At 34.9% G+C, this 57,671-nt stretch carries 46 protein-coding genes and 3 tRNA genes (2 of these 49 running past the window's edge); 24 read left to right on the top strand and 25 right to left on the bottom strand.

Features of this window, described 5'->3' with window-relative positions; genetic code table 11:
• Positions 1-473, top strand: partial view of a DNA polymerase III subunit beta gene (gene dnaN, locus ONG78_RS00755; RefSeq protein WP_264377447.1) — the 3' portion only. It extends 679 nt beyond the left edge of the window; the window shows 473 of its 1,152 coding nt (coding positions 680-1,152); the start codon falls outside the window, past its left edge; its stop codon occupies positions 471-473.
• 1 nt (position 474) lies between these two features.
• Here the strand turns inward: dnaN and truA are convergent, their stop codons facing one another.
• Positions 475-1,212 carry a tRNA pseudouridine(38-40) synthase TruA gene (truA, locus tag ONG78_RS00750; protein WP_264336495.1) on the bottom strand — a complete coding sequence of 246 codons (738 nt, stop codon included), beginning with the start codon at positions 1,210-1,212 and terminating at the stop codon, positions 475-477.
• Between the two features lie 114 nt (positions 1,213-1,326).
• Here truA and recA point away from each other — a divergent pair, with 114 nt between their 5' ends.
• The gene (recA, locus tag ONG78_RS00745; RefSeq protein ID WP_264376085.1) at positions 1,327-2,394 is read left to right on the top strand and encodes a recombinase RecA; all 1,068 of its coding nucleotides are present in this window, start codon (positions 1,327-1,329) and stop codon (positions 2,392-2,394) included.
• A 32-nt stretch (positions 2,395-2,426) separates the two neighbouring features.
• On the opposite strand, the gene pth is transcribed toward recA, so the two are convergent.
• Together pth and ONG78_RS00735 are read right to left on the bottom strand one after the other, a co-directional pair.
• Entirely contained in the window at positions 2,427-2,990 is a 564-nt protein-coding gene (pth, locus tag ONG78_RS00740) for an aminoacyl-tRNA hydrolase (RefSeq protein WP_264375065.1), read from the bottom strand.
• A complete protein-coding gene (locus ONG78_RS00735; RefSeq protein WP_264375064.1) occupies positions 2,990-3,601 on the bottom strand; it encodes a 50S ribosomal protein L25/general stress protein Ctc in 612 nt (203 codons plus the stop codon). The genes pth and ONG78_RS00735 overlap by 1 nt, the downstream gene beginning before the upstream one ends.
• Positions 3,602-3,743: 142 nt before the next feature.
• On the opposite strand from ONG78_RS00735, the gene ONG78_RS00730 reads away from it, so the two are divergent.
• Positions 3,744-4,043 carry an ETC complex I subunit gene (locus ONG78_RS00730; RefSeq protein ID WP_264375063.1) on the top strand — a complete coding sequence of 100 codons (300 nt, stop codon included), beginning with the start codon at positions 3,744-3,746 and terminating at the stop codon, positions 4,041-4,043.
• 319 nt (positions 4,044-4,362) lie between these two features.
• Here ONG78_RS00730 and rsmH read toward each other — a convergent pair whose 3' ends face one another.
• Positions 4,363-5,247, bottom strand: coding sequence for a 16S rRNA (cytosine(1402)-N(4))-methyltransferase RsmH (rsmH, locus tag ONG78_RS00725; protein WP_264375062.1), 885 nt, complete (start codon positions 5,245-5,247; stop codon positions 4,363-4,365).
• A gap of 205 nt (positions 5,248-5,452) precedes the next feature.
• Here rsmH and ONG78_RS00720 point away from each other — a divergent pair, with 205 nt between their 5' ends.
• The gene (locus ONG78_RS00720) at positions 5,453-6,664 is read left to right on the top strand and encodes an MFS transporter (protein WP_264375061.1); all 1,212 of its coding nucleotides are present in this window, start codon (positions 5,453-5,455) and stop codon (positions 6,662-6,664) included.
• A gap of 30 nt (positions 6,665-6,694) precedes the next feature.
• Here ONG78_RS00720 and map read toward each other — a convergent pair whose 3' ends face one another.
• A complete protein-coding gene (gene map / locus ONG78_RS00715) occupies positions 6,695-7,477 on the bottom strand; it encodes a type I methionyl aminopeptidase (protein WP_264375060.1) in 783 nt (260 codons plus the stop codon).
• Positions 7,478-7,784: 307 nt separating this feature from the next.
• On the opposite strand from map, the gene cutA reads away from it, so the two are divergent.
• The 3 genes from cutA (at position 7,785) to ONG78_RS00700 (ending at position 8,749) form a co-directional block, all read left to right on the top strand.
• Entirely contained in the window at positions 7,785-8,120 is a 336-nt protein-coding gene (cutA, locus tag ONG78_RS00710) for a divalent-cation tolerance protein CutA (protein ID WP_264377446.1), read from the top strand.
• Positions 8,111-8,182: transfer RNA gene (locus ONG78_RS00705), tRNA-Gln, on the top strand. The genes cutA and ONG78_RS00705 overlap by 10 nt, the downstream gene beginning before the upstream one ends.
• Before the next feature lie 138 nt (positions 8,183-8,320).
• The gene (locus tag ONG78_RS00700) at positions 8,321-8,749 is read left to right on the top strand and encodes a hypothetical protein (protein WP_236607905.1); all 429 of its coding nucleotides are present in this window, start codon (positions 8,321-8,323) and stop codon (positions 8,747-8,749) included.
• Here the strand turns inward: ONG78_RS00700 and ONG78_RS00695 are convergent.
• Together ONG78_RS00695 and dapE are read right to left on the bottom strand one after the other, a co-directional pair.
• Positions 8,746-9,036: a hypothetical protein gene (locus tag ONG78_RS00695; protein WP_264377445.1), complete on the bottom strand. Its 291-nt coding sequence runs from the start codon at positions 9,034-9,036 to the stop codon at positions 8,746-8,748. The two genes, ONG78_RS00700 and ONG78_RS00695, sit on opposite strands and share 4 nt — an antisense overlap.
• A gap of 513 nt (positions 9,037-9,549) precedes the next feature.
• Positions 9,550-10,746, bottom strand: coding sequence for a succinyl-diaminopimelate desuccinylase (gene dapE / locus ONG78_RS00690; RefSeq protein ID WP_264377444.1), 1,197 nt, complete (start codon positions 10,744-10,746; stop codon positions 9,550-9,552).
• Positions 10,747-10,788: 42 nt separating this feature from the next.
• On the opposite strand from dapE, the gene ONG78_RS00685 reads away from it, so the two are divergent.
• The gene (locus ONG78_RS00685; RefSeq protein WP_064085670.1) at positions 10,789-12,054 is read left to right on the top strand and encodes an iron-containing alcohol dehydrogenase; all 1,266 of its coding nucleotides are present in this window, start codon (positions 10,789-10,791) and stop codon (positions 12,052-12,054) included.
• A 554-nt stretch (positions 12,055-12,608) separates the two neighbouring features.
• Here the strand turns inward: ONG78_RS00685 and ONG78_RS00680 are convergent.
• The 6 genes from ONG78_RS00680 to dnaE all read right to left on the bottom strand — a co-directional run bounded on the left by ONG78_RS00680 (position 12,609) and on the right by dnaE (position 19,042).
• Positions 12,609-12,680: transfer RNA gene (locus ONG78_RS00680), tRNA-Met, on the bottom strand.
• Complete coding sequence (gene purB / locus ONG78_RS00675) at positions 12,671-13,972, bottom strand: adenylosuccinate lyase (RefSeq protein ID WP_264375056.1); 1,302 nt, start codon at positions 13,970-13,972, stop codon at positions 12,671-12,673. Before purB ends, ONG78_RS00680 begins: the two co-directional genes overlap by 10 nt.
• Before the next feature lie 112 nt (positions 13,973-14,084).
• Positions 14,085-14,609: a 50S ribosomal protein L9 gene (rplI, locus tag ONG78_RS00670; RefSeq protein ID WP_264375055.1), complete on the bottom strand. Its 525-nt coding sequence runs from the start codon at positions 14,607-14,609 to the stop codon at positions 14,085-14,087.
• A gap of 3 nt (positions 14,610-14,612) precedes the next feature.
• Positions 14,613-14,891 carry a 30S ribosomal protein S18 gene (gene rpsR, locus ONG78_RS00665; protein WP_010402759.1) on the bottom strand — a complete coding sequence of 93 codons (279 nt, stop codon included), beginning with the start codon at positions 14,889-14,891 and terminating at the stop codon, positions 14,613-14,615.
• Entirely contained in the window at positions 14,891-15,664 is a 774-nt protein-coding gene (rpsF, locus tag ONG78_RS00660) for a 30S ribosomal protein S6 (protein WP_264377443.1), read from the bottom strand. Before rpsF ends, rpsR begins: the two co-directional genes overlap by 1 nt.
• Before the next feature lie 48 nt (positions 15,665-15,712).
• Entirely contained in the window at positions 15,713-19,042 is a 3,330-nt protein-coding gene (gene dnaE / locus ONG78_RS00655) for a DNA polymerase III subunit alpha (protein ID WP_264377442.1), read from the bottom strand.
• Between the two features lie 200 nt (positions 19,043-19,242).
• Between dnaE and ONG78_RS00650 the strand changes: the two genes are divergently transcribed.
• Positions 19,243-20,649 (top strand): ankyrin repeat domain-containing protein, encoded by a 1,407-nt coding sequence (locus ONG78_RS00650; RefSeq protein ID WP_264377441.1) that lies wholly within the window; start codon positions 19,243-19,245, stop codon positions 20,647-20,649.
• A gap of 199 nt (positions 20,650-20,848) precedes the next feature.
• On the opposite strand, the gene ONG78_RS00645 is transcribed toward ONG78_RS00650, so the two are convergent.
• Together ONG78_RS00645 and lipB are read right to left on the bottom strand one after the other, a co-directional pair.
• Positions 20,849-21,817, bottom strand: coding sequence for an LD-carboxypeptidase (locus ONG78_RS00645; RefSeq protein WP_264377440.1), 969 nt, complete (start codon positions 21,815-21,817; stop codon positions 20,849-20,851).
• On the bottom strand, positions 21,817-22,464 hold the full coding sequence (lipB, locus tag ONG78_RS00640) for a lipoyl(octanoyl) transferase LipB (protein WP_264375049.1): 648 nt from the start codon (positions 22,462-22,464) through the stop codon (positions 21,817-21,819). The genes ONG78_RS00645 and lipB overlap by 1 nt, the downstream gene beginning before the upstream one ends.
• A 268-nt stretch (positions 22,465-22,732) precedes the next feature.
• Here lipB and ONG78_RS00635 point away from each other — a divergent pair, with 268 nt between their 5' ends.
• The 3 genes from ONG78_RS00635 (at position 22,733) to ONG78_RS00625 (ending at position 25,514) form a co-directional block, all read left to right on the top strand.
• Complete coding sequence (locus ONG78_RS00635) at positions 22,733-23,908, top strand: phage portal protein (RefSeq protein ID WP_264375048.1); 1,176 nt, start codon at positions 22,733-22,735, stop codon at positions 23,906-23,908.
• Positions 23,909-23,960: 52 nt separating this feature from the next.
• On the top strand, positions 23,961-24,953 hold the full coding sequence (locus tag ONG78_RS00630; RefSeq protein ID WP_264375047.1) for an ankyrin repeat domain-containing protein: 993 nt from the start codon (positions 23,961-23,963) through the stop codon (positions 24,951-24,953).
• A 129-nt stretch (positions 24,954-25,082) separates the two neighbouring features.
• Positions 25,083-25,514, top strand: coding sequence for an ankyrin repeat domain-containing protein (locus ONG78_RS00625; RefSeq protein ID WP_264375046.1), 432 nt, complete (start codon positions 25,083-25,085; stop codon positions 25,512-25,514).
• A 69-nt stretch (positions 25,515-25,583) separates the two neighbouring features.
• On the opposite strand, the gene ONG78_RS00620 is transcribed toward ONG78_RS00625, so the two are convergent.
• Both ONG78_RS00620 and murJ read right to left on the bottom strand, forming a co-directional pair.
• Positions 25,584-28,064 carry an AsmA-like C-terminal region-containing protein gene (locus ONG78_RS00620; RefSeq protein ID WP_264377439.1) on the bottom strand — a complete coding sequence of 827 codons (2,481 nt, stop codon included), beginning with the start codon at positions 28,062-28,064 and terminating at the stop codon, positions 25,584-25,586.
• A gap of 396 nt (positions 28,065-28,460) precedes the next feature.
• Positions 28,461-29,957 (bottom strand): murein biosynthesis integral membrane protein MurJ, encoded by a 1,497-nt coding sequence (gene murJ, locus ONG78_RS00615; protein WP_026092648.1) that lies wholly within the window; start codon positions 29,955-29,957, stop codon positions 28,461-28,463.
• 144 nt (positions 29,958-30,101) lie between these two features.
• Between murJ and ONG78_RS00610 the strand changes: the two genes are divergently transcribed.
• The 8 genes from ONG78_RS00610 to ONG78_RS00575 all read left to right on the top strand — a co-directional run bounded on the left by ONG78_RS00610 (position 30,102) and on the right by ONG78_RS00575 (position 37,992).
• Positions 30,102-30,177 (top strand) — tRNA-His (locus tag ONG78_RS00610).
• Positions 30,178-30,337: 160 nt separating this feature from the next.
• Entirely contained in the window at positions 30,338-30,898 is a 561-nt protein-coding gene (locus tag ONG78_RS00605) for a hypothetical protein (protein ID WP_264375043.1), read from the top strand.
• Between the two features lie 89 nt (positions 30,899-30,987).
• On the top strand, positions 30,988-33,036 hold the full coding sequence (gene mnmG, locus ONG78_RS00600) for a tRNA uridine-5-carboxymethylaminomethyl(34) synthesis enzyme MnmG (protein WP_264377438.1): 2,049 nt from the start codon (positions 30,988-30,990) through the stop codon (positions 33,034-33,036).
• An 8-nt stretch (positions 33,037-33,044) separates the two neighbouring features.
• Entirely contained in the window at positions 33,045-34,841 is a 1,797-nt protein-coding gene (locus ONG78_RS00595) for an aminopeptidase P family protein (RefSeq protein ID WP_264377437.1), read from the top strand.
• 94 nt (positions 34,842-34,935) lie between these two features.
• The gene (locus ONG78_RS00590; RefSeq protein ID WP_213863964.1) at positions 34,936-35,301 is read left to right on the top strand and encodes a hypothetical protein; all 366 of its coding nucleotides are present in this window, start codon (positions 34,936-34,938) and stop codon (positions 35,299-35,301) included.
• Between the two features lie 97 nt (positions 35,302-35,398).
• Positions 35,399-36,043 (top strand): alpha/beta hydrolase, encoded by a 645-nt coding sequence (locus ONG78_RS00585; protein WP_213863965.1) that lies wholly within the window; start codon positions 35,399-35,401, stop codon positions 36,041-36,043.
• Between the two features lie 5 nt (positions 36,044-36,048).
• On the top strand, positions 36,049-36,828 hold the full coding sequence (locus ONG78_RS00580; protein ID WP_213863966.1) for an SDR family oxidoreductase: 780 nt from the start codon (positions 36,049-36,051) through the stop codon (positions 36,826-36,828).
• Positions 36,829-36,918: 90 nt separating this feature from the next.
• The gene (locus tag ONG78_RS00575) at positions 36,919-37,992 is read left to right on the top strand and encodes an ankyrin repeat domain-containing protein (RefSeq protein WP_007302061.1); all 1,074 of its coding nucleotides are present in this window, start codon (positions 36,919-36,921) and stop codon (positions 37,990-37,992) included.
• Positions 37,993-38,246: 254 nt separating this feature from the next.
• On the opposite strand, the gene ONG78_RS00570 is transcribed toward ONG78_RS00575, so the two are convergent.
• The 6 genes from ONG78_RS00570 to ONG78_RS00545 form a co-directional block, all read right to left on the bottom strand.
• Positions 38,247-41,111, bottom strand: a complete 2,865-nt coding sequence (locus tag ONG78_RS00570; RefSeq protein WP_264377436.1) for a hypothetical protein — start codon at positions 41,109-41,111, stop codon at positions 38,247-38,249.
• Entirely contained in the window at positions 41,092-43,446 is a 2,355-nt protein-coding gene (locus ONG78_RS00565; RefSeq protein WP_264377435.1) for a VirB4 family type IV secretion/conjugal transfer ATPase, read from the bottom strand. Before ONG78_RS00565 ends, ONG78_RS00570 begins: the two co-directional genes overlap by 20 nt.
• 51 nt (positions 43,447-43,497) lie before the next feature.
• The gene (locus ONG78_RS00560) at positions 43,498-43,863 is read right to left on the bottom strand and encodes a hypothetical protein (RefSeq protein WP_226079535.1); all 366 of its coding nucleotides are present in this window, start codon (positions 43,861-43,863) and stop codon (positions 43,498-43,500) included.
• A 104-nt stretch (positions 43,864-43,967) separates the two neighbouring features.
• Positions 43,968-45,422: a DUF350 domain-containing protein gene (locus ONG78_RS00555; RefSeq protein WP_264377434.1), complete on the bottom strand. Its 1,455-nt coding sequence runs from the start codon at positions 45,420-45,422 to the stop codon at positions 43,968-43,970.
• A 132-nt stretch (positions 45,423-45,554) separates the two neighbouring features.
• Positions 45,555-46,550, bottom strand: a complete 996-nt coding sequence (locus ONG78_RS00550) for an NAD(P)H-dependent flavin oxidoreductase (RefSeq protein ID WP_264375037.1) — start codon at positions 46,548-46,550, stop codon at positions 45,555-45,557.
• A gap of 5 nt (positions 46,551-46,555) precedes the next feature.
• Positions 46,556-47,077, bottom strand: coding sequence for a cytochrome b (locus ONG78_RS00545; RefSeq protein WP_213863969.1), 522 nt, complete (start codon positions 47,075-47,077; stop codon positions 46,556-46,558).
• Between the two features lie 264 nt (positions 47,078-47,341).
• Between ONG78_RS00545 and ONG78_RS00540 the strand changes: the two genes are divergently transcribed.
• On the top strand, positions 47,342-48,514 hold the full coding sequence (locus ONG78_RS00540) for an NADH-quinone oxidoreductase subunit D (RefSeq protein WP_264375036.1): 1,173 nt from the start codon (positions 47,342-47,344) through the stop codon (positions 48,512-48,514).
• An 18-nt stretch (positions 48,515-48,532) separates the two neighbouring features.
• On the opposite strand, the gene recJ is transcribed toward ONG78_RS00540, so the two are convergent.
• Entirely contained in the window at positions 48,533-50,269 is a 1,737-nt protein-coding gene (gene recJ / locus ONG78_RS00535) for a single-stranded-DNA-specific exonuclease RecJ (protein ID WP_264375035.1), read from the bottom strand.
• Between the two features lie 659 nt (positions 50,270-50,928).
• Here recJ and miaB point away from each other — a divergent pair.
• Positions 50,929-52,251, top strand: a complete 1,323-nt coding sequence (miaB, locus tag ONG78_RS00530) for a tRNA (N6-isopentenyl adenosine(37)-C2)-methylthiotransferase MiaB (RefSeq protein ID WP_264376570.1) — start codon at positions 50,929-50,931, stop codon at positions 52,249-52,251.
• Between the two features lie 64 nt (positions 52,252-52,315).
• Here the strand turns inward: miaB and ONG78_RS00525 are convergent, their stop codons facing one another.
• Positions 52,316-52,549, bottom strand: coding sequence for a hypothetical protein (locus ONG78_RS00525; RefSeq protein ID WP_010402600.1), 234 nt, complete (start codon positions 52,547-52,549; stop codon positions 52,316-52,318).
• 138 nt (positions 52,550-52,687) lie between these two features.
• Between ONG78_RS00525 and ileS the strand changes: the two genes are divergently transcribed.
• Positions 52,688-55,858 carry an isoleucine--tRNA ligase gene (gene ileS / locus ONG78_RS00520; RefSeq protein WP_264377433.1) on the top strand — a complete coding sequence of 1,057 codons (3,171 nt, stop codon included), beginning with the start codon at positions 52,688-52,690 and terminating at the stop codon, positions 55,856-55,858.
• A gap of 44 nt (positions 55,859-55,902) precedes the next feature.
• Positions 55,903-57,671 carry the 5' portion of a hypothetical protein gene (locus ONG78_RS00515; protein ID WP_264377432.1) on the top strand. Its footprint extends 1,252 nt past the window's final position, so 1,769 of the gene's 3,021 nt are visible here — the first part of the coding sequence; the start codon lies at positions 55,903-55,905; the stop codon falls past the right edge of the window.

The following is a 57,671-nucleotide window of genomic DNA, read 5'->3' as shown; positions in this document are numbered from 1 at the left end:
GTGATTGTAATGAGATTAATATAAAACTTTCAGATAGAAAAATCAAATTTACATGTGGTGAGTATATTCTAATATCAAAATTGATAGATGGGACTTTTCCAGATTACAAAGCTGTCATTCCAACGTCTCAAGATAAACAAATGATTGTTGAGAGTAGTAAGCTTGCTAGCGTTATAGATCGGGTTTCTGTTGTTGTGTCCGATAAAATAAAATCCATTAAATTTTCATTGCAAAAGAATTTATTAACTCTGCATTCAAACTCTCAAGAGTGTAGTGATGCAACTGAGTCTATAGAGGTGGATTACGATGGAGCTCTTATGGAAGTAGGATTTAATTCTCGTTATTTGCTTGATGCTTTATCTTGTATAAAAAACAAATGTAAGGTCAGCCTATCAGATGGTAATAGCGCTACAATTATCACTGATGAAGATGATCCAAGTGCACTATATATAGTAATGCCAATGAGGACTTAAGCTAGTAATCTATCTTTACTAAGTATAAGCCGTGAGGCGGCGCAGTGACCCCAGCGGCGTTTCTTTTGCATTGACTTAATATATTTAGCATTTCTTGTGGATTAGTTCTATTTTTTCCAAATTCAACTAAAGTGCCAACAATAATCCTCACTTGGTTATGCAAAAAGGAAATCGCAGATATTTTGATGTATATGTGACTTCCATTTTGTACTATATCAATATCATCGATTGTTCTGACCGGATTTGTAGCTTGACAATCTTTTGAGCGGAAGCTTGAAAGATTATGTTTTCCAAGCAGGTGTCTAGCAGCTTCACGCATGATGTTTACGTCAAGTGGGTTAAATACTTGCCACACATAACCGATTTCCAGAGCTGCAGGAGCGTAGCGATTAATTATTCTATATTCATAATATCTTTTTTTTGCTGAAAATCGCGCATGAAATGCATCATCTACGGCTTCTGCACTAAGCACAACTATAGGAATAGCTTTTAAGTGATAGTTTATTCCATTTCTTATTCTGTAAAGCTCAAATTGCCTTTCCATATTGAAATGAGCAACTTGCCCTAAAGCATGAACCCCTGTGTCAGTTCTGCCACCACAATGCAAAGAGACTCTCTCGCCACTGAAATTAAATATAGCGTTTTCTATGGTTTCCTGAATTGAGTTAGCAGAGTGTTGTTGCTTTTGCCAGCCAGAGAAACCACTACCATTGTATTCTATCGTTATTTTGTATCGCACTACAAAGTCTATCTATCTAATTTTAGGTAACTAACGTTCTTCGTTATTAAAAAACCCTTGGCAGATTGGTTGCGTTCAATTACCATGGAGACTATACAAGTTAATAAATGATCCATGGCACATAATCCAGAAGAAAGAAATAATGATAAGCAAAAAGCACTAGATAATGCAATAAGTCAAATTGAAAAAGCATTCGGTAAAGGTGCAATAATGAAGCTAAAGCAAAACCCTGTAGAAAAAATAGACACGATATCTACAGGGTCGATTGCACTTGATTCAGCTCTGGGTGTTGGGGGATTGCCAAAAGGACGTATAATTGAGATATTTGGCCCTGAGAGTTCTGGTAAAACTACCCTTGCTTTGCATGTAATTGCTGAAGCACAGAAAAAAGGAGGTTTATGTGCATTTATCGATGCGGAACACGCACTGGATGTTATATATGCTCGTAAACTTGGAGTGAAAACTGATGATTTGGTAATTTCACAACCAGACACTGGAGAGCAGGCGTTGCATATTGTTGAGTATTTAGTGTGTTCTAGTGCAGTTGATGTAATAGTTATTGATTCTGTTGCAGCACTAACTCCAAGAGCTGAAATTGAAGGAGATATGGGCGACCAGCACATGGGACTACAAGCAAGGCTTCTAAGCCATGGACTCAGGAAACTAACTTCTGTAGTTTCAAAAGCAAACTGTATATTGATATTTATCAACCAAATTCGTATGAAAATAGGAGTAGTATATGGAAATCCTGAAACTACCACTGGTGGAAATGCGTTAAAATTCTATACTTCTATAAGACTTGATATAAGAAAAGTTGGTGCGATAAAGGATAAAGAGAATATTACGGGTAATGAAACGAGAGTTAAAGTTGTAAAAAATAAAGTTGCTCCTCCATTTAGAGAGGCAAAATTTGATATAATGTATAATGAAGGCATATCAAAACTTGGGGAAATAATAGATATAGGAGCAAAACTTGGTGTCCTTGAAAAGGCAGGCGCTTATTATTCATATAACAATACGCGTCTTGGGCAAGGAAGAGAAAATGTAAAAAGCTACCTCAAGGCGAATAAAGAAATTGCAAATGAAATAGAAACAAAAATCAGAGATTTATTTAAAAATCACGATAACTCTATTGCAATAGAAGAGGAGCGTGAACAACTTCTAGAAGAATCAGTATTCTAATCTAGATGCTTGTATTGGGCAGTATTCAATTGCTACACTAAAGTTTCACTCTCAACCGAGTTGATGAAAGCTGCGTTATCTCCTTGCAGCATTAGGTGTATATTCTTTGCTATTTTTTCCACTAAGAGGATAGCGTTATCAAAATTTTCAAATTTTGATAATACATAATCTGCTAAGCTTTTCCGATTTTCAGGCCTACCTACTCCAAATCTCAAACGCCAATAATCGTTACCAATAAAGCTATCTATAGACTTAAGTCCATTGTGTCCAGCAGAACTACCACCTTTTTTTACTTTTATTCTTCCAAATTTCAAGTCAGCATCATCATGTATGACAACAATATTGTCTAGCGATAATTTGTAAAAATTTTTTATTTTTGCAACAGGAATACCTGAATTATTCATAAATGAAGAAGGCTTTATTAGCATAACTTTATTATTGTTAATTATGCCAGAGGTTATCAAGTAATCGGCTTTCTTAGAAAATGACTGAAAATTCCAATATTTGTAGATTGCGTCAATAACGATAAAACCAATATTATGATGAGTTAACTCATATTGACTACCAGGATTACCAAGCCCAGCTATTAAATGCACTACTCCTCTGTTTTTGTTTGAGTCTCTTCAACATCACTATCGGCAGCAGAGATTGTTACAATGGTGAAATTTTCTTCCTCATGAGCTACAAATTTAACACCTTCTGGCAATTTTACATCATTGATATGTATAGACTGACCAATCATTTTGCCAGACAAATCAATTTCTATGACTTGAGGTATTTTCTCAGGAGAGCATTTGACAGTAATAGAACGACACAGAACATTAAGCACTCCACCTAATTTGATTCCTGGTGATTTACTTTCATTGATGAATGATAAAGGTATATCTATTTTAATTTCACTACCTTTATCAACAAACTGAAAATCAACATGTTGCACAGTATCCTTTACTACATGCCATTGAATATCACGAACAAGAGCATATTCTTTTTTCCCCGAAATATCTAGTTCTATTAAATGTGCAGAAAGAGCACCTGATTTATATTGTTTAGTAAATTCCTTTGCAGACAATGTCAAATTTACGTTATCATGCCCTTTACCATATATAACTGCAGGTATACTTCCCTTCTCCCTCAGAGCCTGAATCGCTTTCTTTTTTTTTACATCACGTAACTCTGCATTAATTGTTACCATTTCTTGCTGTGCCATCGATTACTCCTATTCAGCTAATCCTTTTTATATAATTTAATAATATAACATAAAAATATTTATTTCAAACTTCATTCTTTCACACTAATTCTTTGTGGAAAAATTTATTTAGATATATACTTAAGATTACGTAGTAAGAGCTATGGGTATTAACGATCAAGTAGTTTTTAAGATTTATAAGCCAACAAAAACTGCAACACAATCTGGCTTAGGTAATACAAAATTCTGGTACCTAAAAATTGAGCCTTGTTCTTACTATATTGAACCTTTGATGGGTTGGGTTGGCTCAAAAGATCCCCAAAAACAGATTGTATTAAAGTTTGATTCTCTTGAAAAAGCAATATCTTACGCAAAGAAACACAACACAAAGTACACAATTGAAATGCCAAAAGATGTTAAAAGACTGCCAAAATCTTATGCAAATAATTTCGTATCAAAGTAAGTTTTATCGTAGTGTGTTTATCTAAAAACCTAAACCTAATCGTTACTATGATTTTGCTAACACACTAAGGTCATTTAGATAGTCGAACCTGGCTAGCTAGTATCAAAGAGTTATTTTTTAGGTATTTCTCCGTAAGACTGCAAGTTTTTTTGGATTACTCAAATAACTTCATTCTGCTTGAAGAACTTTTATGTTGCTTTGCACTAAATTAATTTCACGTTTTATTTGTGTTAGCTATTTATTTAGTGAGTGGACATGTAATTTTACCTTAAATAACCCTATAATAAAAACATAGTTATTGAGATAATACAGAAGGTTCTCATGACAACCTCTGTATAGCTCTTAATTTTGCTGAACGCGCACGCGGATTTGCATTTATTTCTTCCGCACTTGCTTTAATCACTTTTTTGTTTAAAAGGGAGAATGTCTTGGTAGGTCCTGGTTCACACAAATCTTTAAAAAGGGTTTTAACTATACGATCTTCTAGAGAATGAAAGGTAACTACAATTAATTTGCCGTTTTCACTTAAAATCTCAGATGCAGCTTTAATACCCTTTTCAAGCTCTCCTAGCTCATCATTTACCCATATTCTGATTGCCTGAAATGTTCTAGTTGCAGGGTCAATCTTGCTTTTTCCACGAAACACTACAGAACGTACAATATCCGCAAGTTCAAATGTAGTTTTGATAATTTTCTTCTTCCGCGCATTTACTATCGCTCTTGCGATTTTACGAGAATGACGCTCACCCCCATAATTATATATAGTGTTCGCAATCTCTTCTTCACGTAAAGCGTTAACAAACGTCGAAGCATTCATATGAGAATAGTTATCCATGCTCATGTTAAGTGGGCCATCACGTAGAAATGAGAATCCTCTATCTCCATTATCAAGCTGCATAGATGAAACTCCAACGTCGAAAACTATTCCATTGATACCTTTAATATTATTACTATCTAATAAATTTTTAATATTACTAAATTTCTCAATAAATAGATTTATTCTATCAGGGTATTTAACGTTCAGATCATCATAAAATTTGGTAACTGTTTCATCCCTATCAATTGCATACACTTTGCAATCAGCGGATTCCAATATTGCTTTGCTATATCCTCCAGCTCCAAACGTGGCATCCACATATATACCACCACTGTGTGGTGACAATTGCAGTAGCATCTCTTTTAACAAAACTGGAATATGTGTCATATCAAGAGACTTTGTGCACTTAAATTAAAATAACTTTCTCGCCAAAAAATATATGGAAATATATAGGTATAGTATAAGAATATTTAAATATAATCAACGATATAAAAATTTAATAAGATAATATTATTAATATAACATTTACATAATTCACGTTTGAAAAAGTAAGTAATATTACTATAATATCAAACAAATTACGGAAGATTTCGTGCAACAAATAACAAAAGTAATACTATCAAGTTTAATTTGTAACACTTTGTTGTGGTATGATCACATGCTTTTCAGCCATCTAATAAGCATAATCGGAGATGTGTTTTTTCCATCAGACGACAAATTAGTCAGCATACTTAAAGCTTTTGGAGTGTTTGCAGTGGGTTTCTTAATAAGACCAATTGGTGCTGCTATATTTGGCCACATTGGAGATAAATATGGAAGAAGGATTGCTCTATTTCTCTCTATCATATTGATGACTCTATCAACCGTACTTATTGCATTTGTTCCAGGGTATCAGAACATTGGGGTACTCGCATCAGTACTGGTGGTATGTTTAAGATTATTGCAGGGTATATCTCTTGGAGGAGAGGCAGGAAATGCCCCATTTTTAATAGAGCATGCTCCTAAAAATAAAAGAGGATTCTTTGGCAGTATTGAAGTATTGAGCGCAATTCTTGGCTCAATATTAAGTCTTATAGTGGTGCTTATATGCAAAAAAGTATCCGATTTTGAATCTTGGGGATGGAGATTGCCTTTTATTTTCAGTTTTGTAATAGGATTAATCAGTATATATATGAGATATATACTCGATGAAAGCCCAGAATATAAAAAGCAGGAAAAGCCACATGAATTACCGTTAAAAGAACTGTTAAATGGCTATAAAAAACCTTTTCTAATATCAATTGGAGTTGACATAGTTGAGAATGCATCTCTTTACATATATTTAGTGTTTTTTAATCTACTTGCATCAACAATAAACACTCACTTTAATCACGCAGTAGAAATATTGAATCAGGTTGCACTTGGAGGATTGACTATACTATTTGCAATACTGTCTGATAAGATAGGAAGAGAGAAAGTCATGAAATTTGCATTTGTGACTTTTATAGTAGTAAGTTATCCAGTTTTTTCAATGATACTAAGTGGTAATAATTTGCTCACCATAATGGCGCACGTTCTTTTTATAATCCCAATAGCTGCTTCTCTTGGTCCTGTTAGCGCGTTTATGTGCGAATTATTCCCAATAAAGGTACGATACAGTGGATTTGGTTTATCAAGAAATATAGCTTCGGGATTTTTTGGTGGTCTTGCACCATTTATATGCACAACTATTATCAAAGTTACAGGACAAGGAACTTTAGCAAGTTTTTACATGATTTTCTGTGCACTAATTGGGTTAGTTGCTATATCACAAGTTAAGAGTTAGATTTTTTCAAAAACCAAGTGTTTAAAAAATCTAATCATAAGGTGGAAAATGCCAATTTTTAGGTGATAGTGTAAATATTTCAACTCCATCTTTTGTGACTCCAAGCGTATGCTCAAACTGTGCAGAAAGTGAAAGATCACGTGTTGTCACTGTCCAGCCATCTAGCTTGCTGAGAAGAGTTTCATGTTTTCCAGCATTGATCATTGGTTCTACCGTAAAAAACATGCCTTCTTTTAAGATAAGATCCTCACCTTCATCATAAAAATGTACAACATTTGGTGGAGCATGAAAAACCTTTCCTATGCCATGTCCACAATAATTGCGTACGATAGAATATCCAAAATCTTCAATATATTTTTCTATAGCAAATCCTATTTCATTTAACTTATTGCCGGGCTTAACTTGTTTTATCGCTTCCATTAGCGCATTGTAGGCAGCATTACACAAACGCTTTGCTTTTATTGAGGGTTTACCAGTCCAAAACATGCGACTTGTATCACCATACCAGCCATTTAAAATCACTGTAACGTCAATATTTAAAATATCTCCATCTTTAAGAGGTTTATCATCAGGAATACCATGACATACAACAGCATTTTTCGAAGTACAAATTGATTTCGGATATCCCTTATAATTCAGTGGTGCTGGAATTGCACCTGCATTGATTATAAAATCATGACATAGATCATTTAATTCATTGGTTGTTACGCCTACTTTGACGTATGGTGCAATAAAATCAAGGGTTTCAGCTGCAAGCCTGCCAGTTTTACGCATAAAGTCAAAGTCTTCTTGTGAATGTATAGTTATGTTCATATTTTCCATTTCTTATTATAATTCACATCTTGCATAGTAGATAATGTCATTCCACTGCTTGACACATAATTGTACGAATATTGAATGCAAAAGTACAAAAAATAGTGTCATCAGAATGCCTTTTTTTCCTGTCATCCCAGTGTCACGCACTGGGATGACAAGAGGAGAACTACTGGGATGACAAGGGGAGAGCTACTAAATGACATCTTCAATTTCTGTGTGTCAAGCACTGAAGAGGTCTCTCCTATTTTCTCTTGATGAATAAATCTAAGTAGAGTATAGTAAAAATGCATTTATGTAGCGGTTAATGAGCAATTTAGTTTTAGTCTATATAACTTTTTCGAACTTGAAAGAGGCTAAGGCTATTTCTGAAGAATTGTTAAACGAGAAGTTAATTGTGTGTGTAAATATATTTCCTGAAGTAAATTCTCTGTATTTATGGGAAGGTAAAATTAATAGTAATTGTGAAGTAGTGGCAATTATGAAAAGTAGGAATGATCAGGCTGATAAGATTGTAGAAAAAATCGAGGCAATGCATTCTTATGATCAACCAGCCGTTGTGATAATACCCATAGGAAAAGCGAATAAATCTTTTACTAATTGGGTTAATAATGTTATTGATATAAAAAATATTGGGGTGTAGCCAAGTGGTAAGGCAGCGGTTTTTGATACCGCCACGCGAAGGTTCGAATCCTTCCACCCCAGCTTTATTGAAGTGTGCGTGAAATGATATCACTTTTTTATAAATTAAGGTTATTTAATTACATACTGGGCAGTTTGAAAGATATAGTTGTCAAGCTATTTCTTTTCACTCTGTATCTTTATACATCGAGCATTATGCTCATGTTTCTCACCAATGGCTTTTGGTATACTGTAGAGTTTAGCTCTTTCAAAAATGCATTTTACCATTTGTATCAATATTTAAAATGGTATTATGAAAATAGAGATGATTTGGGTTATGGAGTTTCTATTAGAATATTAGTAGCGTTTCTTACTCCGCATTTTCTCTACAAATTATTTTCTGGCACAGGCTGGAAGTCTTTTTTCAAGGAGAAGATAGTTCAGATACTCAGCACAAGAAGAAAAATGAGTAATAAACCAAATGGCAGTAGTTATGGTTATAGTAATAAGAACAGTTACGGTAACAATAATCTTCAAGAGGCAGAACGGAAAGTGAATATGATAAAGCAGCTATTAATCCAAGATATAGATGAAGCTATAGAAAAAAGATTAAATGATATTTTTCTTGGTGAGAGGGGTAAACCTCATTAAAAGGGCTTTATCTTTTTTAGAATTGGCTGTATTTTATTTTTTATGTATAACGGATCACAGTCAGCCAGTATACATGTTTCAACAAAATCTTGACTGAAGTCTGATAGCCAGGAAATTGCTTTACGTTTCTCTATCAAGCTTTCTGTTTTTTTACAGTTACTTGCTGCATCAATCATTGCCTGTGATATCACTGATTGCCACAGTATGCAGTACCTTTGTATATCATCTAAAGTGCTATTTGCTTCGTGATGGTAAAAAAATTCTTTGAAATTGAAGTTATTTGACATTATGTACCTCTTTAAGTTGAAAATTAGAATTTGAAGTAGTGCGAAAGTTGTCTTGCTGAAGCGAGTAGCCTTTATGACAGTCAGACCGGGTTTTGTATGAGCTATAAATGTTTAAGAAATTCTCTAGAAGCATCTGGATCGGTAGAGCCGGGTAGCAAAATAAGGTAGACGAGAAAAGACAACTATAGAAAAAAATGATCAATGCGCAACACTGGAAAATTGATTACAAATAAGACAACATTTTCGATCAAAAACCAGTGTCTGAGCACTGGCATTATAAAGAAACCTATGTCAGCTACTTGCATGACACCGATTTCTCTCTTATACTTTTTTTGTCTATCTTATTTTGTCACTCTGCTGAACAGATAATTTTCGCCAATAAGCTTTCTACTGAATTTTTGTTATTGAGCTCGCACAGATCAAAGACAAGTTTTGAGTCAAAAATACCTTAATATTATAATAAGGGGCTGGTAAAATGTGTCTAGTAAGTTTTCTTCTCTATGCAACTGCACCTCAAGCTAATAATGGACCATCAGGCGTATTACCAATTACATTGATCTGGTTTAATATTTTATTAGTGGGGTAAAAATAATTTTTTATAAACTCCTTATATATAGCTGTTAATTTATGTATATCGTCTATTGATACGCATTCATTTACCTGATGTGCGGTTTTGTTGATCATACCAAATTCAATTACTGGACAAATATCCTTAATAAACGCAGCATCAGATGTACCACCACTTGTGCTCAGTACAGCATCAATACCGGTCATTTTATTTATCGCATCAAGCATAATATCAGTATTTCTATCAGGAGTAGAGAGAAAAACGTTTCTGCTGCTTTGCATAGAAAGTTTATAATCGTTAGTCACATTGGTGCATATTGCATCAATCATCTTATATAAAACGTCTGGTGTTTGTGTATTGTTATATCGAACATTAAAACCTGCTGCTATTGAACTAGGTATTAGATTATTAGTATTATTTCCAACGTCGATAGTAGTAATTTCGCAATGTGAAGGCTGAAAATATTTATTACCAGTATCAAAAGTGATATCTTTTATCTTACTTAGTATCGATACCATTTTATATATTGGATTCTCTGCTAGATCTGGGTAGGCAACGTGCCCTTGTTTACCATGGCAAATCAATTTAAATGTTGCAGAACCTCTTCTACCTATTTTTACTGTATCACCTAATTTCTCACTACTAGTTGGTTCGCCAACTACACAAAAATCTATCTTTTTTTGCTTACTTTTCATCCATTCCAAAACTTCCTTTGTTCCATGTTCTTCCGCGCTTTCTTCAGCACTGGTAATCAATGCACTGATTGAACCACTGAATCGAAACTTACCTGCAACTGAATCTACGATAGCAGCAATAAATGCGGCTATTCCACTTTTCATATCAGCTGCTCCTCTTCCATATAGCATTCCATCTCTAATTTCTGGCTTAAATGGATCAGATATCCAATCTTTTAACTCACCTGGTGGTACAACATCAACATGTCCAGCAAAACACAAGTTTGGTACTCCATTTATATATTTCGCATAAAGATTTTTAACTTTATCACCAAACTCTAAAATCTCACATTCAAAACCACTTTTCTTGAGAATGGCTGCTATATGCTCTATTGCCCCATCGTCTTTTGGTGTTATACTTTTAAAAGAAATTAATTTCTTAGTTAGTTCTACAGGGTCAATCTTCATACCAATCTTGAAATACTAACATTACCGTATTGTAAACATTCTATGCGATATTTAAAACAAATATTACAGCACACAGAACAAGTTCTTATTAGGGAAGTAACAGTACTTGCTGATAATATCTATGAAATATGTAGACAATATGGAAATGACATTTTTCTGATTGCAGATGAAAATACAGCAAAACTTTTAAACAAAAACATACTTAATAAAGTTTCTCATTTAATTATTCCAGCCACACCTGTCATTCCAGCGCGTGACTATGATGGATCGCAGTGTCACGCTACTTGGATGACACCAAATAGACTGAACAGAGCTGCTTCCCTCCAAGCTGTAAACCTAGTTAGAAATAAAGCAAAAGATAGTGACTTAATGGTTGCATTTGGCAGTGGCACTGTTAATGATATCTGTAAGTACGCAAGCTATTTAGAAGGCAAAGACTACATATCCTTTCCAACAGCTGCTTCCATGAATGGATACAGCTCTGCAAACGCTTCAATATTAGTTGATGGATATAAAAAATCGTTCGGAGCACATCTTCCAAAGGCAATATACATTGATACCGATATAATTGCCAACGCACCACCACGCCTCACATTAAGTGGATTTGCAGATTTCATCTGCCGTTCAACAGTACAAGCCGATTGGCTATTATCTCATCTATTACTTGGCACAGAATATAATGAACTCCCCTTTAAACTTGTTCGCAATCTGGAGGAAATTTTGCTCAGAGAACACTTGGCACTTGCTAAAAAAGATAAAAGAGTAGTTTTATTACTTATGGAAGCCTTATTGATTTCAGGACTCGGAATGGTGATGTCAAAAGGCAGTTACTCTGCAAGTCAAGGAGAACATATGATAGCTCATGCAATTGAGATGGTAACACAGGATTATTCCTCCTCGTTACATGGGGAAAAAATTGCTGTGACAACGATTACCATGGCTAACTTGCAAGAGGAGATATTGTCAATACGAAACCCGATTACCAAACCGATCACTTTAGATGTAAAACATATAACTCAGTGCTTTGGTAATACCGAATTTATAAAAATTCTAAAGCAGAAGCAAATGATGCAGCAAAAAATTCAAGAGATTATTTGCAAAGAATGGAGTAATATTTCTAGTTTAATTAAGCAAAATTTACTATCTGCAAAACACCTGCAGAAAGTATTTGAAGATCTATCAATTCCGTACTTACCGGAGCATCTTAATTGGAACAAAGAGCAATATTGCAAGGTAGTCAATCTTACATTTGCAACAAGAGATAGATTCACCTTTCTTGACCTGGCTGGTTGTATAGAAAAAAGTTAGATTTTGTGTATTCGTTCAGTAGGGTAGCAAAATAAGATAGACAAAAACACAGTAACAAATGGTGTCATGCAAGTAGCTATCCAGCCTTTCTTAACAACAAAAACTTAGCATGACTTTTGTGCTCAAAAAACTTCTGGATTCCAGCATCAAGTGCTGGAATGACATGGTAAAATATTATTCAAGTAGCCTCTATCCCAGTACCTATTCGGTGTCATTCAAGTCAACTCTTTTCTTGTCATCCCAGTGCCTAGACACTGGGATCCAGAAAACTTCACTTTAAATGAGTGCATTAGATTGTCTTTATATAGATGCCAGTGTCAGCTACTCGGATGAAATTCATTTAGTTGTCTTTTCTCATCTACCTTACCACTTTCTTGAACGGATACCATTAGCCATTCCCCTGAATAGATACAACAAATGTTGTATCTTTATCACTTCACATACATTATTCCATATACTATATGAACAACTGAAAAAAAACTTCAGTTAATTGACAATGAATCACGTTATTTTGTCAAATGCGCTGCTATCGCCAAACCATAGCTTAGCTTGAGTGGCTGAGGAGGGATTTGAACCCCCGACCAAGAGATTATGATCCTCCTGCTCTACCACTGAGCTACTCAGCCTCATTAAAAACCTTGCTATATATATGATCTACATGTTTCGTATAATACTTCAAATCAAACAAAGATTCAAGTTTTTTAGAGTTAATAACTTCAAGTAAGGATTTATCTTGTTTCAGTTCGGCCAGAAAATCACTATTGTTTTGTTTCACTTTCATTGCATTGCTCTGAACAATTTTATACGCCTCTTCCCTCGCCAAACCACTATTTACCAACTCGAGTAATACTCGTTGTGAAAAAACCAAGCCTTTTGAAGAATTTAAGTTCTTTTCAATGTTTTCCTTATTGATCACCAATTTATCTATCAAATCTGTTAATCGTACTAAAGCAAAATCCATTGCTATACAAGCATCAGGAGCAATGCATCTTTCCACAGACGAGTGCGATATATCTCGTTCGTGCCATAATGCAACATTTTCTAATGCAGGAAAAACATAGCTGCGTATTAAGCGTGAGAGCCCAGTCAAATTCTCACTTAAAATAGGATTACACTTATGCGGCATAGCAGAACTTCCCTTCTGACCAGTGGAAAAATACTCAGAAATTTCTCCAACTTCAGTTCTTTGCAAGTGACGTATTTCAACGGCAATATTCTCTATTGAACTTGCAATCACTCCTAAAACTGAAAAGAATATTGCGTGTCTATCACGAGGAATGACTTGAGACGATATGGTTTCAGGTATAAGTCCCATTTCTTTCGCTACATACTCTTCAACAAACGGATCAACATTTGAAAAATTACCTACTGCACCTGATATTTTACAAATCGAGATCTCTGTTTTCGCGCTAATTAATCTCTGATAATTGCGTTTAAATTCAGCATAAAATCTAGCAAATTTTAATCCAAGAGTTGTTGATTCTGCATGCATTCCATGACTGCGCCCAACACAAACAATATTTTTATAGTCCTCAGCCTTTTTTTTCAGTGCTGAAAGTATATTTTTTAAATTTTCGAGCAAAATATCACATGATTCCTTTAACTGAACCGCAAGGCATGTATCTAAAACGTCAGAACTTGTCATTCCATAATGAAGATAACGAACATCAACTCCCGCTTCTTCAGCAACATATGTTAAAAAAGCTATAACATCATGTTTTACAATGGATTCAATTTCGTTAATACGTTCAATATCAAATTCAATAACATCAGAGAGCTTCTGAGCAACACTATTTGGAATCACTCCTAACTCTGCTTGAGCTTCACACGCTAATTTTTCTATTTTGAGCCATATATTAAACTTATTTTTTTCTTCCCAAATGGAAGACATTTCTTTGCGGCTATAGCGTGGGATCATTAGATGATCCCTGTCTTATCTTTGAACATGCTAGACCCCAGTGTGTAACACTGGGACGACAGAAAAAAAAGGCACTGGAATGACAAGAGTAGTTGAAATATTTTATTCACTGCTATTCGTTATTTGTATCTTCTTGTTGCTCAGATTTCTGATTTTGCAACTTTACTTGCCTCAATTCATGTGCATCTTTTTCAGATCTTACAACGTATATAGTAATTGGAACTATCACTTTACTATGTAATTCTATATTTACTTGATACTCGCCCAAATTTTTGATACTTATTCCACCAAAAGATAAACTATGATGACTTATATCATATCCTTCTTGTAATAAAGTTTTTGCAATTTCACGTGTGGTTACAGAGCCAAAAATCTTTCCATCCTCTGAAGCTTGCTTTATTAATATAATAAATTTATCATGCAGTGATGATGCAAGCACTTTTGCTGCATTTAATTTTTTGATATTTTCTTCTTCCAATAATAAACGCTGTTCCTCTAACTTTATTAAATTTTCCTTAGTGGCTTTCATCGCCTTTTTTTGTGGAAAAAGAAAATTACGGGCATAACCTGGCTTAACTTTGACAACTTCACCAAGCTTACCTAAAGTTGTTATATTTTCCTTTAAAATTATTAACATAAATTACCTAACTTTTTTAGTACAGTAAGGAGCAAGAGCTAAAAAGCGTGCTCTTATAATTGCTAAGCGCAACTTTCTTTGTTTTCTTGCGCACACACCTGTTAACCTTCTAGGTAATATTCTACCATAGTCAGAGGTGAATTTGGACAATAAATCTATATTCTTATAGTCTATGTCCTCATCTTTAGATGCAGTAAGAGGACAGACCTTAGGACGCCTAAAGCCAGTTCTGTTATTTACAGACACGTAAGAATTATTAAAACTATTTCGTCTTTTCATCATTATGCACTTTTCTCCTCAATTTGTTTATCCAGCATGTAAGATTTACCTTTAAAAAACTCATTAACCCGTACAGACAAGTGGCGAATAATATTCTCATTCAGTTTTACTTTACGCTCAAATTCATCCATAATGCTTGAAGTAAAACTTATACACATCATACAGTAATGACCACTTTTCATCTTATTTATTGGGTATGCAAAATCCAATAGACCCCAATATTCATATTTTATCAATCCTGAAGCTTCAATATTTTTCAAAAGCACTTCCAGCGTTTTACTCAATTGATTTGAGTCTACTATTTTTAAACTTTTTAAAACCTCTTGAAGGGGCTTTATTAGATGTTGTGAAATATTTTCCTTAAAAGCATTTACTACATTATAGATAAATGCACTTTTAGTGTTAGCTCCTGGAAGGTCCATAAAATTTTGTTTTATTCCCGTATCACTTAGTTCATTTTTCAATTCTTTATCGATTCTTGACTTTATTTCTTTTAAATTTGAAAAATCTTCTTCCAATTCAACCCATAAAATTTTTGTCAGAGTTTCCAAAAAATCAGAGTAAACAATCAGACTTTTTTTAATGCTTTCAGTACTTGCCTCTAGCTCTTGTTTTGTAACTGTGCTATGTTCTCTTTCTATGAGACCTTTAAACTCCTGAGAAATAACATCTGCTTTAATATTTTTCAACAAAATAGCCAATTCTTGGACCATTTCTTCTACTTCTTGCTGCAATAAGTTCGGTTGTGCTATAAAAGTAAATTCATAGAGATTCACTATATCTTCCTTTAATATCAATTAAACACTTTATTATATAAAACTTTTTTATATAAGCAAGTTATTTGTATTAATTTCTACGCCTTCAATCCAACTTAAGTGAGATATTTCATAAATAGCTTGGGGGGTGATTGAATATGTACCTGGCAACAAGATGCTGACTTTATGTTTTTTGAGAAGAAACTTTAGCATTATTTTGGTTTTGCCTCCATTTTTCAACACTGAATTCAACTCCTCAGCAACTTTTTGCGAGTCTGCACATACAGCAGTTAAAACTAATCCTTTCATTAGAGAAGTAACCTTTTCTGTAAATTCAGATATGTCCTTTCCTGATAGTCTCGTTGTGTTTTCTGAAATTTCAAGATCAATTATCACAAATGCTCCAGGTGAAAATAGATTCCTTTTTTCTTCTATTATTTCATTATTGTAGAATGCTATTTCAGAAACATTGTGGGGATCAGAAAGTGTTAGGATAACAAATCTTCCACGTTCTGAGGTTCTCATACGCACATTTAATATTACACCAGCAGTTTTTATCGTCTTACTCTCTCCGATAAACCCAATATTTAATTTTTTCAAGAGAGTTCTAAACTTTTCAAGTGGATGATTAGTTAAGTAAAATCCCAATGAAAATAACTCATGCTCTAATTTTTCCTCTTCATTAAAATCTTCCACGTTCTCAAGTTTTGGCTTCAGAATATCAAGATTACCAAATAAAGCAGCTTGATTTGACTGCCTATTTTTATTTGCAAAGTAAATCAATGTGTCTATTGACTCGTATAACTGCTTTCTATTTTTGTGCACACTATCGAATGTTCCAGATTTAATTAAACTTTCTAATGCCCTTTTATTTATTATATGCCCCAAATTTTGAATGAATTCCCATATGTCCTTATAAGAACTTGAGCGTGCATTTACTATTCCTTCTGCTATAGCAAAACCAACATTACGCAAAGCAGCAATTCCGTAGCGTATGTGCTCACCCTCTATTGAAAATTCAGCCTTAGATTTGCTGATATCAGGCGAAAGAACAGCAACTCCACTGAATTTTGCAGCATGATAAAACAAATTCAGTTTGTCTCTATCATCAATGTTGAGATTCATCAAGGCCGTAAAAAATTCTAGCGGGTAGTTAGCCTTAAGGTAAGCTGTTTGGTAAGATATAATCGCATATGCTGCAGCGTGGGATTTATTAAATCCATAACCAGCAAATTTTGCAACAAGATCAAAAATATAACTTGCCCTGTCGTAATCAACACCGTTTTTTGTTGCTCCTTGAACAAAAAGTTCACGTTGTTTATCCATCTCTGCCTTAATTTTCTTACCCATGGCACGTCTGAGTAAATCCGCCTCTGCTAAGCTATATCCAGAGAGAATACGCGCTATTTCCATTACCTGTTCTTGGTAGATTATTACTCCGAATGTTTCTTTTAACACCTCCTCAAGCAATGGATGAATGTAATCTGGCTTTTCAAGTCCATGCTTTCTTGCAACATAAGTTGGAATGTTATCCATAGGCCCTGGGCGATAAAGAGAAATTAAAGCGATGATATCTTCAATGCAGTCTGGTTTTAGTTTGATTAAAGCTTCTCTCATTCCCGAACTTTCAAGCTGAAACACTCCGATTGAATCACCTCTTGAGAGCATTTCATAGGTTCTTTGATCAATCAAAGAAACCGAGGAAATATCAAATTTTTTTTCATCACGATTAATTAAACGACATACATGATCTATTAGTGTTAGCGTACCAAGTCCAAGAAAATCAAATTTTATTAACCCAGCTTTCTCTACATATTTCATGCTGTATTGAGTGATTGGCAGAGCCGAATTTGGATCATAATAGACGGGAACAAAATTTTCTAATTTTTGATCGCATATTACAATTCCAGCAGCATGAGTTGAAACGTGACGATATATTCCTTCGAGCTTTAGTGATATATCAAGAAGCTTTGCAATTACCTCATCACTATCTCGTTCTTTCTGTAGGTTTTGATCAAGCTCTATCGCTTGCGATAAAGTTACAGGATTTACTGGATTAAATGGAACCATTTTAGATATTTTATCCACTTGAGAGTAAGGCATTTGCAATACTCTACCAACATCACGCAATACTGCCCTTGCTTGCAATTTTCCAAAAGTGATTATTTGAGCAACATAACCGTACTTTTTCTGAACATAATCAATAACCAGGTCCCTTTTCTCTTGGCAGAAATCGATATCAAAGTCAGGCATCGATACACGATCAGGATTTAAAAATCTTTCAAAGATCAGACCAAACTTTATTGGATCAAGATCTGTAATTTGTAAGCTCCAAGCAACAATCGATCCAGCACCAGAACCTCTTCCCGGTCCAACTGGAATGCCATTTGCTTTGCTCCAACGAATGAAATCAGAAACTATCAAAAAGTAGCCAGCGTAGTTCATCGAAGTTATTACGCTTAGTTCGTAATTCAGCCGATCGTAGTATTGTTTAAGGTCTATGTCCGTTTCATTTGCAATGCGGAATTCTAATCCTGCAACTGCCTGCTCCCTCAGTTCTTCATTCTCAGTTTTATTTTCTCGACAAGGAAATTTAGGCAAGATAGGCTGCCTGCTTCTTGGCATGTAAGAGCACCGCTTAGCTATCACTAAAGTGTTATAAATTGCTTCGGGAATGTCGCTGAACAGTTCCTCCATTTCTTCCACAGATTTGAAATAATGTTCAGTAGTTAGCTTCTTTCTGTTATTCTCGAGAGCATAACTGCCCTCCGATATGCACGTTAATATATCATAAGCTTCATAATCAGATCTATTTGAAAAAAACACATCATTCGTTGCAACTAGTGGTATATTGCGCTGATAAGCAAAATCTATTAAAGCTTCTTCAAGCTCTAGCTCTTTATTCAGCCCATGACGCTGCAATTCAACATATAAATGACCATCGAATGCTGAGAGCAGTCTTTTTATCGTTTCTTTATCTTGCTTCAATAACAGTTGAGCCAATATGCCGTCATATCCACCAGTTAAGGCGATTAGGCCTGAACTTAAATTTAATAGCTCATCAAAATCAACGTAAGGAATATCGCTGTTATTCTTGCGCTTTTTAAAAGACTCACTCACCAAGGTGACTAAATTAGTGTACCCTTGTTCATTTTTTGCAAGTAGGAGTATTGATAAATTTTGTTCTAAGTGTCGAACGATAATATTGCATCCTATTATTAGCTGTATTCCCCTACTTGCTGCATATTCTGCAAATTCAAGTGAGCCAAATAAGTTACCTGAGTCAGTAACTGCAACTGCCGGCATTTTGTTCTGCAAACAAAGACCAATCAGCTCCTCAATTTTAACCGAACTCTCAAGCAGAGAATAAACGCTATGAACACGCAAGTGTATGAACATAAAAAACTTTAGATTAGCAATAAAAGGATAACATTAATTTGCTCGTAGGGATATGAAAAGGTCTAACACTGAAATAACACCAAAGAGGCTATTTGAATCTAATTTACTATTCACAATCCCGGTTATTAGCTTGTTTTAATTGACTTTTTATCATAATCATGTAATAATTAAACATATCGTTTAATATTGAAGGTAAAATCATGACAGGAGAATATGAATTACTGAAAAAAGTACTAAGTACGATTGAGTTTAAGGAAGGCTTAAATAAAGATAATATAATTAAGGAATTAAAAACCAAACTAGAGAAACAGGATCAAGGTCTATATAAAGAGTGGGAGAAAGATGAATTTGATGTAAATCATGGATTTAGCTTAAATATTTCAGGGATAGAGTACTCAAAGCTTCCATTATTAATAATAGCTGCTCGGAATGGTTACACAAAGACAGTAGAGGTTTTACTCGGAGTAGGAGCAGATATTAATGAGAAAGATAGTTTTAGTTGCACTGCTTTGTGCCATGCTGCTTTGTTTGGTCGCAAAGAGATAGTAGAGTTTTTAATCTCAAAAGGAGCAGATGTTAATGCGAAAGGTATTTTTGGGTGCACTGTTTTGCACAATGCTGCTTTGTGTGGTTGCAAAGAGATAGTAGAGTTTTTAACCTCAAAAGGAGCAGATGTTGATGCGAAAGATGTTTTTGGGCGCACTGCTTTGCACTATGCTGCTTTGTGTGGTCGCAAAGAGATAGTAGAGTTTTTAATCTCAAAAAAAGCAGATGTTGATGCGAAAGATAGTTCGAATCGCACTGCTTTGCACTATGCTGCTTTGTGTGGTCGCAAAGAGATAGTAGAGTTTTTAATCTCAAAAAAAGCAGATGTTGATGCGAAAGATAGTTCGAATCGCACTGCTTTGCACTATGCTGCTTTTGATGATCACACAAATATAACAAAGTCTTTATTAAGAATAGGAGCAGATTTTGATGTAGACGAACCTCTTCTTTATGCTGCTTTTGATGATCACACAAAGATAATAAAGGCTTTATTAAGAATAGGAGCAGATTTTGATGTAGACGAACCTCTTCTTTTACATAATGATGATAAGAATGGTCGCGTCGGTATAGTAGGGATTTTATTACAAGAAGGAACAAATGTTAATGCAGTAGATAAATATGGAAAGACTCCTTTACATCATGCTGCTAAGAATGGTCACGTAGATATAGTAAATGCTTTAATCAAAGCAGGAGCAGATGTTAATGCAGTAGATAAATATGGAAAGACTCCTTTAGATTATGCTAAGAATCAAGACGTAGTAAAAGCTCTATTAGACGCAGGAGGACGTTCTTTTGTGAAAGCACGTAATAAGGCAATGATTGCTGGTGGAGTGAATACATTATTAGGCACTGCTATAGCAGTGGCACTTTTTACAACTGGAATAATTACAGCTGAGTTGATACCTATCGTTATAGCAGTGGTTGCAGTTACAGCAGCAGCACTGGTAGTTGGTTGTGCTACATATGAATTACTAAAGCCTAGTACTAAAGTTGATGGAGCAGAGAAATCATCTGCCGCCTTAATAAATGGACAGCAGGGAGTTACTAGCATTCCTTCATAGTAGAGCGCGTGACGCAGGTTCCTGGATCCCAGTGTCTGGGCATTGGGATGACAACGAAGGGGCTGCTTGAATAACAACGAAGGGTTATTTGGATAATAGCCGTACTTGATCTGGATTCCAGTGTCTAGGCACTGGGATGACAAGGGGGGATACTAGGATGACAACGAAGGTGCTTGAATGAAAGGAGTGTGAGATAAAGCTACTTGTATAACTGTTGCACATCCATAAACTCCTTCTCGTCTTGAACGCTAATGGTAGCGTGAGTGTTGAAAGGTAAAGGGTCATTTATATGTCCATGGCCTACCCCTTTCATTGTAAATACAGGAAAGTTAACACTCTTTGCAAACCTTTCTTTTACAATTTCAACAAGATTATCATTATAACAGTTAACAAAGTCACCGAATATTACTGCATGTACTCCATCAAAAATATGAGCTTGTTTTAGGTGATCTAGACTGCGCTCAATTGAATATGGATAAACTCTTATGTCTTCTAAAAATAGAATTTTGTTTTTTGCGTTTATTTGCCAAGCAGTTCCTATACTGTTTTCAACCAAAGTCATATTACCACCGATGATTTTAGACTCTAATCTGCCATTTTTTAGTCTAACTCCATTATTTATCATCTTTAAGTTGTCAAATCTGATAGAGTTGCGTTGGTTAAGAATTAATTCTTTTAATTTTTCAACAGAGCTTTCAGCAACAGAGTTATTTACTATCATTTCCAACATGGTGCCGTGGAGGGTTTGCCAGTCGTATTTAACTTGCAGATAAATATGTAAAGCAGTGATATCACTATAGCCTATAAGAATTTTTTTATTTTGAGCAATTCTTTCTTTTTTATCATTGGGTAACTTTTCTAGATAGGGAATTAGCCGAGAAGCCCCTTCTCCTCCTCTGATACACCAAATTATTTTGCTATCATCAGTGAGCGCATTAACCAAATCATTCGCTCTAAACTCATCAGAGTTAGAATAAAATGGGTTGTCATTACTGTATATTTTCTCCGAAATGTGAGGATTAAAACCCAAAGTTTTTACGTATTCTCTTATAGTAGGCAGATCTGATTCTTTTCCTTTCGAAGAAGGAGCAATAATATCAACTTGATTGATTGTGTGTGCAGGATTAGTGAGTAAAAGGCATAGAAAATAAAGAATAAAGGAATACATTAAAATATCTTATGAAACTCTTGCTTTAATATATCATCTAATTCGCAAAGAGAAACTTTTACTCCTAGTTTTTCCATTGATGTAACGCCGTAATCTTTTAGTCCACAAGGAATAATACCCTTATAGTGGGAAAGGTTTGGAGAGACATTAAGTGCTATGCCATGATAAGTTACCCATTTTCTCAAGCGAATGCCAAAAGCTGCTATTTTTTCTTCTACTCCGTTGTTGTTCACCCAAATGCCTATTCTATCTTCCTTAAATTCCCCAAGTATATTAAAGTGTTTTAAAACATTTATGATCCAATTACTTAGGTCTCTGATATATAGTTTTATGTCACATTTGTTTCTTTTTTTAAGATTTAGCATTAAATATATAATGCGCTGCCCTGGTCCGTGATATGTATATTTACCACCCCTACCTGTTTTATATATAGGAAATAATTTTTCAATAATGTCATCATCTGTTGCACTGATTCCTGCAGTATAAAGTGGAGGGTGCTGGAGCAGCCATACTAGCTCGTCAGATAAATTATTGTAAATTTGTTGAATTTTTGCTTCCATGAATTCTACAGCATTGTTATAATCAATAAGTTGGTTAGATATTAGCCATTCCGTCATATTCAATTTCTTTAGGTCTATCAATGTCATTCCAGTCTGGAATCCAGAAATTTGATTGTAGATAGCACACTGAACTGGTAAGCATAGCTGTTTTACGCTAAAAGGAACGTATTTGACTAAATTGTATAAAAAGATGGATCCTAGTGTCAAGCTACTTGGATGACAAATATGGGCTACTTGAATGGCACTATCGCAAACGAACTAGTGTCAGCTACTCAGATGACATCATTCTTGTAACACTAATTGATATAATTCAACTACAATTTCAAATTTTTAACAAAATTTTCAGGAGGCACATATGAATTTTAACATTTTTCAAAGAAAGAAAAGCAGTGAATACTCTGCTTTGCAACTAATGATGGAACCAAGTTGGAGTAGGCGCGATTATGCAAGTTTTGCTGAGGAAGGCTACATAAAAAATGTCATTGCCTTTCGAGCAATTAATATGATCGCAAGTGCTGCATCTGCGGTACCTTTTACTCTCTGTCAGATTACTGACCAGGGAAAATCACAACTAAAAGCGCATCCATTACTGAAGTTACTTTATTCTCCTAATCCAATGACATCAAAATCGGAATTTATTGAGGGGATTGTGACTTATCGATTAGTTAACGGCAATTCTTATATATTGATGATTGAGCCGCAGAACAAACCAACAGAGCTTTATCTTCTGCGCCCTGATAGAGTTGAAATTATTCCAGGGAGAAGTAACGTTCCTTATGCCTATCGTTATACCGTAAATAACAACAGTTATGACTTTAAAGTTGATAAATTGACTGGGCGTTCAACAGTACTGCATCTTAAAACCTTTAACCCTTTGAATGATTGGTATGGACTTTCACCAATTGAGGCAGCTGCATATAGTATAGATCAGCATAATCAGGCTGGTGCTTGGAATCAGGCAATGCTGCAAAATGGAGCAAGACCAAGTGGTGCAATAGTTGTAAAATCAGAAAAGGATGGAAGTGGTGGAAACTTAAGTCAAGAGCAATATCAACGCTTAAAAGCACAGATAAATGATCATTACTCAGGTCCTGTCAATGCTGGAAGACCTATATTGCTTGAAGGGGGCCTAGAGTGGAAGGAAATGAGCTTATCACCGAGGGATATGGATTTTATTGAGTCAAAACATAGCTCAGCTCGTGATATTGCGCTAGCTTTTGGCGTTCCGCCTCAGTTGCTTGGCATACCAGGTGATAACACTTACAGTAATTTAGTTGAAGCACGTCTTTCCCTTTGGGAACAGACGATTTTACCAACGCTAGAAAATATTATCTGTCACCTGAATTCTTGGCTAGTGCCAAAATTTGGTAAGGATTTATGTTTGTCATACGACAAAGATGCAATAGAAATTCTAATGGAAAAAAGACAAAAGATGTGGAAATACGTGGAAAATGCAAGCTTCATGACGCTCAATGAAAAAAGAGAGGCTTTTGGCTTGCAACCGTTACCCGGTGGTGATAAATTGGGTTGATATTATTTTTTTTGCATATTAAATTAACTACAATGAAATTCTGGGGTAAATTATGAATGAAAGGGAACAAAGAGAATTGGATGAACTATTAATGAATTCTTCTAAAGGAGAGAATATACAGCAGATTACGGAGTTGATAGAAGCTGGAGCAAATATTAATGCAGTAACAACTGTGCAAAAGGAGACTCCTTTACATATTGCAGTTAGGTATGGTCATAAGGAAGTAGCAGAATTGCTGCTTGATAGAGGAGCAAATGTTAATGCAGTAGAAAGGCGAAAGTGGACTCCTTTACATACTGCAGTTAAAAGTGGCAAGATGGAGGTAGCAGAATTGCTGCTTGATAGAGGAGCAAATGTTAATGCAGTAGATAATCTGGATATGACTCCTTTACATTTTGCACTTAAGTATAATCGGGAGGAATTAGTAAGGTTGTTGCTTGATAGAGGAGCAAATGTTAATGCAGTAGACAAGAAAGGAAGGACCCCTTTATCTATTGTAGCTAGTGATGATTACCAAATAGGGTATTGCGATAAACCGATGGTAGTAAGAACTATAATTGCATATGCTGTGGTACATAGTGGTATCACAACGAAACCAGAGTGTATTGTCAAAAATAGTGAATTGTCCGAATTCTGGGATGATTATCAGAATGAGATGATGAACGTCAAGCTTAGTAACAGCACTATATCATTATATCAGTTCCTGCGAGAGACTGATGAGAATAAATTAGCAGGTTATTTGTCTGATAGAGAATATGATGAAATAAGATGTTCTGACGAATTGGAATATATATCAGAATTTCCTGAACACGCTGATACAATAGTAAGCCAATTTGATAAGGCATCGGACAGAAGGGATTTATTAGATAAAAGTAAAGCAGCTATAGAGAATTCTAATTTGTGGGTGTTACATCAAGTTTTTGACGAAGTAACTTATCACTTAACAGATAAAGAGTTAAAGAACATTATAGAGGCATTTCCAAGTCAGAATTTGGATAATCCAAGTGCTGAACAACTTCAAGCAGCTGCTCAAGCTCATAATTAGAGTAATGTACACAGGCCTATGCTCATTATAAAAGGAGAAACTTTTACCGTTACCCGGTGGTGATAAGTTGAATTGATATTTATATAGTGTAGATATTTATACTAAGCTGTAATAAATAGAGGGTATTTTATGTATCAAGAACAAGAAAATTTTACTCTTCCTCATATAGAATTGTTATCGACATGCAAAGCGAATGTTAATGCAGCAGATCATAAGGGTGCTACTCCCTTACATTATGCTGCTTGCGGAAACCGCTTAGAGGAAATGAAATTATTGCTTAAAAACGGAGCGAGTGTTAATGCAGTAGATCATAATGGCGCTACTCCCTTACATTATGCTGCTTGCGGAAACCGCTTAGAGGAAATGAAATTATTGCTTAAAAACGGAGCAAATGTTAATGCAGTGGACAATTCTGGTTTTACTCCTTTGCATTTGTCTGTTTGTGAAGGCTACAGGGAGATAACACAGTTATTGCTTGGAGATACAGAAAGTCCAAGCACAAGCTGCAGCGACGCAAGCATTGAGAATGTACAAACAATCAATCAGTTTTATCATTGGTGAGAGTAGAACATCTTTTACTAAGGTCTAACTTAAAGATAGATGGTCCCTTAAATCCTACATCTAAATGAGTTAACTATTTTTCTTGCTAACTAAGGTGTTGTAAATTTGGTCTACATCAAAACTCATCTTAGGGCACCAAATGGGGCCATCTAAGTGTGCCTCGATATAAAGAGGACTATTGTGATTTGGTAGTATGAAAAAGAGTCTGAATATAGAAGTTAAGGAGAAATTAGATAAGATTAAATTAGAAGAGATAGAACCTGATGCTTGATCGATACTAAACTGTGAACTAGTTGAACATACACCACTGTTAATACTTACTTTTCCATTAATATTTTCAAAAAGCGTACTGCCATTATATATATCAACGTAAGCAAGCTTGGAAATTTCAGGTTTATTCTTACTACTTAACAACTTAGTGATGAATGAATTAAAATCCACATTTGTAAACTCTATTTTCTGTGCTTGAAAGTTTACATTTCCTGATAAGTTACTAGCCCAATCATCAAAGCTTGTCCCTTGAGTTTTGATTTCACCACTTAAGCTTATCTTGCCATTTATGTTATTAACTCCTATAACTTCCTTGGTGTCCAAATTTGCAATAGAAAATTTTGTGTGAATTGAGCCTGCTTTTAGATAACCCTGAAAAAACATTTGTCCATGTTCTAGTATGTAACTTATCTGTTTGATAGTGATAGTGTTGTTTCTTATCACTGTATCCAAGTTAAAATCTTTTAAGACGTTTTGCCCAATTTTAAATTCTGTAGTTTTGATTTGCACGTTTGCATCAAAATCTCCTTTCTCATCTAAAAAATTAAGCTGCTTTGTTGACCATTGAATTTGATTTATTTCATTTCTTGAGTTTCTTTCTACCTCTAATAGTTTTGGTAATTTAAAGATATTTCCATTAAATTTATTACCTGTAAGGTTTACGTCTAATAAAGGCTTAGTGTATTTTTGATCCACTAATATTTTTACACTACCGGTAATGTCGAAATTTTCTCCGAATAACTTTATTTTATCTGCAACTAGCTTGTTCTCTTGTATTTTTAATGAAAAATCCAAATCTTCAATTTTTGTACCATTGAATATAGAATCTTTAACACTAGTTCTTATATTTACATCATATTTAAGATTTTTCAGCCATTGCACTTTGCTGAATAATGAATAATCATATTTATCTATATTAATGTTATGTATGCTAAATTTACTATCGATCATATTGTGTTTTTTTGTGTGATTTACCTTAATTGATCCTTGCCAAGATTCTTTGTTATTTAGCAATCTGATATCTGAAAGAGATAATATTCTAGGTGCTAAATATAGTTTAGAACTTGCTGTAAATTGACTTTTCTCTCTTTCTTGCATCTTGATAGAAGGTAAAATATGTGAAATGAACGACTCACCCTTTATCAATATATCACCATTAAATTCAGACAAGTTGCCATTGTTTGAAACTCTTCCTGATAAGCGAGATATATTATTGGTTCCAGGAAATTGAAGAAGAGTATCAACGTTTATTTCGCCATTAGCAAATTTTAGCGTAGCATGAAATTTGTCCAATATCCTGTTTTGATATTGAATATTTGAAGCTTCCATATTAAAATCCAAGCTCAGGTTCTTTGGCACAACCTCTCTAAAAGATTCTAAAAGACCCTTCATATCTGTTGTTTTGTGTGAGCCGTTTTTTAGGTCGACTTTACTAAAACTAATATTGATATTAGTATGATCACTTTTTCTATCATTTTGTATTATACCAGTGCCTTGCATGCTTTTGGACTCAATTTTTAAATCAGTTGCCGTAAACTCGCTTTCATTGAGATTGATATTGGATGATATCTCAATATTTTCGCTGGGAATCACATAAGAAAGGAAGCTAAGATTAATGATTTTTGCTAAATTGCTCACAGAACCGGAACTGTTATTGATTGTCAGTGTTAAATTACCCTGTTGATTTCTATTACCTTTAAATAGCAAATTTGCAAAATTTGAATCAACACTAATGTGTACATTATTTTTTGTGACATTAACCTTTCCAGAAAAATCGTAATTGTTGTCACCAATCTGTACTTCACCAAAAAACTGCTTATTTTTTTTTATAGCAACTTCCTTGATGTTAATAGTATCGGCGTTAAAACTTATTTGGCTGTCCTTTATTAATATATCAACTATATTATCATTGGCTTTCGTATTTATAATATTAAGTAAATTTTCTTTGTTGCTTTTCATGCCCAAAAATGAGATTGACTTTGGTTGCAATGAAAATGAAAACAACGATGGCCTTATTTCAATTTTTTTTGCACTAATTAAATCTGATAATTTTTGTTCCTTGTTTTTGTTATATTGTACATATACATTGTGAATAGTAAGTTTTGGAGTAATGAGCGAAACTTCAATTTTTCCTCCAACATGTACTTTAGCATCATACGTCTTCTCTAGCTCTTTTACGATATATTCTCTGTAGCCACTCCAATCCTTAAAAGTTGCAGCAACGTGCATGAGAATTAATAGAAACAAGATTGATGATATGGCGTATAAAGAAAGTTTCATAATAGACCTCTCATTCCAGCATCCCTTCTCTTCTTGTCATCCCAGTCTGGGATCCAGGAAATTTGATTAGACATTAAGTTAATTAGCAAAAAAGTAGCTATTCTTATGTTAAAACACAGCATTTTTACATGAGAAGCTGGTCTGATGAGCACTGGGTTCCCAGTGGAAATTGCTCTCAAACCACAACACTCATACAGTTGTGTGTGTGACACTGTGATCCAGTGTGACTTAAATAAGGTTTTCCAGATTATATAATCAACAAAATTTCTGGATCCCAGTGTCAAGCACTGGGATGACAGGAATAGGTGCTGGGATGACAGGAATAGGTTATGGGATGAAAGGAGTGGATATTGGAATAGTAGCTGAAATGACATATAGCAATACAAAGGGTGTAATTTATACATATTTCAAATTATTCAAATTTCCTCTAAAAATTAGGTAAAGAGTGCTAGAATAAATAATAACACTCAAAGCTATTAAAGTTACTAAATAAACAATACGAGCTAGCCCTCTATCGAAAAACAACCCTGCTGATAAGTAATTAGAGAGATAAAGAACTATTGACATAACCAATGTTGCAGTGAGAATTTTTACAATATTTAGTAATAATGCTTGGCTAATCTTATACATCTTATTTATTGTTAAATAATTAATCAATAAAATAGAATTTATCCAAGTGGAAATGGAAGTAGCAATAGCAATTCCTATATGTTGGTATTTGTTCATTAATATGAGATTTAGTATTACATTAATTCCAAGGCACGTTAATGAGAACATAGTTGGTATTTTTAGCTTTCCCCTAGCAAAGAATGTGGGTAGCAATACTTTATTTATAATAAATGCGGGTAAAGAAAGAGAAAATGCTACTAATGTAGGAACAGTTTGCTGCACTGCATAATAATCAAATCGGCCGTAAGAAAAAAGCGTAAGTAAAATTATGTCAGGAATAATGATAAAAGCAGCAGTTATTGGCATAATTAATATTAACCCTATATTAAGGGCCTTGTTCTGTATTTTGACTATATTCTCAGTATCATTTATTCGTTTTGAAATCAGAGGAAGAAGTACTGTACCAATTGCAGTGCCAATTACTCCTTGCGGTAGTTGATTTAGTCTATCGGCATAATATATATAAGAAACTGCATTTGGTATAAAACTCGCCATGATTGTGTCAATCCATACACTTATTTGTATTACACAATTGTTGATAATTGCAGGTATCACACGTTTAAAAAATAATTTTACTTCGTTACTTAATTCTAAACTAAAAGAAAAGAAAGCCTTTAATTTGTATGCACTAAATATTATTAAAAGTAGCTGCAAAATCCCTCCAATCAGGACGGCTATAGAAAGGTTATGAGCCGGTGTTTCAATGTAAGGTAAAAACAAACTGATGATTAAACAGAGGTTCAAAATGATTGGTGAAATAGCTGTTGAAGCAAAATGCTGTTTTACTTGCAACATTCCACCAATAAGTGATGCGATTGACACGAAGATTATGTAGGGCATCATAATTTTCGACAAAGTTACAGTAAAGGTAAATTTATTTTGGTCAAATCCAGGAGTGAAGATTTTGATCATGTAAGGGAAGAAGGTTTGTGTGATAAGGCAAAAAATTACTAGAATAATAAACGTAATGGATATTACACTACTTGCGAAATTAAATGCCTTTTTATTATCATATGACTCTGCAGAGTATAATGGTATGAATGAGGTAGTAAATGCTCCCTCTGCAAAAAACGATCGAAATAAATTAGCAAAGCGAAACGAGGAAAAGAATATATCTGCAAGAGAAGTTGCACCAATAACCGTAGCAATCAATACATCTCTTATTAGCCCTAAAATTCTTGAAATAGCTGTAAAAAAACTAAATGTGAAAATACTTTTAAACATATCACGATTTCAATACGATTAACTATAATGCTAAAAGCATAAATGAAAATGTTTATTCGCTAAACTTAAAACTCTATGCAAAAGTAGGTAGCTTAAATAATTAATTGACTATTTATGCTTGTGTGTTAGAAATTTTATACCTTGGCGGGCGTAGCTCAGTTGGTAGAGCGTCAGTTTGTGGTACTGAATGTCGCCAGTTCAATCCTGGTCGCTCGCCCCACTAAAATTTTCCACTTTACATAAATATAAACATTAGATATTTTTTCACGGCCGTTAGCATTCCTTGTTGCTCTAGTATTTAGATGGCGGAGGGGAAGTTTGCGATTTAGAGTAAAAATGATGCCTATTAATTAGTGATATTAATTAGTGAGAGGGATTGTATGTATATTTGTTTGTTAGCTTATAGTATAGTGTCAGCACTAGGAGTATTAGCTTGTTGGTTAAGTTTTGACACTTCATCACCTTTAGCCATAGGTGGAATTGCTGGTTGTATAGCTCCAGCATTGATTGCGGTTTTTCACGTAGGATGTTTGCTATATAAGTTTTGCAAAAGAGATCCTGTTGGGGAGGATCATGGAAAAGTAGCAAATTTTTTGAGTTTGATGATATCTACAAGCGCTGCAATTGGAGTTACACTTGCTGGAAGCATAGCTGCTATTTTTCCTAATCCAAAAATAGGATTTACATTAATAAGTGGAATGATAGGGCTGATATCACCGATTTTAGGGTTCTTTGCAACTGTAGCTATAGTGCATTGTGTAGATGAAACAGCAATTAAATCTGCAGTAAGTGCAATTTCGATTACAGATTCTACATATGTCAAAATATCTCAGGAAGAAGAAGTAGATGAATGTATTACCTTTCCGGAAGAAGAAGTTAATAAAAGTATCATCTTTCCCAAAGTTGAAAAAGTTTTTTCTGCGAGAGAGACGGCAGTTTGAGCTAAGTTAGTGTGCAATGTTGTAATCTGTAAAATTTGACATCAATCACTGATAGTTGGAATATTATAGAGTAGGAATTACTCAAGAAGATGCATAAGTACGATGTAGTGGTAGTAGGTGGCGGTCATGCCGGGTGTGAAGCAGCTACAGCTGCAGCTCGCCTTGGTGCAAACACACTACTTATAACTCACAAAATTTCAACTATAGGAGAGATGTCTTGTAATCCAGCAATTGGAGGAGTTGCAAAGGGTGTTGTAGTTAGAGAAGTAGACGCCCTTGATGGAATAATGGGGAGAGCTATCGACCGAGCAAGCATACACTCGGTCGTTTTAAATGGCAGCAGAGGCGCAGCGGTATGGGGCCCACGTGCACAGGCAGACCGAAAATTATACAAAAAAGCAATACAGGAAATTATTCTAAATTATAACAACTTGACAGTAAAAGAAGAGTCAGTTGACGATTTTCTTATCGAAAGTGATAGCAATGGAGAATCTTATATAAAAGCTGTAATAACAGACTCAGGTGAACGTATACTGACAAGCAGAGTTGTTTTGACTACAGGGACTTTTTTACGTGGTGTGATTCATATAGGAGAGCAAACAACTCCTTCTGGAAGAATGGGAGATAAACCTGCAATAGAGCTTGCAAATACGCTAAAGAAGTATGATTTTAAACTGGGCAGATTACGTACCGGAACTCCACCGAGGCTTGATCGTGGCACTATAAACTGGTCGGTATTACAAGAACAAGTGGGTGACAATCCACCTACACCATTTTCTTATCTTACAGAGAAAATTAACCAGCCTCAGGTTTCATGTTTTATTACTCATACTAATGAACATACACACAAAGTAATTCGAGAGAATCTTCACAGATCAGCTTCTTCATATTTAGATAACGTTATTGCACCAAGATACTGCCCATCAATTGAAACTAAAGTTAAAAAATTTGCAGAAAAAAATAATCACCAAATATTTCTAGAACCAGAAGGGATTAATGATAACACTATATATCCGAATGGAATTTCAAATTCATTGCCCATCGAAGTGCAGTATGAAATGATAAAGAGTATAAAAGGGCTTGAAAATGCAGAAATATTAAGACCTGGATATGCAGTTGAATACGATTATATCGATCCACGAGAGCTATTTCATACTCTCGAAACTAAGAAAGTTAAAGGACTATATTTTGCTGGTCAAATTAATGGTACCACTGGATATGAAGAAGCAGCCGGGCAGGGAATTATTGCCGGAATCAATGCAGCATTCTCTTTATCTCAAAAAAGTTTTGTTCTTCATCGTACAGACTCATATATCGGTGTAATGATAGACGACTTGGTCACTAAGGGAATTGCTGAGCCTTACAGATTATTCACCTCGCGTGCAGAATATAGACTGGCAATCAGGTCAGATAATGCAGATAGAAGATTGACACAAAAAGGTTATGACATCTCTCTTGTGTCGCATGGGAGATACTCTGTTTTGCAGGGTAAACTTAAATCCATTAAGCAACTTGAGGAGAAATTAGAGAGCCTAACAATTACTCCTGAGCAGCTCAGGTCCTATGGCATTAAAATATCTTATGATGGAATAAGAAAAACAGCATTAAATTTGCTCGGTTATCCAAATATTGACTGGAATAAATTACGAGAAATATGGCCAGAGTTAAACATGGATTCCAGTGTCAGCTACTTGCATAACACCAAAGCACCTCTTCCTGTCATCCAAGTAGCTGACACTGGGCTCCAGTACTTGAATGATGATAGAATGGATGCAGTTGACACTGAAAAAAATGTAGATTCCAGCGTCATGTGCTGGAATAACACTATAACTGATAGCATAGCCAAGAATGAAATATATGAAGCAGTTGCAATTGAAGCAAAATACAAGCCTTATTTAGTAAGACAAGAAGCAGATATGAAGTTTCTACAAGAGGAAGTTAATACTCAAATTCCAACTAATTTCAACTACTCACAGATTAAAGGCTTGTCAACTGAAGTGATAGAAAAGTTGCAGTCAATAAAGCCAGCAACAATTGGTATTGCGAAGCAAATACAAGGTATCACTCCAGCAGCGATAGTTAGCATATTAGTGTACCTTAGGAATAAGAAAACGAAAATAGCTGCTAATTCTGCGTAAGGTATTCCATGTCAAAAATCGAAGAATTTCGCTCTTTTATGCACGAAATAAATGTTGATGCATTTATTTTGAATACTAAAGACGAGTATTTAAATGAATATTCAAAAGAGTTAGCAGAGTTATGTGGCTTCACGGGAACAAATGGGCTACTTATCGTTACAAAGAGTAATAAGTGCCCATTTTTTACAGATGGACGCTATATCACACAAGCTCGCAGTCAGCTCGATCAGGGCAGTTTTCGAGTATATAATATACAAGAAGAGGATCCACACAAATGGGTAAAAGCAAACTTAACATTGACTACCTCACTGGGTTACTATCCGCAATATTTTACTATGAAGGACATAAGAAAATATGAAGGCATTTGTAAACTAGTACCATACTTAATTAAAAAAGATAGTAGTCATAAAGCACAAACAATAGTCTCACATGTATCTGGTGAGAGTGGTAAGGATAAATGTGAAAGAGTAGCTAAAAACATAGAGGCTGAAGCAGTGCTTCTGACTGATCCAAATTCAATTTCGTGGTTATTAAATTTAAGAAATGAAAGTGCTGAATATACTCCTTGTATATTGGGTCGTGCTATATTGTATAAAAATGCCAATGTTGATTTATTTATTCAAGATAAAGAACATTCAACTATAGAAGCAAATTTTGATAACCATATAAATGTTTTTGATATTAGTGAGCTAGAAAATTCACTACATAAGTTAAATTTGGTGGTGATAGATCCAAGCACGACTCCAATGAGCATTATGAATGCAATAGATCCCTTGTATAACCATTATTTAAATGAAAAATCAGCTTCGGTGTCATTCCAGTGCTTGACCAGAAATAAAAAAGCATGGATCCCAGTGTCAAGCACTGGGATGACAATAAGTAATGAAAGAGGTCTAATAGAAAATAAGCAGATAATTGAGAAGGAGGATCCTTGTTTGATTCACAAAGCAGTAAAAAATCAAACTGAAATAACTGGAGCTATAAGTGCGCACATCAAAGATGGAGTAGCAGTTATAAATTTTCTATATTGGCTTGAAAACAATATTGACAGTGAAATTACTGAGCTTGAAGCTGAAGAAAAAGTTTTAGAATACAGAAAAGAGCAGAATTTGTTTAAGCAACCGAGTTTTCCAACAATTTCAGCATTCAACGAGAATGGAGCAATCATTCATTACCGTGCAAGCAATAAGACAAATAAAGTCATTCAAGAAGATGGGCTGTATTTAATTGACTCTGGTGGTCAGTACCTTGATGGCACAACCGATGTTACAAGAACTATAGCAATTGGTAGTCCAACCAATGAGCAACGAGCTCACTACACAATAGTATTAAAAGCTCACATTGCGATAGCAAGTGCGGTCTTTCCTTCTGGCACTACTGGTGGAGAATTGGACATATTAGCGCGTATACATTTATGGAAATTTGGAATGGATTACATGCACGGTACAGGACATGGAGTAGGAAGTTACCTTTCGGTACACGAAGGACCGCAAGCAATATCAAGAGGAAATAAAGTGGAACTCATTCCAGGCATGATACTTTCTAACGAGCCTGGTTATTATATTCCAGGAAAGTATGGAATAAGAATTGAGAATCTGATGTATATTGAAAGGCGAGAAAACGTCTTTTTAAGCTTTAAACAATTGACCTCTGTTCCTTATGATAAAAAGCTAATAGATATACAAATGCTTACTGAAGATGAAGTTAAATGGATAAATAGCTATCACCAATTTGTTTATAAAAATATAGAAAATGGCATAAAAGATAAGGAATGGTTAAAGAGAGTATGTGAACCTTTAAAATAGTTAATTTGTCATTTAATCAAGTATTAATATAGTTGTTCTTGTATTGTTTTTAATTAAAAACAATATATAATATTAGTTTCAAATAGGTGTAATTATGACAGATAAAGTGCAAGATGATGAATTTATGAAGCAGTACATGGATACTTGCAAAGAGCAAATAGAAAAATTGGCAAGCGACCCTAATTTGCTTCAACAGACCTTAAAGCCATTCATGCAAATGTCTCAGCAACTTATGGCTGGTGGTATGCTAGAAGGAAATATGCCTAGCATGATACCTGATATGGGTGGTATGGATATCAACAAGATGATTGCTCAGATGAAGGAAATGTATGATTACATAAAGAGTAATCACAAAGAGCTCATGGGAAAAGATGCTTCACAAATTCAAGAGCTTGATGATTCCAGCAGAAGATTGAGAGGCTTGGTCAAGAAATTGATAGAGAAAATTGAAGCTAAGTAGTATTTATTCATATCAAAGAGCTATAGCAGTAGTGAGGTCTTGTTCCTCAAATTTAGTATTACCATAAAGTTAAATATAAACATAAAGGGATGAAGAGATGATTGAACTTAAAAGCCAAGAAATTTGTCCAAATGGAAATAAGAAAAATTTGATTATTTTTTTTCATGGTTGGGGCTCAAGTGGCGATAATTTCGTGCATCTTGCTAAAGTTATGAGCAAGTTTTTGCCTGATTCATGTTTTGTGGTACCGAATGCTCCGTTTGAGAGGGAAATAGGTGATGGTTATCAGTGGTTTAGTTTAGAGGATCGTAGTGAAGAAGCACTATATAATGGGGTGAAAAATGCTGCATCAATTGTAAATCATTTTATTGATACAAAATTAAAGGAGCTTAATTTAAAAGATACTCAGCTTTCTTTAGTTGGATTTTCTCAAGGGGCAATGCTTGCAATACATGTGGCTCTTACCCGGCTTCAGTCTTGTGCGTCAGTTGTTGCGTATTCTGGTAGATTTCTTTCGCCTTCAAAAACTGCACCGCAGATAAAATCAAAACCCAACATATGTATTATTCATGGTGACGCTGATGATGTGGTACCTTTTTCGTCCCTTGATTTAGCGGTTAAAGCTCTGAAAGAAAATGGAGTAAACGCTCAAGGATACCCAATTCATGGATTAGGCCATATTATTAATGAAGAAGGAATAAGGTTAGGGGTTGAGTTTATCAAGAAGAATTTTGGAAATTAATTTCCATGCACTTGTTTTGCTTTGGTTACGGATATGTAGCCAAATTTCTATCGAAAAAATTGCTAAATTTAGGCTGGAAAGTTAACGGTACATCAAGAAATAAAGATATACAACTTTTTGATTATGAAAAGGTTGATCAAGATCTGCTTAAAAGCGTAACGCATGTTTTAGTTTCTATTCCTCCAGACGGCGATGATGTTATGGAGAGATACGGTCATTGTCTGGAGAATATTAAATGGCTTGGTTATCTGTCTGCAACTAATGTTTATGGTGACCACTGTGGTAATTGGGTGAATGAGGAATCTGAAACAAAGCCTATAGAAATTAGAGGAGAAAAGCGCCTTGAGTCTGAAAAGAAGTGGCTAAGTAGCAAATTGCCTGTACATATTTTTCGTTTGGCTGGGATATATGGTCCTGGTAGAAATGCGCTAATTGACCTGCAGCTTGGCAAAGCAAGAAATGTGAAAAAAATTTTTTCTCGTGTTCATGTTGAAGATATATCGAATATTTTATTTTCTTCCATGCAAAATATAAAGCCTTATGAGATATACAATTGTGCAGATGATTTACCTGCTACGCAATCTGAAGTGGTCACGTATGCAGCCGAGCTTCTCAATATTAGCCCTCCAGAGCCAGTTGAGATTTCTTCCGTACCAAATTACGCACGGGGTTTTTATTTAGGGTCAAAAAAAGTAAGCAATACTAAAATTAAAAAAGATCTTGGTGTCTCTCTAGTTTATCCTGATTACAAGGTGGGTTTAAAGAGTTTGTATATATCAGAATAGAGAAAATAGATTGCCAGATGCAAAAATTTTTCTTGAATGTTCCTTGTTTTGATGTAATACCACTAGGCATACTATTATATAGAGGTAAATATGTTCAGCACTCAATCGCTCCCGGTTGAAAATATTCTATTACATCAAGCCGCTTATAATGGTAACATAAATGAAGTTAGGTTATTACTTAATGTAAAAACTGATATCAATATCAAGGATAAAAAAGGATTTACAGCCTTGCATTTTGCTGTTTATTCAGGACATTTAGACGTAGTAAAGTTACTAATCAGTAAAGAAGCTAATATTCATGCAAGAACTACTAAAGGCAGTACAGTTTTACACTTTGCTGTTGTAGCTAAAAGCAAAGCTATAGTAGAGGAGTTAATTAAAGCGGGAGCTGATCCCAATATAAAAGACTGTACTGATGGTAAGACACCTTTACATATTGCTGCTCAAAATGGACTTGTAGAAGTTGTAAAGGTGTTACTTAATACTCAAGAAATTGAGATTGATGCTAAAGACAATGAATTTGGTATAACAGCTCTGTACTTAGCCTCTCAGAACGGACATACTGAAATAGTTGAACTATTAATTAGCACAAAAAATGCTGATGTTAACATAGTAGATAAAAAAAATAATGTCACACCCTTGTATCTAGCTGCTCAGAATGGGCATGCAGCAGTAGTTAAGTTGCTTCTTGATAATGGTGCTAAAGTCAATGGCTGTGATACCAGTATGAATCCTTTGTGTGTAGCTATTGATAATGGCCATGACGAGGTAGCTCAATTATTACTTAGTGTAGAAGGGGTGGATGTCAATATTGGCAATCAGCTTGGCAATACACCTCTACATATAGCAGCTATGAAAGGTAATGAAAAAATGGCAAGATTACTGCTAGAAAAAGGTGCTGATCCTAATATTAAAAACCTTTCAGGAGATACTTCCTTACAAGCTGCTGAATACGTAAGAAAAATTAGCTGGCATGATAATCCTCCAAATGTACAAGGAGGATTCTTCGTGTTAGTTGGCTCGAATGGAATATATTCATTTCAGCAATTTTATGAGCAAAAAAAAATTATGGAGCTTTTGGTACAACATATAAAGGACAGCAGACCTAGCTCATCAGTAGATGAAATTGACGTATCTGTTCAGCAGAGTAGCAAAATAAGATAGATGAGAAAACTAGTTTGTGACATTGGCGCCCAGTTAAATTTACATGGATTCCAGTGTCAAGCACTGGAATGACATTATGGAAGCTGTGATGACAAGGAAGGAAGCACTAGAAAGAAATGGGTGTCACGCACTGGGATGACATTATGGGAACTGAGATACAAGAAAAGAAACACTGGTTTGACATGCATCTGAACAGATACTCTCAGTGATGTAAATTCAACTTTACCCCATTTGCAACCATCAGGGTCCTTTGACTATAATCCTAACAATTCTTTTCTAATTTCTTCTTTAATTGTATCAATAATCTTTTGATCAAGTTTATTTATTAAGGAATCATCAATACCTGTGATATCATCTGGATTTTGTATCATTTTTTCAATAGCATCATCTATTTTTTTTACTCTTTTTTCATTAATTTCCTCAAATATAGGTTTAATGTTTGCGTAACCAGGAGCGCCCTTGCTATAACTTTTGCTGCTTTCGTTGATACAACCACCAGCACCATATGTTTTATTCACGTAGTTTTTACTACATTTTGTTACATCTTTATACCCAATCTCACCATTTTCTATATATGCTATTTTATTATCTTTACTAGAGTTTAGCTTGTCCCCTTTCTTAATTTCTTCTTTTAATTTTAAACTTTGTTCATGAATTATTGTATCTTTGTGATCCCTTCCCCCATAGGTTCTGTATGTACCTCCGCCTGCAACAGTAATTAAATCTTTACAAATTGTTTCTGAAGAGTCTCTGCACATTTTTATTAAAGTTGGTCCCCCATCCTTGTTAGATTCATCATCTTCTTGTCCACCACCTCCTTCTGTCACTTTTACTTTAATATATGGATAACTAGGGTTGACTCTCAGTTTAGCTTTAATGTAATCACCTGGCATTCCTAGTCTACTTACAGTAGACTGAGCTTTATCAGCTATATGACCAGCTTCACCACCTCCCCATGCTTCTATTTCAACGTAATCATACATTGACAGATCATCTGTATAGCCATCTCCAAGCTCATAAAGTTTTTGATCCCTGTCTTCAATAATCTTCTTCTTATGTTTCAATTGTGCTATTATTATTTCACGTAATCTCTTTTTTAAACCCTCTAAATCGAACCTACACAATTTATCAGCATAAAAGACTTCTGTTCTATTTGCTTTAATCGGTTGATTTTTTAATTGTGTGCACTTTTGTATTTCACCTTTCTCGTTTTTTACTGTTTTACCATCCTTATCCTTGCAATCCACTTCTTCATATCTTAAGTAAAATAGTTTATCATTCTTATCTACATACTGTGTTGAGCGACTACATACTCCATCAAAGCAGAGGCAACCATCATCACCGTGATTACAGTTTTTTTCTTCATACTTTCCATCTGTTAACTCATATACTATTTTGCATTTGTCACAATTTTGTTTTGTATCTACCTCTTTATCCTCTTTTGCCATGCAGTTATCTCTAGACTTATTTTCAGCAGGAATGGAAATATATCCTTTTTTATTAAATATTATTTCATTCAGTGCATCTTGTGGCTTTGCTAAAACCTCAATTGTTTCGTTACAGGGAAAATAATAAAGCTGATCAGACTCCTTTGAATAAACAGTATTGTATTTATTGTATCTTGCCCCCATTGATTTTAGCGATATTAGCTTACTTTCTTTTTTAAGAACAAACTCCTCTGGTTCTGGTTGCCACCCAGAAAGGCAGAGCATTTTACTTTTAGAATTTTCTTTATATTTTATTTCTACTTTTGGATATCCTGAGCCATCTAGTTTGCACTTACCATTCTGAAGCTCTTTACATTCTGTTTCAATATCGGGAACATATCCATATTTTTCTAGAACTTCAAATTGCGAATTATTTTTTAATATACCTTCTATTACGCTATCGATGTCGCTTTTACTGTTACTGCTATCAGTTGTTTTTGCCACTATTGCTGGCTTTACTACTTTTAAAGGTAGATGGCCAACATATGTAGGAGAATTTTTATTAACATAAAAAGTACAGATGCCATTACTGTGAGTTCCACGTGCGTCATAAGTACAAACGTTCTCACTCATCTTCATTTTTACTTTTAGCGTATTTTCGCCTTTACCCTCATTAGGCTTTGGTATGCTCACTTCTTCAATCTTTGGAGCAGGTGGCGCTGGGAAGCAGCGAGCAGGAAATTGTAATTTTCTTTTGGACTCTTCTCTCTCAGTACCATAATATTCAGTGCAGAGCTGACCTTTTTTTCTATAAGTTTTAAAGTGATGGTGGGTATCTTTATCTGGAATAGAGTATGTAGCACTTTGAATGTTTTTATTACTTGAAATAACGCGTGGAAAAGGTAGCTCTCTTCTTTCTTTCAGCTCACCAATAATGACTCCAACTCTTGGATGGAAATAATCATTTTCTTCATTTGTTATAGGAACAATTCTAACTTGTGGTGGTGACATCGCAAGTTGTTCACAAAATGGAGGTGGGCCAGGTGCAAGTTGCACAGGGGCACACTTTACTTTTGTTTGATAGCATGTATCACAAGCTTTTTCCATCTCTCCAGGACGAAAAATATTTTCCCCAGAAAATACTCTAGAGCCCCATGAAGAAATTCCTGACATACAAGCCCCCTTTTGACTACAAGCGCATATTTTAGGGGCATTAGCAAATTTTACTTTTTCTTCATCAGTAACACCATCTGCCCATTCCCATCCAAGACCTTGGGCAATTTCTCCTCCAGCTTTTGTTTTATCTCCTTCCCAATCTATAAAAGCTGCTGCAGAAACTCCAGCTCCTGTACTCTGCGTTCCATATATCTGGCGGCAGAATGTTCCACTGGATAATATATAACAGTTGTCGTTCCCTTCGTAATCGCAGACCTTAATCTTTGGATCGAAGTAACCTTCTGGTCCCTGATTATTTACTGCTGTAACTTTAATAAATTGCAATAATTTTTCGTCAAAATCTAAATCGCTCCACTTGCCTTTAAAAAAATTCGCAATACCTTTTCCTGCTTTACTTCCTGTAGCTTCAATTTCAGTATTACTTTTTACAAATGTTGGACAATCAGCATATCCTTGATAAGAAAGACAAAATATCAAGGAGAATATCAATAAAAAATTAAGCTTTACATTTTTCATAGAACGCCGGTAACCACTTACTCACTTTTTCGCCTTTTTCCTTTATTGCTTCATACATATACTTTATAGTCTCTTTATTAGCTGAAAGTACATGTATTTCTTTCATATTCTTCAAATCTAGATTTAAAGTTACTAAACCTTTGTATTGCTTTATCAAAAATAAACCTTCCTGTGTTGGTGTTTGCAAAATGACATTCAGTTCCTCTTTCGACAGAGAAAATGCTTTCATGTATAACCTGTTTGCATTTATGTTCGGCATCAGGATCCTCGTATCGACATGCTTATCTAAATATTGAGTAAACTTGCTAGCAAATGCTAGGTTTAAGTTTTCAGTACTTAGAATCACCACAACATTGAGTTTTGTCATTCTTTGCATCCAATCGTCAAACTCTCCCTCTGTAGGAAAAATATTACTTACCTCCCATGCTTCATCCAAAACAAGTATTGCAGGTGAGCCATCACATTTTGCTTCGAAAGAGTATAAGAAATAGTAAAGTATCACGGACATACATTCTTTTTGCTTAGTGAGATTTGCAGTATTGAGGGATATAGTTTTTGTTCCCCAGTCAATATCTGACTCATCACCATCTTGGAATAAGTAAGCAAATTCACCTTCACCACACCATTTACTTATTTTGCCTCCAAGAAGTAAAAGCACTTCAGAAATTTGAGAAATAGAGCGCGATTCTCTTGGTATAGCAAATATAGAATCTACAATTTTTTTTGTCTTTTCTTCTACGTCTACCAAACTTGCATCTGCAACCATCCTTTTGATCAATTCAACAAGCATATTGCGATTAGAAGCACTATCTTCAATGTTCAGTGGGTTAAATTTTAGACTTTTATCTTTATATTTTGGATCAATTATGTAATATTGGCCGCTTACTGCTTTAGTAAATATTATTGATTTTCCAGTATTATCCAGTATAACAATCCTAGGGTTAAATTTTCTTGATTCCGAAAGTAAGAAATTGATCAGTGAGGTTCTACCTGAATTTGGAGCTCCAAGTATTGTGGTATGACCATTATTTTTCTTTCCATGAAAGTTAAAAAAGTAAGGACTGCCTTTTTTTGAAAAAAAAACTGTTACTGCTTCTTTCCATCTTCCTCCTTTTAACGTACCTGATGTAAAATCATGCAACATAGCAAAGCTGCAAGCATATTTTTCTAATATATTTTTTGGTTGTGTAACAAAAGCAAAGTTTCCAGGAAGCTGTGCCCAAAAATGATTTTCCATGTGCAGATCAGTTCTAAACATCATCAACCCGATTAACGACATTACAGAGGATAAATCGCTGATATTTTTAGCTAACCTATTCTTATCATCTGCAAAGATTGTAACAATAATTTTCTGTTGACAAAAATCCATAGCAGAAATTTTTTCAAGCTCTATTATTTCATTTATTCCTGAGTTTTGAAGTAAGGTATTGTCCTCACTGATTTGCAGTATATTAATTTGTTTTTTAAATTCTTTTACTGCTTTATTATTACTAGTAAATATTATTATTTCTGTGATGATAAGCTCAGAGTCAAGTTGCAAACACCTATCTATATTTTCTAAGGGGATTTCTCGATATTCCTTTATGCAAAAAATAGAACCAAACTTCTGTTGACCTTCAAACGATGTTTGAAATTTATTGAAACCGAAAGCTACTTTTAGGTTTTTCACATGCTGCGATAGGTCCCTTTCACATATTGGATAATCTTTGTGCGTTAATGTAATAATGTAATGGAGAAATTCCATCATTTGAGAATATATTTTACCTTCACTAGACCTAAGGCCCAGTTTTTTAGCTCCAAAAGGTTCTAAATCTTTTTGAATCAGGTCAGTTATTTTTTGTAATTCTTGATGATTTTTTTGTAAAAATAACTTGTGCCTATTCTTTATCCCGCCAAAAAAAAATGCATTATTAATATTTTTGCCAAAATCACTAAGTAACACCACAATGTACAATTCATTTATATACTGTAGTTTACTATCAACTAGTTTATTAAACCACGTTGAGTGTAGCTGATCGGAAAAGTCTGCAGTTTTATTCCACTGTAAGCTCAGTTTATTGCGCTTACGGACAGTGTGAATCCAAACGGTAAAATATAAACTCTTGATATTTTTTGATATACTTTTTCTAATTTCAGTTCTAAGATCACCATAGTTATCAACTGAAGAATAGTCTTCTAATTTGATTATTTTTAATAATTCCCCCTGTTTTGTTAGTATAGTTTCTTCATCGTAGTGGCAAGCATAAGGGATAAAATCTAAATTAATACTTTCTAGTAACGCTAAATTGTTCTTTTTTTCAGAATTAGAGCTAGTGGCTGGTACTTTTGGTTGCATACAATATCATGCGTATTCAATAAAAAGATAATAAAGAATCATCTATCTTACTTAATCCTTATCTTCTTTTTTGTTATTGGATTGTAACTGTATGTCCTTTGCAAAGTTGAATTTTTCTTTCAGGTAATCTGTTGCCTTTTCTGTGCTTCCAAACATCATGATCAGTACGCCAAATATTATCATGAAAAAAATTAGGCCTCTGAACACTACTGCGAGTATCACTGTAGCTATACATAAACCTATAATTGTTGAGGGACTCATATTTTCTACAGTATCTTTAACTGAAAATGAAGAAATAAGTTCTTTCAACGTTCCTGGTATATTTTTCAATTCATCACTTGCTTTGCTAGAACACGACATGAAAATAAAACTTAACAGGGCTACAATAGCAAAAACTCTACCCAATTGAATATGCATCAGCTAAATACCTTTAAGATACTCCTCAAATGTAACAATTTTTACATCAATAGGCAAGAACCGAATTCACTTGCTCACCATAAGTAACTCATATTTAACTTTTATCACTGTGTTAGCCCTTTATTATCAACAAGAGGACTCACACTAATGGATATCAATTTACTTGACAGAATATTTGAACACAATTCAGCAGCAGCAGCTGTAGCAAACACTGCAGCCACCACAAACAGTCCTGCTCCTACTAATCCTGATGTCATTGCTCCTGCAACAATGCACCCTATTGCTAAGAGAGCAGAACTTGTTACAAGTGCGACGTGAAGATTTTTGTTTTTGATTTTACTATTATTTTCATAATTATTGGATTGCATTGTATCTTTTACCTTACTGCCTGTCACTGAGATCACACAATGAGGCCCTTCTTCAGTCTTCTTATAATGTTTAGAAGGGGATCTTCTTCCGCTTGGCCCTTTGGGCCTTGTTTTGTTCGGATGTGCTAATTTTGTTTTTCCTTCATCTTCTAGTTGCAAACTATTATCTTCCTCAGCAGGGTTTAATTTTAAGTGTACACTTTCCTCAGATGAAATGCTTGTTACTGAAGTTAAGCTGTTCCTTCTGCTACTTGATGCCAAGCTAGATGAATTTATTCGACTATCTAAATCACTACTACTACTGAGTTTAGAAGTATTTGCACCACTTGGCACTTCTACAGCATTCACAGTTATATTAGGCTTTTCATTTTTTAAATCTTTACTATCAATCGAAAGATCAGATTGACTATTCAATTGTGATTGTGTGATCTTCTTTCTTGCTTGCGATTGTTTTGATGTAAGAATTGTTGAAGCATCATAACGACCTGAACTTCTCAAGGAATTATATATTCCAGGGGTTCCTTTTCCACTTACACCCTTAGCTAAAGAATCCTTTTCCAGAGGATTAATACCTGAATTTTTGGGAATTTCAACTTCACCAGAAAGAATTTGTTTGTTAAATAGTTCCATAGTATTATTTTGTCTATTTGCTTGATTACTTCTAAGACTTTTCTGATTTTGAATAGTGATACTAGAATGATCTTTATTGTTGCTCTTTTTAGTAATCTCTGAAATTATTTTTAATGTTTTCCCTCTTCTTGTTGGTGATCCTTGTGATTGTTCTATTTCATTCTTAAATACTGGAAGTCCGACTTCTGATCCCATTACTTCTTTTTCCAATTCTGGAAGAAATTTCTCGGTGTAATAATTATAATATTTTTCTTGCTCTCTCAGTAATTTTTCTAATTTAATTAATATGTTCGGATCAGCTCCTTTGTTGAACAACTCTATGCATTTTGCGATAGTTCCATCTTCCTTTTTTAGATTTTCATGATTATGTCTTTTTTTTGTGACCTTTTTGTGTATAATTTCGTGCAACTCTTTCGTTTTTGATGCTGAAGAATTCCCTGTTTTCTCCTTTCTCTTATCTGAGATTTGTGAACTTCTGATAGGATCGCTAGTAGATGAGTAAGTATTGTTTCCTACTGCGCTATCAAATAGCACTCTTTTCTCATATGATGAATCAAACATAACATTCCTCTCATATAAATAAAATGTATGAATACCTCTTTAGCGTTAATTTTACATTAAAACTGGGCAGTTATGCCTTATTGCGGATAATTATAGCAATTTGCTAACTATTTTCTTTGCTGATTACTGATTTTACATTTCAACATAATTGCTTGCCTGTTGAACTAACATATCTATCACTTCTTTTACAGGCTTTTCTCTATCAACCATGCCAACACTTTGACCGGCCATTAAAGATCCTGTTTCAACATCTCCATCAATTACTGCCCTTCTTAAAGCTCCAGCCCAGAACTTTTCTATTTCAAGCTGCCCATCTTCTTTTGAGATTTCTCCATTTTGATATTTATCAATAATGTCTCTTTGATGCTCCATAAAATCGTCACTTGCTTTGTTAGCTATAGCCCTTACTGGAATTACAGGGAAATCAGCACTAATCTGCACAGAAGATACAGCATTACGCGCAGCTGATTTGATGAATACTTCTTTAAAATTTTTGTGAGCGATTGACTCATTCGTGCAGACAAATAATGTACCTATTTGACAGCCACTTGCTCCCATTTCTAGGTAGTTCACTATCATTTCGCCTCTTCCTATTCCACCTGCAACAAATACCGGTGTTTTCTCATTTTTAAAATGAGGTAATATCTCTTGTGCGAGAACAGAAGTGCTAACAGGACCGATATGTCCTCCTGCTTCCATACCTTCTATTATTAACGCATCTACTCCCATTTTTACTAACCTTTTCGCGAGGCTTAATGCTGGTGCAAAACACATAACTTCAATGCCCGCACTCTTGATTTTTTCTATATTAGGCTTCGTTGGTAGTCCACCGGCAAGCACTATATGGCTTACTTTCGTTTCAATGCACACATCTATCAACTCACTCAACTTTGGGTGCATAGTAATTAGATTTACACCAAATGGTTTGTTAGTTAATTTCTGTGTCTCTATGATTTCTTTTTTCAGTAAGTCTGGAAACATTGCACCGCAAGCAATCACGCCAAATCCACCAGCATTTGAGATTGCTGAAACCAAATTTCTCTCTGAAACCCAGCTCATAGCACCACCCATTATGGCAAACTCACTACCGAGAAAATTTGTTCCTTTTTTCCAGAGGCTACTTAACATATAACCTATATCATACGTTTAAAAATGTTTTGTTTATCTATAAATGTGTGTTTTAAAGCACCAATTATATGCAAGGCTATAAAGAGTATCATAAAATATGCAAGTATCGAGTGTAACTGATTAGCTGCACTAGCTAGATCTTCATTATGGTTAATTAATAAAGGGATATGGAAAAAATATTTGATCTCTTTGCTAGAAGCAGAAGACATGACATAACCAGATAGTGGCATTAGCACCATCAAAGCATATAAACCAAAGTGTATCGTTTTGCTCGCATTGATTACAAATCGAGAAAAATTGGCTGGTAATGGCGGAACATAAGTAAAGACGCGAAAAAATATACGTACTATAATTAATCCAAGAACGGTGATACCACAAGCCTTATGAACAGCGTATATGCTGAATTTAATTTCACTGCTAATCGGCAAACTTTTCATGTACAGTCCAGAACAAAGCATGCCAATAATAAAAGCAGACATTAACCAATGAATGATCCTTAAACCTAAACTATATTTATTGTCTTTCATTAATTTTGATTACTCTAAAGTAGAATTTATATAGTAGAAAAACTATTTCTCAATCAAAATTATCTATACATAATTTCGCTGCCTTGATCAACATAAGTGCAATAATTGTATGTGACACATAAACATTGTCTATCAGATCATGAAGAAGTGGTGAAGTTTTTGAGAGTTTTTCTATTGTAACGATGAGTTATAGCTTGTACAAGAAGCCTATTGACTTTAAGCACATTTTACCCTATACAATTCCAATACCTTAAGCTACCAAGCATGCCTGATCTAAAGACAATGATGCTAAACTTTGGCCCTCAGCACCCAGCTGCACACGGGGTGTTACGTCTTGTTTTAGAGATGGATGGTGAAGTGATCGAGAGGGCAGATCCCCACATTGGACTTTTGCATCGCGGCACTGAGAAGTTAATAGAACATAAAACATATCTTCAAGCTCTGCCTTACTTTGACCGCCTTGATTATGTGTCACCAATGTCACAAGAGCATGCATATTCGTTGTGTGTAGAGAAATTGTTGCAATGTGAAATTCCAATTAGAGCAAAATATTTGCGTGTTTTGTTTTGTGAGCTGACAAGAATACTAAATCATTTACTAAATATATCTTCTCAAGCACTTGATGTTGGGGCGATGACTCCTCTTTTATGGCTCTTTGAAGAGAGAGAAAAAATACTCGAGTTCTATGAAAGGGCCTCAGGTGCAAGATTTCACGCAGCTTATATAAGGCCAGGTGGACTTGCAGCAGATATCCCAGAAGGTTTGATTGAAGATATTGCAAAATTTATAGAGCAATTTCCAAAGTATATAGATGATGTTGATGAACTTTTAACGGAAAATAGAATATGGAAGCAACGCACTGTAGGAATTAGTGAAATATCAATAAAACAGGCGCTTGATTGGGGCTTTAGTGGACCAATGCTCCGTGCTGCTGGGCTTGCTTGGGATCTGCGAAAAAGCCAGCCATATGAGATATATGATCAGCTAGATTTTGATATACCAATTGGCCAAAATGGTGACTGTTATGACCGTTATTTAGTAAGAATGGCGGAGATTAGGCAATCTATCAGCTTGGTGAAGCAATGCGTAGAGAAGATACCTGAAGGGCCAATAAAAACTGAAGATAGAAAAATTTCTCCACCGCCAAGAGCAGAAATGAAAACATCGATGGAGGCTATGATCCATCATTTTAAGCTTTATTCAGAAGGATATAGTGTACCAGAAGGTGAAGCTTACACAGCTGTTGAGGCACCAAAAGGCGAGTTTGGAGTATATATAGTTTCAGATGGTACCAATAGACCTTATAGATGTCGAATAAGAGCACCTGGCTTTGCGCATTTACAAGCCTTAGACTTCATGGCAAAAGGACATATGCTTGCTGATATTGCAGCAATTATCGGTTCACTCGATATAGTCTTTGGTGAGATTGACAGGTAATTATTGTAAAATAGTAACTCAACTAATGGTCAATACATCCTCTATTAAAAACTGCACAAATTCATTTCCATTCCAATAATTCATAGAGATTTTACCTAAAATTGATTTAACATTTCCCTGCATGATAGCAGAGCCAAGCTCGGTATTTGCAGAGCGAAACGCAATAGCTTTTACCATAACATTATCATCAGCAATAAAACATTTTATATGATCAACTCCTATAACTTCCGGCTTTCTTATCTTTGCTCCTTGGATGATAAATCTCGGTTCAGGATTGCCAACACCAAATGGCTCTAAGCGTTGCAATTGATTCCACAGGGATAAGTTTATTGCTTTAGCTGTTACTATACCATCAGCTTTTATAGTTTTATCGTTTGTGGAGTTTGCAAATCTTTCAGTAAAGAAATCATGTAGATCACTTATTTTATCTTCCTTAATCGAAAATCCTGCTGCCATACTGTGACCACCACCTTCAATGATTAGGTTGGTAAATTTTGCAGAAAGAACCGCAGCACCAATATCTACCCCAGAAATTGATCTGCAGCTTGCTTTTCCTATTCCATTATTTAAAGATATTACTATCGTTGGTAAGTGAAATTGCTCCTTTAGTCTTGATGCAATTATACCAATTATTCCCTGGTGCCAGTTGCCACTTACCATTATAAAATTTACACCTAATTGTGCAAATTTTCCTGCTTGTGTTGTAGCTTCCAAAATAGCCTCATTTTCTAGCATTTTTCTTGCATTATTTAAATCTATTAATTTTAGCGCGATTGAATGTGCATCATCATCATCGGTGGAAAGCAACCTTGCACCGAGCGATGCTTCTCCAATTCTTCCTCCGGCATTTATGCACGGTCCAATGCTAAACCCTAATCGTGAAACACTTGGTTTTTCAAGGATTCCCAAAGCGTCAAACAAAACACGTAAGCCAACATTTTTTCTTGCTGACATAACTTTTAATCCTTGTAAAACAAAAGCCCTATTTAGGCCTGTAATCTGCATAACATCGCAAACAGTTCCAAGAGCAACCAAATCCAGTAGATCAAATAAATCTGGTTCTTTTTTGTTGGTAAAAAATCCTTGCTCACGTAGGCTTCTATTAAGAGCAACAATTAGCAGAAATGACACTCCAACTGCTGCAAGATTAGTATAAGGAGAGCTCTCATCAAGGCGGTTGGGATTAACAACTGCTACAGCACTTGGTAATTTTTCTGTTCCAAGGTGATGGTCGACAACTATAATATCAAGTCCAAAGACTTTTGCATCTTCTATTGGTTGATATGCAAGCGTACCGCAATCAACAGAAATACATAAATCAATACCATTCTTTTTAAGTTGTAATAAAGCATCTGTGTTCAATCCATAGCCCTCATCAACACGATCTGGAATATAGATTATAGAGTGTGTCCCAATCGCTCTTAGGTACCTATTAATCAATGCTGATGACGTTGCACCATCAACATCGTAATCACCAAATATTGCAATATTCTCATTATTGTTTATTGCTTTTATTATGTGAGAAACAGCTTTATCCATATCAAGGAGGTGAAAGGGATCTGGTAATAGCGATCTGATTAGTGGGTGTAAGAAGTCATGTGCATTTTCTATGTTAACACCACGAGCAACTAATATTCTTGCTAATATTTCTGGCAACTCAAATCTCTGTATAAGAGTAAAAATCTCCCTTTGATCTGCTTCTTGTAACTTCCACAGTGCATTTGTTATGCTGCGTTTTTCAATATCAAGTAGCATATTTTTTGTAAATAAAACTACTTTACCAGAACTTTTACGCTTGTTCTATAATTGTGTTAGACTTCTGTATAACCTAAAGAAAGATATAGGAGAGTGTCACTCGAAAGGAATCACATTTATTTTGACAAAGAGCATCTGTAAAATCTGATACTTCTTCTTGCATAACATGCTCTTTAATTAGTATTATATCTATATTAGCATATAAGTGTGAATATTATATTAGTGTAATTACTTTTTGGTATACATGACAAATTTATGCCTGGAAACAGTTTTTGGTTACTCAAACCTTTTCTACCTTTATTTCATATTCTTTAAAGTATTTTTTGCACTTTCTTTATAAAAACCATAGGTACCAATCGGTTTTTAGCTTAAGAATAAAGGTTAAGTATCTGGAATTCTGGACATAAAATCCTCCTGAAAGATTAGAAAGAAAATGCAGCGCACATACAACAGAATTTGAACACGTGCTGAAGAGTACGTTTTTTGTTGAAAAATTGACTGAAAAGTCTGCAGACGAAGATAGATTTTTGAGCTCTTAAAATACCTCTACTGTTAGAGTAAGGAAAGCGAGAAGGTTTGTCAAGCAATCTTTATTGGCTGTTGTACTAGAATTCAGTTTTTCGTATAATTTGCTAGAATTTGTGTGAAGAATTTTAAATATGAAAGGCCTATATATTAAAACTTACGGCTGTCAGATGAACGTTTATGACTCCATTTTAATGGAGAATATAGTTAAGCCTTTAGGGTTCAACGTTGTTAGTGATGCAGAACAAGCTGATTTGGTGATATTGAATACTTGTCATATTAGAGAAAAGGCAGCAGAAAAGCTTTACTCAGAGCTTGGAAGAATCCATTCATCACAAAAAAATAAGGAAATGACCATAGTGGTGGCTGGATGTGTAGCGCAAGCAGAGGGAGAAGAAGTGTTCAGAAGGGCTCCTTTTGTTGATATTGTTGTTGGTCCGCAGAGTATTTCTGCTTTACCGGAGTTAATAGTCAAAGCAAGCAGAAGTAAAGGTCATGTAATAAATACTGATTTTCCAGAAGTTGCGAAGTTTGATAAATTGCCAGATGAATGCTATGGCAATAGCCAGGGGTCTTCTGCGTTTCTTGCCATACAAGAAGGTTGTGATAAATTTTGTACGTTTTGTGTGGTACCATATACACGCGGGGCTGAGTATTCACGACCAGTAAATGAAATATTCCGTGAAACATTGAAGTTAGTTGCAAATGGGGCAAGGGAAATCAATTTGCTCGGTCAAAATGTTAATGCTTATCATGGAGAGTGCGAAGGAGAGGTGTGGGATTTAGGAAAATTAATTAGTCACATTGCTAAAATTGAAAAGCTAGAAAGAATCCGCTACACAACTTCTCATCCAAGAGATATGCACGAATCTCTCTACTTGGTACATGCGGAGGAATCAAAACTCATGCCGTTTGTTCACCTACCTGTGCAGTCAGGTTCGAATAAAATATTGCATGCAATGAATAGAAAACACACGGCAGAGGAATATTTGGGAATAATAGACAGATTGCGCAAATTGAAACCTGAAATTGAATTTTCTTCTGATTTTATCGTTGGCTTTCCTGGAGAAACTGAAAAAGATTTTGAAAAAACTATGAAATTAGTAGAAAAAATAAAATATGCTCAGGCTTATAGTTTTAAATATAGCCCAAGGCCAGGAACGCCAGGGGCGGAAAGAAAAGATCAAGTACCAGAAGAGGTTAAAACAGAGCGCCTTCTTCGTTTACAGAAATTAATTAGTGAACAACAACTTGAATTTAACCAGAGTATGATAGGCAAAACTGTATCTGTTCTATTCAGTGATAAAAAAGGTAAACACCAAAATCAAATTATTGGTAAAAGCCCATACATGCAATCAGTATGCGTTGATGATCCTGACGATAAATACAAAGATAAAATAGTAAATGTAAGGATATTGGAAGCTCGGCAAAATAGTTTGTTGGGATGCGCTGCCTAATTAGAGAAAAGTGCTCCTATGCTCTCATGTAGAAGCACTTTGTGTGTTTTTATAAGTTTATAAGCTATCTAGATTTAATCCTTAAGGGACTACAACTCTCTGTTACGCAATCATATGAGACTTGATATAATAGATTTGCGGGATTTTTTTTCTTTTCCCACTGATAGTGTACTTTTTCAACCTTTCCAGAATTATTATATTCATAAGAAAGCGATCTCCAAATAACGCTGCTTTTACTATTATTTTTGTTAGCATCGTGAAATTTCTGATAAGGCCAACTGTTATTGTCTTTATTCATCTTTAACTTAAGTAAATAAGTCTGATTTATTAATATGCTGTATAATAATGTCAATACCTATCAATGTTTATAGAAACAGAGTTTTTGGATTTGTAATTTTCCAGAAAGCTCTATATTCTTTGATTTTATCCAGTTAAAATGAATATGAAGTATTATCCTGATACAAGCAGCAGTCCTGATTTTTCATTGCTAGAAAAGGAAATCATAAAATTTTGGCAGGAAAATAAAATTTTTGAGCAGTCAGTCGAGAAACGTTCCAAGGATCATTGTTTTGTATTTTATGATGGGCCTCCGTTTGCAAATGGACTTCCGCATTACGGACACTTGCTTACTGGTTTTATAAAAGATGCATTTGCAAGATATCAAACTATGCTGCAAAAAAGGGTTGAACGCAGATTTGGTTGGGATTGCCATGGGCTACCGGCTGAGATGGGCGCGGAAAAGGAACTTAGAATATCTGGTAGAACTGAGATAGAGAAATTTGGCATTGAAAAATTCAATAATCATTGCCGTACTTCTGTGATGAAATTTTCATCAGAATGGGAGAAGTATGTAAATAGACAAGCAAGATGGGTAGATTTTCACAATGACTATAAGACTATGGATAAGTCATTCATGGAGTCGGTCATGTGGGCATTTAAGCAGCTTTATGATAAAGGTCTGGTGTATGAATCAATACGCGTTGTTCCCTATAGCTGGGCGTGCGAAACTCCACTCTCTAATTTTGAAACAAGGCTTGATAATGCATATAGAGAAAAAATTAGCAAAGCTGTAACTGTTGCTTTTGAACTTTTAGAAAATCCAAAGCAATTTAAACAAAAATGTAGATTACTTGCTTGGACTACAACGCCTTGGACGTTGCCGAGCAATCTTGCACTGGCAGTAGGGGAGGATATTGAGTATTGTATGGTGTTAGTAAATGGTGAAGTCTGCATCTTTGCTGAAAGTTATTTAGAGAAATTTGTCAGCCACTGTGAACAAAGCAATATTCAATATGAAAACTGTAATACAAAACTTAAAGCGAGTGATCTTGCAGGTCTTTCCTATAAACCACTGTTTGATTACTTTAAAGATACAAAAAATGCGTTCCGTGTTTTCATTGCTGATTATGTTACAGGAGAAGATGGTACTGGTGTTGTACACACTGCTCCTGGATTTGGTGAAGAAGATTTTTACCTTTGCCAAAGCCATGATATTCGAGCTGTTTGTCCAGTTGATAACGCTGGAAAATTTACTACTGAAGTTTCAGATTTGGCAGGAGTTCATGTTTTTGATGCCAATGATACAGTAATCAAGAAATTAAAAAGGCAGGGGAGCTGGTTTAAAACTGAGCAATATATTCACAATTATCCACACTGCTGGAGAACTGACACTCCTTTAATCTACCGCACTATGCCTTCTTGGTATGTTGCTGTGACAAAGTTTAAGGGAAGAATGACAGAGCTAAATAAGAGAGTTAATTGGATGCCAAATCATATAAGAGATGGTCAATTTGGAAAATGGCTTGAAGGAGCGCACGACTGGTCTATTTCACGCAATCGATTCTGGGGTACTCCAATTCCTGTGTGGAAATCAGACGATGCAAAATATCCAAGAGTGGATGTGTATGGCTCAATAGCAGAACTAGAGCGAGACTTTAATGTTAAGATAGATGACTTGCACAGACCGTTTATCGATACTTTGACGAGACCAAATCCTGATGATCCAACAGGAAAATCAGTTATGCGTCGTGTGCCTGATGTGTTTGATTGTTGGTTTGAGTCTGGCTCGATGCCGTTCGCGCAAGTTCACTATCCGTTTGAAAATAAAGAATGGTTCGAGAAAAATTTCCCTGCGGATTTTATCACTGAATATATAGCACAAACAAGAGGATGGTTCTATACGCTTTTTGTGCTTTCCACTGCTTTATTTGACAGTGAGCCATTTAAGAACTGCATATGCCACGGTGTGGTTCTTGATGTGAAAGGGCAGAAATTATCCAAACGTCTGAATAATTATGCGGACCCAATGGAAGTGTTTGACAAATATGGTTCTGATGCGCTGCGTTTTCTTATGCTGTCTGGTTCCATTGTCTGCGGTGGTAATTTACTACTCGACAAAGAAGGAAATTTAGTGCGTGATGTTCTGAAAAACGTAATAAAACCTATTTGGAACAGTTATCACTTTTTTACTATGTATGCAAATGCAGATGGAATTAAAGCTGAGATTTGTCAAGATTATCAAAGTACTATTGATCGCTACATGATTTCAAAATGTTTTGAAGCTGTGGAAGGTATCCAAGCTTCTATGAACAACTATAACTCCCAGGAGGCTTGCAAAATCCTGACAGATTTCTTTGAAGTGCTAAATAACTGGTATATTCGTCGCAGTCGCGAGCGTTTTTGGAAAAGTGACTTAGATCAAGATAAAACCGACGCTTATAATGTTCTGTACACAGTTTTTTATTACATGCTTCGAGCTGCAGCTCCTTTGTTGCCACTCATAACAGAGACTATATGGCAAGGGCTTCAGTACAAAGAAACATCTGTTCATTTGGCTGATTTTCCACAATCAGATAGATATGACAGTGAACTCATTGCCAAGATGGATTTGGTAAGAGAGATATGTAACTCTGCATTATTCATCAGAAATACGTTTAACATGCGCATCAGGCAGCCACTTGGCAGTATGACCATTTATCATAGGTCTTCCTGCGATTTCCTTGAAAATGAATATCAAGAGATAATAAGAGATGAGGTGAATGTAAAAGAACTAGAAATAGTAAGTGAGTTGAAAGAAGTTGCGTCACTAGAGCTAAAACTAAATTTTCCGCTACTTGGTAAGAAGGTTGCAGATAAAATCAAGAAACTAGTTCAATATGTCAAAGAAGAAAAGTGGAAGCAAATTGAGAATGAGCAAATATTTCTGGGGGATGAAACAGAGAACTATACTATAGAAAAAGGTGAATATGAACTATTGTTAAAAGCAAACAGTGAATATTCTTCTGTATTTGATAACAATAAAGGGATTGTTATTCTGAGCACTGAGCTCGATGATGAACTAATTCTAGAAGGGCTTGCGAGAGATGTTGTGAGGCTTATTCAAGAAACTAGAAAACAAGCTGATTTTCATATATCAGATAGAATCAGAGTAATAATCAAAACAGAAGATGAAAAAATTAAGGAAGCAATAAATACATGGGTTGAATATATAAAAGAGCAGACTCTTGCCTTATCTTTGGACATTAATAAAGAGATCGAAGCCGATTTCTATTCTAAGGAATACCAAGGTTTGACAGTTGGTATTAAGTTAATAAAGTTGCAAAGTTAGTAATGTTTATGCTATACTTAAATTGCTTTAAGTAGGGTGGTGATATGAATCAAGTTGTTGCAGATGGTCATAGAGAAGTTATTGATTTAAATAACAACAGTGATGGTTCAGGTGAAGTAAAATCTACTTCCGATGTTACTTCGGAAGAAGAAGAGGAATTTTTTGATGCTGTGGAAGCTGTTTCTAATGTAGAAGAAGGAAATAATTTAAGTCTTGCTACTTCAGAGGAGAAGGAAGAGTTTTTTGATGCTATGGAACAACAAGAATCTACTTACGATTTAGAGGAAGTGGAAGAATTCTTTGATAGCAAGGCTGCTACTTTTGATATTCCACTCAGTATATTTCATTATAAAGATTATAATTCTGACTTTTTTACCTCCTGGTATAATATGTCAAGCGAAATATTGAAAGAGATAAACAGAGCTTGCCCAGAGAAGAAAATATTAAATTTAGCTCTGTCAGTTTTAATGCTCCCTTATATTGCTTTTACTGCGCTGGGGTTAGTCATATACAGTAGATTTAAAGCAAATAGCAAGACACAAGAAGGTGTAGTGGAAGATAAGACAAAAAAGAGTGAAACAGGTGTGCCAAAAAGATTGGCATATGGCGCTCTTGCTGCAATGGCAATTTTTGTTAATGTGACTGTGCTTGTAGCCTTAATCGTTCCTGCAACAGTTGCTTTGGCTACTTTTTATCTTTTAAATAGAGAGTTATCTCACTCTTTAGTTACTGCTCTTAAAATAAGTATGGGGCAGTATTCTAATAAGCACCAAAATATAGAGGTATCTTTTCATGAAATGGAGGTTTCTGAGTCAAGCATTGCATATGATATGGAAATAAAGTTTCCACCGCAATTTAAACAATTACTTAGAGACTTATGTGAGAGTGAAAATAATCAGTGGTTTAGTGTAACGCGGGATTCAGAGCGCAATATCGTACTAAAATTGTCAACTAACATCAATTTAAAAAATGGTCTTAAGCCCTTACATAGTGAAATCAAGAATGTGCTTGCAACTTCGATTCAAGAATGCGCAAGAACTATGGGAAAGCTGGTGAGTCCAAAAAAGAAAGATACACATGATAAACCGAAGGAATTATTGAGTAAATTCAGGCTGAAAGTGGTGAGTAGCATAGATTCTAAGTTGACAACTCACTTAATAGAAAATGCTTATCAAGTTGCTTTTATACAAGCAATTAAGTTTCAGCAAAATAGACGGGGAAAAGATTTTGCACTGGAGGATGAGCTAAAAAATACTTTAGTGAAACAGAAATTAGAAAGTCAAGGTAAGGAATTACCAAATGAGAAAGAAGTGATAATCAAAGATTTGAGAGAAGCAGGAGCAAAAGTACCAGATATCTTAGAAGATAGTGAGCTTCCTGTATTTAAAGCAGAATGGGAACGGCTTAAAGAAGAAGGGAAAATAGCTGAGAGGGCAATTATTGATGTTTATGAGGATATAAATCCTGAAAAAACAGAAGAAGCTCTAAATAATGCTAAAAAAGGAATTGAGGATTTAAAGAAAAAAGGAGAAGAAAGATATACTAAGATACATAAAGAACTGAAAAAAGTATATGATGAAGAAAAAAATAACTTCACAAACGATAATTTAGAAAAGAAATCAAAAGATTTTTTAGAAGAGGAGGGACCAGATGGGATACACGAAAAATTGAAAAAAATATTTAAGGATATAAAAGAGAATAACTCAACATATGGTGTTTTAGAAAGCAAATTAAGAGATTTTTTAAAAGAAGCAGGAGAAGATAAGGGACATGCAAAATTGAAAGGAATATACGAGATTATAAAAAAGAATAG

The organism is Wolbachia endosymbiont (group B) of Philonthus cognatus, from assembly GCF_947179345.1.
Lineage (GTDB): Bacteria > Pseudomonadota > Alphaproteobacteria > Rickettsiales > Anaplasmataceae > Wolbachia.
Note: the sequence above shows the minus strand (reverse complement) of the source record. Positions and strands in the feature narration are given on the sequence as shown.

Bases quoted from the DNA above. Each gene is read 5' to 3' on its own strand.
- rsmH (WP_264375062.1), bottom strand. From the start codon at position 5,247: ATGACACATATTCCAGTTTTGTTAAAAGAGATGCTACTGCAATTGTCA.
- rplI (WP_264375055.1), bottom strand. From the start codon at position 14,609: ATGTTAATAATTTTAAAGGAAAATATAACAACTTTAGGTAAGCTTGGT.
- dnaE (WP_264377442.1), bottom strand. From the start codon at position 19,042: ATGTTCATACACTTGCGTGTTCATAGCGTTTATTCTCTGCTTGAGAGT.
- dapE (WP_264377444.1), bottom strand. From the start codon at position 10,746: ATGAAGATTGACCCTGTAGAACTAACTAAGAAATTAATTTCTTTTAAA.
- ONG78_RS00630 (WP_264375047.1), top strand. From the start codon at position 23,961: ATGAATGAAAGGGAACAAAGAGAATTGGATGAACTATTAATGAATTCT.
- ONG78_RS00545 (WP_213863969.1), bottom strand. From the start codon at position 47,077: ATGAAAGACAATAAATATAGTTTAGGTTTAAGGATCATTCATTGGTTA.
- ONG78_RS00575 (WP_007302061.1), top strand. From the start codon at position 36,919: ATGTTCAGCACTCAATCGCTCCCGGTTGAAAATATTCTATTACATCAA.
- rpsR (WP_010402759.1), bottom strand. From the start codon at position 14,891: ATGATGAAAAGACGAAATAGTTTTAATAATTCTTACGTGTCTGTAAAT.
- ONG78_RS00525 (WP_010402600.1), bottom strand. From the start codon at position 52,549: ATGAATAAAGACAATAACAGTTGGCCTTATCAGAAATTTCACGATGCT.
- miaB (WP_264376570.1), top strand. From the start codon at position 50,929: ATGAAAGGCCTATATATTAAAACTTACGGCTGTCAGATGAACGTTTAT.
- ONG78_RS00695 (WP_264377445.1), bottom strand. From the start codon at position 9,036: ATGTCAAATAACTTCAATTTCAAAGAATTTTTTTACCATCACGAAGCA.
- cutA (WP_264377446.1), top strand. From the start codon at position 7,785: ATGAGCAATTTAGTTTTAGTCTATATAACTTTTTCGAACTTGAAAGAG.
- ONG78_RS00620 (WP_264377439.1), bottom strand. From the start codon at position 28,064: ATGAAACTTTCTTTATACGCCATATCATCAATCTTGTTTCTATTAATT.
- ONG78_RS00605 (WP_264375043.1), top strand. From the start codon at position 30,338: ATGTATATTTGTTTGTTAGCTTATAGTATAGTGTCAGCACTAGGAGTA.
- ONG78_RS00585 (WP_213863965.1), top strand. From the start codon at position 35,399: ATGATTGAACTTAAAAGCCAAGAAATTTGTCCAAATGGAAATAAGAAA.
- map (WP_264375060.1), bottom strand. From the start codon at position 7,477: ATGAACATAACTATACATTCACAAGAAGACTTTGACTTTATGCGTAAA.
- ONG78_RS00555 (WP_264377434.1), bottom strand. From the start codon at position 45,422: ATGTTTGATTCATCATATGAGAAAAGAGTGCTATTTGATAGCGCAGTA.
- ONG78_RS00685 (WP_064085670.1), top strand. From the start codon at position 10,789: ATGCGATATTTAAAACAAATATTACAGCACACAGAACAAGTTCTTATT.
- ONG78_RS00700 (WP_236607905.1), top strand. From the start codon at position 8,321: ATGTTTCTCACCAATGGCTTTTGGTATACTGTAGAGTTTAGCTCTTTC.
- murJ (WP_026092648.1), bottom strand. From the start codon at position 29,957: ATGTTTAAAAGTATTTTCACATTTAGTTTTTTTACAGCTATTTCAAGA.
- ONG78_RS00650 (WP_264377441.1), top strand. From the start codon at position 19,243: ATGACAGGAGAATATGAATTACTGAAAAAAGTACTAAGTACGATTGAG.
- lipB (WP_264375049.1), bottom strand. From the start codon at position 22,464: ATGACATTGATAGACCTAAAGAAATTGAATATGACGGAATGGCTAATA.
- ONG78_RS00625 (WP_264375046.1), top strand. From the start codon at position 25,083: ATGTATCAAGAACAAGAAAATTTTACTCTTCCTCATATAGAATTGTTA.
- recA (WP_264376085.1), top strand. From the start codon at position 1,327: ATGGCACATAATCCAGAAGAAAGAAATAATGATAAGCAAAAAGCACTA.
- ONG78_RS00565 (WP_264377435.1), bottom strand. From the start codon at position 43,446: ATGCAACCAAAAGTACCAGCCACTAGCTCTAATTCTGAAAAAAAGAAC.
- ONG78_RS00730 (WP_264375063.1), top strand. From the start codon at position 3,744: ATGGGTATTAACGATCAAGTAGTTTTTAAGATTTATAAGCCAACAAAA.
- ONG78_RS00635 (WP_264375048.1), top strand. From the start codon at position 22,733: ATGAATTTTAACATTTTTCAAAGAAAGAAAAGCAGTGAATACTCTGCT.
- ONG78_RS00595 (WP_264377437.1), top strand. From the start codon at position 33,045: ATGTCAAAAATCGAAGAATTTCGCTCTTTTATGCACGAAATAAATGTT.
- ONG78_RS00560 (WP_226079535.1), bottom strand. From the start codon at position 43,863: ATGCATATTCAATTGGGTAGAGTTTTTGCTATTGTAGCCCTGTTAAGT.
- ONG78_RS00580 (WP_213863966.1), top strand. From the start codon at position 36,049: ATGCACTTGTTTTGCTTTGGTTACGGATATGTAGCCAAATTTCTATCG.
- recJ (WP_264375035.1), bottom strand. From the start codon at position 50,269: ATGCTACTTGATATTGAAAAACGCAGCATAACAAATGCACTGTGGAAG.
- ileS (WP_264377433.1), top strand. From the start codon at position 52,688: ATGAATATGAAGTATTATCCTGATACAAGCAGCAGTCCTGATTTTTCA.
- ONG78_RS00735 (WP_264375064.1), bottom strand. From the start codon at position 3,601: ATGGCACAGCAAGAAATGGTAACAATTAATGCAGAGTTACGTGATGTA.
- ONG78_RS00645 (WP_264377440.1), bottom strand. From the start codon at position 21,817: ATGTATTCCTTTATTCTTTATTTTCTATGCCTTTTACTCACTAATCCT.
- purB (WP_264375056.1), bottom strand. From the start codon at position 13,972: ATGATCCCACGCTATAGCCGCAAAGAAATGTCTTCCATTTGGGAAGAA.
- ONG78_RS00590 (WP_213863964.1), top strand. From the start codon at position 34,936: ATGACAGATAAAGTGCAAGATGATGAATTTATGAAGCAGTACATGGAT.
- mnmG (WP_264377438.1), top strand. From the start codon at position 30,988: ATGCATAAGTACGATGTAGTGGTAGTAGGTGGCGGTCATGCCGGGTGT.
- ONG78_RS00550 (WP_264375037.1), bottom strand. From the start codon at position 46,550: ATGTTAAGTAGCCTCTGGAAAAAAGGAACAAATTTTCTCGGTAGTGAG.
- ONG78_RS00540 (WP_264375036.1), top strand. From the start codon at position 47,342: ATGCCTGATCTAAAGACAATGATGCTAAACTTTGGCCCTCAGCACCCA.
- ONG78_RS00570 (WP_264377436.1), bottom strand. From the start codon at position 41,111: ATGAAAAATGTAAAGCTTAATTTTTTATTGATATTCTCCTTGATATTT.